The sequence below is a fragment of the Streptomyces sp. NPDC048643 genome (genome assembly GCF_040650615.1).
GTDB lineage: Bacteria > Actinomycetota > Actinomycetes > Streptomycetales > Streptomycetaceae > Streptomyces.
The window spans coordinates 1-56,408 of the sequence record NZ_JBEZHO010000047.1 but is presented as its reverse complement, the minus strand read 5'-3'; the positions used below and the strand labels follow the sequence as shown (position 1 = coordinate 56,408).

The following is a 56,408-nucleotide window of genomic DNA, read 5'->3' as shown; positions in this document are numbered from 1 at the left end:
CTGACCTGTCGGGCATCGACTTCGACAACATCAAGTACTTCGTGCGCTCCACGGAGAAGCAGGCGGAGTCCTGGGAGGACCTGCCCGAGGACATCAAGAACACGTACGACAAGCTCGGCATCCCCGAGGCGGAGAAGCAGCGCCTCGTCGCCGGTGTCGCCGCGCAGTACGAGTCCGAGGTCGTCTACCACCAGATCCGCGAGGACCTGGAGGAGCAGGGCGTCATCTTCCTGGACACCGACACCGCTCTCAAGCAGCACCCGGAGCTCTTCAAGGAGTACTTCGGCACGGTCATCCCGGTCGGTGACAACAAGTTCGCCTCGCTGAACACGGCCGTGTGGTCCGGCGGTTCCTTCATCTACGTGCCGAAGGGCGTGCACGTCGAGATCCCGCTCCAGGCCTACTTCCGTATCAACACGGAGAACATGGGCCAGTTCGAGCGGACGCTGATCATCGTCGACGAGGACGCCTACGTCCACTACGTCGAGGGCTGCACGGCGCCGATCTACAAGTCGGACTCCCTGCACTCCGCGGTGGTCGAGATCATCGTGAAGAAGGGCGCCCGCTGCCGCTACACGACCATCCAGAACTGGTCGAACAACGTCTACAACCTGGTCACCAAGCGCGCCGTGGCGTACGAGGGCGCGACCATGGAGTGGATCGACGGCAACATCGGCTCCAAGGTCACCATGAAGTACCCGGCCGTCTACCTGATGGGCGAGCACGCCAAGGGCGAGACGCTGTCCATCGCCTTCGCGGGCGAGGGCCAGCACCAGGACGCCGGCTCCAAGATGGTCCACATGGCGCCGAACACCTCCTCGAACATCGTGTCGAAGTCGGTGGCGCGCGGTGGCGGCCGTACGTCCTACCGCGGTCTCGTCGAGATCGGCGAGGGCGCCCACGGCTCCAAGTCGAACGTGCTGTGCGACGCGCTGCTCGTCGACACCATCTCCCGCTCGGACACCTACCCCTACGTGGACGTCCGCGAGGACGACGTGTCCATGGGCCACGAGGCGACCGTCTCCAAGGTCTCCGAGGACCAGCTCTTCTACCTGATGAGCCGTGGTCTGACGGAGTTCGAGGCGATGGCGATGATCGTGCGCGGCTTCGTCGAGCCGATCGCCAAGGAGCTCCCCATGGAGTACGCCCTGGAACTCAACCGGCTGATCGAGCTGCAGATGGAGGGCTCGGTCGGCTGACCCGCCGACCCCTCCCGGCAGCCGCCGGCCCGCCCCTCCGGGCGGGCCGTGGATCGCAACTGACGTAGGAAGAGAGCAGACCGACAGCCATGGCTGAGGCTCAGAACATCCCGGTGGGCAGCACGACCGCCGGCCAGATCGCGGTGGCCGCCGAGTCGACCGTCGCCACGCGCATGAGCGCGCCCCCCTCCTTCGACGTGGCGGACTTCCCCGTCCCCCACGGCCGCGAGGAGGAGTGGCGGTTCACCCCGCTGGAGCGCCTGCGCGGGCTGCACGACGGCACCGCGGTCGCCACCGACGGCGCCGTGAAGGTCGCCATCGGCACCCCCGACGGCGTCACCGTGGAGACCGTCGGCCGCGACGACGAGCGGCTCGGCAGGGCGGGCGCCCCCGTGGACCGCGTGGCCGCGCAGGCCTACGCGTCCTTCGACAGGGCCTCCGTCGTGACCGTCCCCAAGGAGACGGTCCTCACCGAGCCGATCCGCATCGTCGTGCACGGCGAGGGCGGCACCGCCTACGGTCACCAGGTCATCGAGCTGGGAGCCTTCGCGGAGGCCGTCGTCGTCATCGACCACACCGGTGACGCGGTCCTCGCCGCCAACGTCGACTACATCCTCGGCGACGGCGCCAAGCTGACGGTCGTCTCCGTCCAGGACTGGGACGACAAGGCCGTGCACGTGGGCCAGCACAACGCCCTCATCGGCCGTGACGCGACCTTCAAGTCGTTCGTGCTCACCTTCGGTGGCGACCTCGTCCGGCTGCACCCGCGGATCGCCTACGCCGGCACCGGCGGCGAGGCCGAGCTGTTCGGCCTCTACTTCACCGACGCCGGCCAGCACCAGGAGCACCGTCTCCTGGTCGACCACAACACCCCGCACTGCAAGTCCAACGTCATGTACAAGGGCGCGCTGCAGGGTGAGGGCGCCCACGCGGTGTGGATCGGCGACGTCCTCATCGAGGCCGCCGCCGAAGGCACCGACACCTACGAGATGAACCGCAACCTGGTTCTGACCGACGGTGCCCGGGTCGACTCCGTGCCGAACCTGGAGATCGAGACCGGCGAGATCGTCGGCGCCGGCCACGCCTCCGCGACCGGCCGCTTCGACGACGAGCAGCTCTTCTACCTGATGGCCCGCGGCATCCCGGCCGAGGACGCCCGCCGTCTGGTGGTCCGCGGCTTCTTCGCCGAACTGGTCCAGCAGATCGGCGTCGACGACATCGAAGAGCGCCTTCTCGCGAAGATCGACGAGGAGCTGGAGGCGTCGCTCTGATGCCCGGCACCTTCGTGCGCGTCTGTGGGCTGAGCGAGCTGGAGGAGGACACCCCGAAGCGGGTGGAACTCGACGGCACGCCGGTCTCGGTCGTGAGGACCGAGGGGGAGGTGTTCGCGATCAACGACATCTGCTCGCACGCGAACGTCTCGCTCTCCGAGGGCGAGGTGGAGGACTGTCAGATCGAGTGCTGGCTGCACGGTTCCGCCTTCGACCTCCGCACCGGCAAGCCGTCCGGCCTTCCCGCGACGCGCCCCGTCCCCGTATACCCCGTACAGATCGAAGGGGACGACGTGCTCGTCTCCCTCAACCAGGAGTCCTGAGGAACCCATGGCAACGCTTGAAATCCACGACCTGCACGTCACCGTCGAGGCCGACAACGCCACGAAGGAGATCCTCAAGGGCGTCGACCTGACCGTGAAGCAGGGCGAGACCCACGCCATCATGGGCCCCAACGGCTCGGGCAAGTCGACCCTCGCCTACTCGCTCGCGGGCCACCCCAAGTACACGATCACCAGCGGCACCGTCACGCTCGACGGCGAGGACGTCCTGGAGATGTCCGTCGACGAGCGCGCCCGCGCCGGCCTGTTCCTGGCGATGCAGTACCCGGTCGAGATCCCCGGCGTCTCCGTCTCCAACTTCCTGCGCACCTCCGCCACCGCCGTCCGCGGCGAGGCCCCCAAGCTGCGGACGTGGGTGAAGGAGGTCAAGGAGACCATGGAGCGTCTCTCCATGGACCCGGCCTTCGCCGAGCGCAACGTCAACGAGGGCTTCTCCGGCGGTGAGAAGAAGCGCCACGAGATCCTTCAGCTGGAGCTGCTCAAGCCGAAGATCGCGATCCTCGACGAGACCGACTCCGGCCTCGACGTCGACGCCCTGCGCGTCGTCTCCGAGGGCGTGAACCGCGTGCGCGAGTCCGGCGAGGTGGGCACGCTGCTCATCACCCACTACACGCGCATCCTGCGCTACATCAAGCCCGACTTCGTCCACGTCTTCTCCGGCGGCCGCATCGTCGAGTCCGGCGGCGCCGAGCTCGCGGACAAGCTGGAGAACGAGGGCTACGAGTCGTACGCACTCGACGCGAAGGGTGGCGTATCCGCGTGACACAGCTGCCGGGCCTCCTCGACACCGAGGCGATCCGCAAGGACTTCCCCATCCTGGACCGACAGGTCCACGACGGCCGGAAGCTCGTGTACCTGGACAACGCGGCGACCTCGCAGAAGCCGCGCCAGGTCCTGGACGCCCTCAACGAGTACTACGAGCGCTACAACGCCAACGTCCACCGCGGTGTGCATGTGCTCGCCGAGGAGGCCACGGCGCTGTACGAGGGCGCGCGCGACAAGGTCGCCGCGTTCATCAACGCTCCGAGCCGCGACGAGGTGATCTTCACCAAGAACGCCTCCGAGTCGCTCAACCTCGTGGCCAACATGCTCGGCTGGGCCGACGAGCCCTACCGCGTCGACCACGAGACCGAGATCGTCATCACGGAGATGGAGCACCACTCCAACATCGTTCCGTGGCAGCTGCTCTCGCAGCGCACCGGCGCGAAGCTGAAGTGGTTCGGCCTCACCGACGACGGCCGTCTCGACCTGTCGAACATCGACGAGATCATCACCGAGAAGACGAAGATCGTCTCCTTCGTGCTGGTGTCGAACATCCTGGGCACCGTGAACCCGGTCGAGGCGATAGTGCGCCGCGCCCAGGAGGTCGGTGCGCTGGTCCTGATCGACGCGTCGCAGGCCGCCCCGCACATGCCGCTGGACGTGCAGGCCCTCCAGGCCGACTTCGTGGCCTTCACCGGCCACAAGATGTGCGGCCCGACCGGCATCGGCGTCCTGTGGGGACGCCAGGAGCTCCTGGAGGACCTCCCGCCGTTCCTCGGCGGCGGCGAGATGATCGAGACCGTGTCGATGCACTCGTCGACGTACGCGCCGGCGCCGCACAAGTTCGAGGCGGGCACCCCGCCGATCGCACAGGCGGTCGGTCTGGGCGCGGCGATCGACTATCTCTCGTCGATCGGCATGGACAAGATCCTCGCCCACGAGCACGCCCTCACCGAGTACGCGGTGAAGCGGCTCGGGGACGTCCCCGACCTGCGGATCATCGGCCCCACCACGGCCGAGGACCGCGGGGCGGCGATCTCGTTCACGCTGGGCGACATCCACCCGCACGACGTGGGCCAGGTCCTCGACGAGCAGGGCATCGCGGTCCGGGTCGGTCACCACTGCGCCCGTCCGGTCTGCCTGCGGTACGGAATTCCTGCGACCACGCGAGCGTCGTTCTACCTGTACTCCACGCCGGCCGAGATCGACGCTCTGGTCGACGGTCTGGAGCACGTACGGAACTTCTTCGGCTGAGGGGCTGGCTGAGAACGTGAAGCTGGATTCGATGTACCAGGAAGTCATCCTGGACCACTACAAGCACCCGCACGGGCGCGGTCTGAGGGACGGCGACGCCGAGGTGCACCACGTCAATCCCACCTGCGGCGACGAGATCACGCTGCGGGTGAAGTACGACGGCGAGCGGATCGAGGACATCTCGTACGAGGGTCAGGGCTGCTCGATCAGCCAGGCATCGGCCTCCGTACTGAACGAGCTCCTCGTCGGCAAGGACGTCACCGACGCGCAGAAGATCCAGGAGACCTTCCTGGAGCTGATGCAGTCCAAGGGCCGGATCGAGCCCGACGACGCCATGGAGGAGGTGCTGGAGGACGCGGTCGCGTTCGCCGGTGTCTCCAAGTACCCGGCTCGGGTCAAGTGCGCCCTCCTGAGCTGGATGGCGTGGAAGGACGCGACGGCCCAGGCGCTGGGCGACGAGCCCGAGAAGGCTGTGAGGAAGACGGCATGAGCGAGAACACTGTGACATCGGGCGAGAGCCTGACGACGAAGCCGGCCTCGGAGGAGGAAGTCCGCGAGGCGCTGTACGACGTCGTCGACCCCGAGCTGGGCATCGACGTCGTCAACCTCGGCCTCATCTACGGCATCCACATCGACGACGCGAACATCGCGACGATCGACATGACCCTGACGTCGGCGGCCTGTCCGCTCACCGACGTCATCGAGGACCAGGCCAAGTCCGCCACGGACGGCCTCGTCAACGAACTGCGCATCAACTGGGTCTGGATGCCGCCGTGGGGCCCGGACAAGATCACGGACGACGGCCGGGAGCAGCTCCGGGCGCTCGGCTTCAACGTCTGAGACTCCGGTACCGCGCAGCTCCGGTACTCCGGCAGTTCGTACGTCCCGTACTCCGGTACTTCGCAGGGGGCGGCACCTTCGGGTGCCGCCCCCTCGCGTGTTTCCGGGGCCGGGTGCTCAGGCCGGGGGCGGTCCGGGCGTGGCGGCCGCGCGCGCCAGTATGTCGGCGAGGCCCTCCCGGCGGATGCGCCGGTCGATGTAGAGCAGGGTCGTCACCAGCGGCAGGAACACGGCCGACAGGAGCTGGGTGAGGAACGTCGTGGCCAGAGTGACCGCCAGATACGGCATCAGGTCGGGCAGCACGTCGTGGAACAGCTCCGAGGCGTCCGCCGGAGGCGCCGCCGCGGGGTCGTAGGAGGAGAAGAACGGCATCGTGAACATGAACGGCATCCGCACCAGCGAGGCCAGCGTCGTCACGATGACGAGGCCGAGCAGCGAGACGCCGAACGTGCGCCACCATGCCCCGCGCACCAGCCGCACGGACCGCCGCATCGCCGTCACCGGTGAGGCGTCCTCCAGGACGGCGGCAGCGGGGGCGAACGAGAACAGCACGTACAGCCACACCGCCGCCGCCGCGGAGACGGGCGCGAAGAGGAAGAAGACCACGACGGGCAGCGACGAACCGGACGACAGGGCGATCGTGACGGCGAAGACCACCACGCCCACGACGACCGGGAGCAGCACGGCCAGGCCCGACAGCACCGTCACGCCGAGCACCGACGGGATCCGCTGCCGCGTGCGCCGCCACACCGCGGCGACCCGGGCGCGCCGGCCGAGTACCGCCTCGTGCAGGGTGGCCACGCAGGCGGCCTGCACCGCGGCGTTGGCCAGTGGCATCGTCACCACGGCGAGGGCCCAGACGAGGCCGAACGCCACCAGGAGGGGCCGGACGTCCGACCAGTGCGCCGTGCCGTGCGCCTCGGTGAGCCGGTCGACGTGGTCCGCCACCGCGCTGTAAGCGAAGGTGGCGGCGCCTGCCAGGAGTATCCCGAGGCCCAGATAGACCAGGCCGGCCACCCCGAACAACGGCTTCGCGTAGCGGCCCATCGTGGTGAAGGCGCCGCTGAGGACCGAGTCCACCCCCAGCGGGGCCAGCGGTATCACGCCCGGCTTCGGCGGCGGCGGAGGTGGCGTCCAGCCCCAGCCGCCCGGCGCACCGGAGTACGGCCCCTGCGGCCCCTGAGGTCCCCACCCGGATCTGTCCGACATACCTCGTGCGCTCCATCGTCCCGGGAGTCCTCACGACTCCGCCCCCCACTGTGATCGCGAACGATATCCGCTGGTGCGCGCGGTGCCCACGGGATTGATGGATCCGGCATGTGTACGGGTGTACACATCGATGTGTACTCTTGTACGCATGGGATACGTACTGCTCGCGGGAGCCATCGCGGCGGAGGTCGGCGCGACCACCGCGATGAAGTACACGGACGGCTTCAGCAGGCTCTGGCCCTCGCTGCTGACCGTCCTCGGGTACGTCATCGCCTTCGCGCTGCTGGCCCAGACCCTGAGGACCGTCTCGGTCGGCACCGCCTACGCGATCTGGGCCGGCGTCGGCACCGCCGCCATCGCCGCGATCGGCGCGCTGTTCCTCGGCGAGGGACTCACGGTCGCGAAGGCCGCCGGCATCGTGCTGATCATCGGCGGGGTCGTCCTGCTCAACCTGGGCGGGGCGCACTGATGGCCGCGCGGACGGCTTCGCGCTCGGCCGAATCCGGGGCCGCGTCAGGCCCTGCGGACGGCGGCCGCTGATGGCCCGGCGGTACGACCCCGAGCGGCGGCAGCGGATCATCGACGCGGCGATCCGCGTCGTCGGGGCCAAGGGCATCGCGGGGCTGAGTCATCGCTCCGCCGCCGCCGAGGCCGATGTGCCGCTCGGCTCCACCACCTACCACTTCAAGACCCTCGACGAACTCCTCGTCGCCGCGCTGCGCCAGGCGAACGAGGGCTTCGCCAAGGTGCTCGCGGCGCGCGGTGCGCTGGAGGACCCCCGCACCGACCTGGCCGCCGAACTCGCCGGGCTGATCGGCGAGTGGCTGGCGGGGGACCGCACGGGCGTGGAGCTGGAGTACGAGCTGTATCTCGCCGCCCTCCGCAGGCCCGCCCTGCGTCCGGTCGCCGCCGAGTGGATCGACAGCCTCGTCGAACCGCTGTCCCGCCGCACGGATCCGGTGACCGCACGCGCCCTCGTCGCCCTGCTCGACGGCATCTGCCTCCAGGTCCTGCTGACCGGCACGTCGTACGACGAGGGCTACGCACGGGAGGTGTTGGGGCGGGTTCTGCCGTGAGCGGGAGTGTCTCTGGTAGGGCCGACAACGAGAGACGCCCTGGTCCTTGACGCCGGTGGGGCGCCCGGTACCTGAGACGCCCCGCGCACCGGTTGGCCCGGGCGGGCCGCGCCACGTTAGGTTTCACCCATGACCGACACGACTGCTTCTCGTACCACCGGCGCCGTCGCCGCCGGGCTCGCCACCCTCACCGCCGACGGCACCGTTCTCGACACCTGGTTCCCCGCGCCCGAACTGTCCGCCGAGCCCGGCCCGGCAGGCACCGAGCGGCTGTCCGCCGAGCGGGCCGTCGAACTGCTCGGCGAGGGCGCCGCCCAGGCGATCGGCCCGGACGCCCGCCGCGGCGTCGAGGTGGTCGCGGTCCGTACGGTCATCGCGTCCCTCGACGACAAGCCGCTCGACGCGCACGACGCCTACCTGCGCCTGCACCTCCTCTCGCACCGCCTGGTCAAGCCGCACGGCCAGAACCTGGACGGCCTGTTCGGCCTGCTCACCAACGTCGCGTGGACCTCGCTCGGCCCCGTCGCCGTCGACGACATCGAGAAGGTCCGGCTGAACGCCCGCGCCGGCGGCCTGCACCTCCAGGTGACCTCCATCGACAAGTTCCCGCGCATGACGGACTACGTCGCGCCGAAGGGCGTCCGGATCGCCGACGCCGACCGGGTCCGCCTCGGCGCGCACCTCGCCGAGGGCACGACGGTCATGCACGAGGGCTTCGTGAACTTCAACGCGGGCACGCTCGGTACCTCCATGGTCGAGGGCCGCATCTCCGCCGGCGTCGTGGTCGGCAACGGCTCTGACATCGGCGGCGGCGCGTCCACCATGGGCACCCTGTCCGGCGGCGGCAACGTCCGCATCACCATCGGCGAGCGCTGCCTCGTCGGTGCGGAGGCGGGAGTCGGTATCGCCCTCGGCGACGAGTGCGTCGTCGAGGCCGGTCTGTACGTCACGGCCGGCACGCGCGTGACGATGCCCGACGGTGAGATCGTCAAGGCCCGTGAGCTGTCCGGCGCCTCGAACATCCTGTTCCGTCGCAACTCGGTCACCGGCAAGGTCGAGGCCCGCCCGAACAACGCGGTGTGGGGCGGCCTGAACGAGGTTCTGCACAGCCACAACTGATCACCGGCGGCCGTGACTTGCGGCGGCCGAATCGATCAACGCTCTGACCTGCCGCTGAGCTGTCGTCAGTTGTCGACGTCGGTCAGCATCGAGCGCCCTTCCACGGCCCCAGGACGGCCCGGGAGGGCGCTCGTGCGTTGAGGGAGACATCCGCCTTGTAAGTTCGGTCCAACTGGCCCTTGGCCGGGCATAGCTGCGCGCACAAGACCGCCTACAGCCGCCCAATGCCGCAGCTGTCCGTGGTCGTTGATGTCAGCCTGGATGTCACCGGAACAACTGCGGCAGGGGCAGATCTCCAAGGGCACGCTCGGCCGCTCGCCCGACTCCACCAGACGTGCCACTTGGCAAACCCCCACGGCGATCGGCAGGTCCGCCAGCCATCCTCCTCCCGCCCGGAGTGAGCGGAGCCTCCGGGCGGGAAGGGCACTCGCGTCAACACGGACTGGGTGCCGCTCGCTCTTGCGCTTGCACAGCCATGGAGACAGGCAGGGAAGGCGCGCATGCCGGAGTCTTCAGTCGCCGACCTCAGCGCATGTGGATGCGCGGAGTCGAACCCCTTGGCCTGGAGCGAGCAGTGCAAACTCATCACGGAATACGACCGGCCTGTGCGCACAGCGTTGATCGATCCTGGCGATCGGACACGGTTCACCCTGCTCTTTCTCACCGAGGACGGCAGCGCACACGTGGCCTGCGCTAGCTGGCCGATGCCGCTAGTTGCCAGGAAGCCACCGCTTTGGGAGCGAGGTGGGGCGATCGCACGCGTGACCTGCGATTTCCCTGCCTTGAGCGGGGTCGACGGCGCGCGCTTCTGCGTACCCCGACTCCCCGTGAGTCCCCGCCCGTTCTGGCACGGCTGTGGCACGGCTTCGCGCCTCCGCTTCAGCGTCGACGGTTCGAGCGCCCGCGTTGGCGCCCCAGCAGCCTCGCCTGCTCGCTCTTCAGGTGAGAGAACCGGTCGCGGGTGTACTCCCTCAGCTCCCGGCCAGGGAACGGTATGAGTGACAGGTGTTCTTCGTAATTGCCCTTGGCCCACTGCGCGGCGGTGATCTCGTATCCAGCGACATGCGCGCAGAGCTGAAGCAGGGCCGAAGGCATCTCCTCCTCGATCAGGAGATCGGCCTTCGTGACCACCACATCGCGCATTACCTGAATGTTGGGGATGAAGACGGTAGTGGCCCATGTGCGCCACCGCGCGAGTTCCTGCTCGGTGGGAGGTATGTCGTGGTGGAAGGGATCGCGCCCATCGGGGCGGGCGTACATCTCAGAGAAGGTGTCGTAGGCGCGACTGTTGGCTTCCATCAGCGCGAACAGAGGACCGTAGAAGTCGCTCAACTGGACGTTGACCCGCGTCAGTCGGGCCTGTCTCTGCACCAGTCGCAGGCCGTTGAGATAGGTCGCCAGGTAGCCGATGAACGCCAGCCCGACGGTCAAGATCACTGTGGTCATGAGAGGTGATGGTAAGCCGATCTGATCGGATCACCTGATCGCCAGTCCCGTTCCCCTGCACGTCCTCGAACTCAAGGTCGGCGGAGTCTCCATGACCGAGTCGGCCGGCGGGGCGCCGCCCGTGGTCGACGGTGACGCTCCGCGTGGTAGTCAGCCTTTGAGGTCTGGCCTCATCCTTATCAGGTCGATCACGGGGGCCGACCAGCGTCGGCCAACCGCCCGTGCGCCACGGCTGGCCCTCCCCTGGGGTCCGGCTTCGATCGCCCCTGTTCGTCCTTGTTGACGTCAGGCGCTGATGTCATCAGCCACAAGTGGTCTTAGAGAACGATCGAGCCGCCCAGCGCGAAGAGGGAGCGCGCCCGGCGGAGCGGAGCGTAGCCGGGGCTTGATGAAGTAGGGAAAGTTCTACCGCGCTGCGATCAGGCCCTTGCGTCATGGCTCCCCACGTGTCGTCCGTCGCCGGCCAAGGCGTCCAGGAGCCGGGTCGAGAACACCCCGGGCATGCGCTCGCTGACCTCTTCAGGGGCCCTGGCCCCCGTGGATCGGGTCTTCCGGAATCCAGGTGACATCGACGACGGCCCCGATACGGCCCGTGAGGCAACATGTGCCCGTGACCTGCTACGGGTTCGGAACAGCCACAACTGACGACCGGTCACCGGCGATGGGCCGGTGTCGCACGGTGTGCGGTCGAGGCCCTCCCGCTTTGTGGGAGGGCCTCGACGCGTCCCGGGTCCCGTCCGGTCTGCTACGCCTCGGTGTCCGGCGTGGTGGCGAACTCCCTCAGGGTGTCGAAGTCGCCCTCGCGCAGCCCCAGTCGGGGGTTCACGTGCCGCAGCAGTGCGGGCGCGGCGTGGTGGGCGGTGACGAACTCCTGGTCCGCCGTGCTCTGTTCGTCGTCCACCCAGGCGAAGGGGCGGCCCTGCGCGTACTCCACGATGCGTTCCGTCTTCCAGTGGACGCCGTCGGGCCGCTCGACGAACAGGGCGCCCGTGAAGTCGACGTAGGGGAGTTCGGGGAGGCCGACGACGGGGGCGATCCAGCGGTTGGCCGCGTCCATCCACGTGGTCGCCCAGCACAGGTCGTACCCGAGGCCGAGCAGCACGCTGCCGTGACCGGGGTGCAGCCAGACGCGCAGCGGCCGGCCCGGCTCCAGGGCCACCCGGATCGTGGTGTACCCCTCGGGCCGGCGTTCCTTCTGGGCCGCGTACGGGTTGAGGGGACCGTCGACGTCGAGGAACAGCAGGGGGCGGCTCACCTCGACAAGGTACGACAGGGACGATGCCGGCCCGCGGGAATTTCGCTCCGCGTGCGGGCCGCGAGCCCGGTGATCCCCCGCCGTCGAGGGGTTCTGGAAATTCTCGCCCGTCCGAGGCATAGCGGCGGGCGGTCGCGCGCGTCACAGGGAGCACAGGGGACGGGTGCAGTGCCCGCCGGGGAAGAGAAGGTGACGATGGATGCCGCAGCGCAGGAGAGTTTCAAGGAGTTCGTGGCGAGCAGGTCGTCCGCGCTGCTGAAGACGGCCGTCCTCCTCAGCGCCGGCGACCGGCACACCGCCGAGGACCTGCTGCAGAACGCGCTGATCAAGGTGGCGGGCCACTGGAACCGGGTCGAGGAACCGGAGGCGTACGTACGGCGGGTCCTCTACCGGCAGCAGATCAGCCGCTGGCGGCTGAAGTGGCCGCGCCGGGAACTCAGCGTCGCCGAGATGCCCGAGGCGGGCACCGGAGCGGACGCGGCGTCCGCCGCCGAACTGCGCCTCGTGATGCGTGGGGCGCTGGCACGGCTCACCGCCCGGCAGCGCGCCGTGCTCGTCCTGCGCTATTTCGAGGACCTTCCGGAGGCCGACGTGGCCCGGATCCTGGGGTGCTCCGTGGGGACCGTACGGTCCACGACGCACCGCTCACTGGCTCGGCTGCGCACCCTCGCGCCCGAACTCGCGGCGCTTGGCCCCGCCGGGGCGGAGCAGCAGACCCGCCACAACTCGCCCGTGGAGGTGCGTCCGTGAACGTCGATCAACTGGTGGCCGACGCCTTCCGCGAGCAGGCCGCGGACAGCATGCCCGCGCCCCCGTACTTCGCCGAACGCGTCCTGGCGGTACGGCGCCGCCGCCGCACCCGCAGGCTCGCGTCCGTCGCCGTGGCCACCGTCGCCGCGATCGCCGTCGCGGTGGGCGTACCCCGCCTCGTCGGTGGCGGGGACGACGTACGTCCCGCGAGCGAGATGAACAAGAGCGCCATCATCGCGCACCCGGACCAGACACCGCCCCGGGACCTGATCGCCGCCGGGGACACGGCGCTGGCCGCCTACTACGTCCGGCACAGGGTCGTGAAGTCCGCGACGGACGCCGTCAACGGCCGTACCTACAGCCTTCTCGACCAGAAGACCGGCAAGTACGTGAAGACCACCAAGTGGTCGTATGTCAGTGTGGCTCCCGGCATGCGGACCGCCGCCGTCCTGGAGAAGGAGCTCCCGGCCAGAAGGATCGGTCTGCTCGACCTGCTCACCGGCAGGGTCGAGCGCTGGATCCCCGTGGACCACGGTGTCGCGTCGGTCGAGTTCTCCTCCGACGGCCGCAAGCTCGTCGCGACGACGTACGCCAAGGACCCGGATCTCGTCCACAAGCTGGACTACGACTCTGACGGGGACGGCAAGAAGAACGACTGGGGCGTGCCCTTCGACACATCGGACCGGACAGGCTTCTGCATCGTCGACGTGGGCTCCGGCAGGAGCTCCTGGAACGAAGTCACCGACTCGCAGGACCTGAACGCCCGCCAGGACTTCGCCTTCAGCAACGATGCCCAGCTGGTCTACTCAGGGCTCACCACGACGCCCGGCACCCGGTTCTACGACCTCCACGGCAACAGGGCCGCCACTCCTGCGAACGAGAAGCACTTGAACTGGTACGTCGAGGCACGGCTGTCCCCGGACGGAAAGCTCGGCGCCGGTGACTTCGCGGGCGGGCGCAAGACGACGGCCTCGGAGATCATCGACCCGCACAGCGGCAAGCGGGTCGCCAAGGTGCACGGGCAACAGCTGCTTGCCTGGACCGACAACAAGCGACTGATCGCCTGGGACATCGCGCCCGGCACGAACGAGTTCCACAACCGGTTGGTTCTTGTCACCATCGGCAGCGACACAGTGGTCCCGCTCAGTGGCTTCCGCAAGGGCAACGACGGCGCGGGCGGCCGTTGGGATCCGGTCTTCGCGAAGCGCTGAGGCGCGGGATCGAAGGGCGAGTGACGGGCGAAGGCACACGTTCGCCCGTCCTGACGGGAGGGGGCGGACGGGGGTCGGCCCCACCCGTCAGGACACCGTGGCGACCAGCTCCTCGTACGTCTTCAGCAGCCCGTCGGCCGTCTCGCGGTCGGCGGGGCGCAGCGGGCGGCGGAGAGGGCCGGCGGGCAGGTCGAGGGCGGTGAGGAGCGCCTTCGACGTGACCGCGCCCGGCAGACCGGCCGACATCATCGACTCGATGAGGGGGAGAAGCCGCCGTTGGAGGCGGGCCGCGCCGCCGGTGTCCCCGGCGTCGAACAGGTCGAGCAGCGAGCGGAACTGACGGGGTGCCACGTTCGCGACCGTGCTCACGTACCCGGCCGCTCCGATCGCGTACAGGGCGAGCACCTGCTCGTCGCAGCCCGCGTAGAACGCCAACTCCGTGCGGGCCAGGACCTTCTGGGTGCCGAGGAGGTCGTACGCGCAGTCCTTGACCGCCACGATCCGCGGGTGACCGGCGAGCCGGATCAGCGTCTCCGGTTCGATCCGGGTGCCGGTGCGCCCCGGGATGTCGTACAGCACGAGCGGCAGGCCCGATGCGTCCGCGACCTCCCGGAAGTGCTCCTCGACCGCGTCCTGCGGGGGCCGGCTGTAGTACGGCGCGACCACCAACAGACCGTCCGCGCCCGCCTTCTCGGCCGCCAGCGCCAGCTCCATGGTGTGCCGGGTGTCGGCGGTCCCCACCCCCGCGACGATCGACGCCCGGCCACCGACGGCCTCCCGCACCGCGCGCACGAGCGTGGCCTTCTCGGCGTCCGTGGTGGTCGGCGACTCGCCCGTCGTACCGGAGAGGACCAGGCCTTCGCATCCTTGGGCCACCAGGCGCTCGGCGAGCCGCTGCGCGCCGTCGACGTCCAGCGCGCCCGCGTCGGTGAAGGGCGTGACCATCGCACAGAGGGCCCGCCCGAAGGGGGCGTCGGGCCGGGACGGCGGCCGGGTCGCCGGGGGAGGGATGGCTGCGGTCGGGGGAGTGGTCGTCGGATCGTTCATGGAAGGAGTGTCGGACGCTCGATGGTGAAGCTCCACTTAATTTTCCTACGAGGTATCGACAATGAACGCTAATCAGTGGGGAGGGTGATGCGGATGAGGCGTCGGGGGCGTCCCTGAGGCGCCGAGGCGTTGATGCCAAACCGGGGCGTCATCGGTCACCATGACGAGGACGGCAGTCGTCGGCACAGCGGGAGGCGTCATGAGGCTCGGCAAGGCACTCGCCACCGGAGTCGCGCGGGAGCAGGTCCACACGTGCGAGGAAGAGGTCGAACTCCCCGAGAGCGGAGCGGAGTTCGAGGTGTCCGTGCCCGAAGAGGTTCCGGCCGGACGATGAGACTGCGGCTCCCCGAGGAACGCCCGACGGAGCCGCCGACCGGATACAAGATCGCCCACCCGGTGCTGTCCCAGGACGGCACCCGGGCCGGGTTCACCGGCGTATCCCTGGGCGGGGCGCTGCCGTACGGAGTGCTGGACGAGGCGCGCTGCGTCTACGGACGGCGCCACCGGGCACCGCACCGCCGCTGCGACTGCGGCTTCCACTGCGTGCACGCGTCGGCCGACGCCGAGGCGATGCTGTGCACCGCCGAGCACCGGGCCGCCGTCCTCCTCGAAGTCTCCGTGCTCGGTGCCTACATCCGCTTCGAGAAGGGGTTCCGCTCCGCGCGCCAGCGGGTGCGCACGGCCACCGTGGGCCCCTGCGTCTGCGGCTCGGCGGCCGGAGCCCTGGCCGACGCGGGCTGGGGGCGCCCGGGCTGGCGCGCCCTGACGGCGGCCTGCGCGGGATGCGTACGCGGCCGTACGGCGCTGTCGCTCGCGTCCTTCGCGCGGCTGGCCGGCGAGGGGCTGCGGGTCCGGGCGGCCGAGGGCCCCGTCGTCGCCACGGCCGACCTCGGGGTGTCCGAGCTGGTCGCGGAGGCCGCCCTGCTCCAAGCCCGACTCGACTGGTTCCAGGGCCGGTTGGCCCGACTCGAAGATCGGGGTCCGCAGGGGTAACGCCGCCCGCCTCGGGTACCCGGGCCTCCGCGAGCGAGAGGAGGCGGGACGATCGTGGCCAGGACCCTGGACCGGAACCCCGTGCCGAGCAGGCACGGGTGGCCTTCCGTGGACGGGTCCACGGGCCGGACCGTCCGTGTCCTCCGCTCGCCGGTACGGCAGGAAATGGGCCCCGCCGGGCACGAGTCGGCGGAGCACCCCCGACGTGCCGGGCGCGGCGGCGGGCCGCTCGGCGCCGCGGACGGCAACGGCCCTGCCGGGTCGCTGACCGGGTCCGCGGCGGGAGTCGCCGCGCCCTCCCCGACACCACCCGCCTGGACGCCACCCCCCTCTGCGTGGACGAAGCCGACACCCGTGCGGGTGCGTGCCAGATCCGCGCGGGGGAAGCCGATGCCCATGTGGGCGAGGGCGGTTGACGTCCCGGCGGTCGCCGCCGGTGCGCCCCGCGTGCGTGCACGGCGGCGTCGGGACCCCGACGACCAGTTCGAGGAAAGGGCACACCGATGACGGAGAACGACGGGAAGGGCGCGGTCACGGGCCCGGACGCCGCCAGGGCCCCGGACACGGGGACGGCCGACGGCGTGGGGAGGTCCGCCGACCCGGCCGGCACGGTCGGCCCGGCCGGCGCCACGGGCGCCGACAACCCGGAGGAACTGCGACGCCAGATCGAACGGACCAGGAGCCGGCTCGACGCCGAGGCGAAGGAGCCGGAGGCCGGGAAGGACGTCACGTCCCGCGCCCGCACCCACGCCGCCGACCTCAAGGAGCAGGCCGACACGGTCACGGTCCGGATGAAGGACACGGCGGCCGAGGCCGGCCGGGCCGCGCAGGACGGTGCCGTGGAGGCCGGACACGCCGTGCAGGACAAGGCGGCCCATACGGGGCACGTCGTCCAGGACAAGGCGGCCCGGGCGGGTCAGGTGGTCCAGGAGAAGGCCGTCGAGGCCGGTCGCGTCGTCCAGGGCAGTGTCCCGGAGTCGCTGCGCACCGCGGCCACTTCGGTCGTCGAGGCCGGGCGTCGCACCCCGCGCCCGGCGCTCTTCGCGAGCGCGGGCGCCGGTGCGCTGCTCGCAGTGAGCCTGCTCCGCAGGTGGCGCAACGGTCGTCGAGGGCGCCGTTGACCACCGCCTGAGGGGCTGGAGGGGAGCGATGCGGCGGCGAACCGGATTCCGGTTCGCCGCCGCATCACGTCTGCCGTGTGGGGTTGTGCGTATTCCGGCGGGGGGTGCGGGACGGGCGGCCGCTGAGCGGGCCAGGTGACGGAGCGGGAGGCTGCGGCCCCTTGGACCGGCCTCCCCTTGGACCCGCACGCCTGTGGACCCGCACGCCCCTGGATCCGCCTGTGGACCCGCACGCCCCTGGATCCGCTGGCCCCCATGGCTCCGCGGGCCGGTATGGCGCCGACCCGCGGGTGTGCTTCCGGTCCCGGGTGCCTCGCAGCCGTCACGCCCTCCCCGCCGCGTCCCGTCCGGGGCCGCCCTTGCCCAGCGGGACGACACCCGTGTCCACCTTTTCCCGGGCGGCCCGCAGGGCCCGCAGACGCGGGGGCCACTTGCGGGTGTCGCGCGGTTCGACGTAGGGCTCCTCGGTGGGGAGCCGGCCGTCGCTGCCGATGGCGCGCTGGCGGGCCAGCTCCGCGTCGAACTCCAGGCCCAGCAGGATGGCCAGGTTGGTGAGCCACAGCCACACCAGGAAGATGATGGCGCCCGCGAGAGCCCCGTACGTCTTGTTGTACGAGGCGAAGCCCGCGGCGTAGACGGCGAAGCCCGCGGACGCGGCCAGCCAGATCAGGGTGGCGATGACGCTGCCCGGGCTGAACCAACGGAAGCCGTGGCCATGGACGTTGGGGGCGGCCCAGTACAGCAGCGCGATCATCAGCTGGACGAACACCAGCAGGACGGGCCACTTGGCGACCGACCACGCCGTGATCGCCGCGTCGCCGAGCCCGATGGCGGTGCCGGCCCGCTCGGCCAGTGGACCGGTGAACACGACGATCACCGCGCTCGCGCTGAGCAGCAGCATCAGCGTGACGGTCAGCGCCAGCCGCAGCGGCGTGACCTTCCAGACCGGGCGCCCCTCCGGCAGGTCGTACACCGCGTTGGAGGTGCGGATGAACGCGCCGACGTAGCCGGACGCGGACCACAGTGCCGCGCACAGTCCGACGATCGCGAGCACGCTGCCCGTACCGCCGCTGTCCCCCAGCTGCGTCACCGCGTCCTGCAGGATCTGGCGGACGGGTCCGGGGGCCAAGTCGCCGACGTTGTCGAGGAGTCGGTTGGTGACGCGCTGCCCCATGACGCCCAGCAGGGACACCAGGACGAGGAGCGCGGGGAACAGGGACAGGACGCCGTAGTAGGTCAACGCGGCTGCCCGGTCCGAGAGTTCGTCGTCCTGGAACTCCTTCGCCGTGCGCCACGACACGGCCCACCACGATCGTGCGGTCAGTCTGGCGGGGCCGTCCTCGTCGGCCCGTCCCGCCGTGTCCGTCTCGGGGTCCGGGCCCGGATCCGTGCGGGTGTCCGCGTCCACCCTCGCGTCCGCCCCCGTGTCCGGAAGAGCTCGTTGCTTCGATTCCGGTCGCTTCTCGTCCATGTCCGGCGGGTTGCCCGAATCCCGCCGCTGAAGCCACCCGGGAGCCCACTGAAACCGGCGGGGGCCCCGCGGAGGCATCCGGAGGGTCCGGCGACGGGTATGCCGGGCGGATCACCGACCACTTCAGCCGTCTGGACAAAAAAAGTGTTCGGTGGGAGGGTGGAGTCATGTTGGACGTGACCGTGATCGAGGACGCCGAGGCCGCCGCCGTGTCGCTGGACCCCATCAGGTCCCGGCTGCTGGCCGAGCTGGCCGCCGGACCCGCGTCGGCCGCCATGCTGGCCGGCAAGGTCGGGCTGCCCCGGCAGAAGGTGAACTACCACCTCAAGACGCTGGAGCGGCACGGCCTGGTCGAGCTGGCGGGCGAGCGCCGCAAGGGCAACGTCACCGAGCGGCTGATGCGCGCGACCGCCGCGTCGTACGTCATCTCGCCGCTCGCGCTCGCCGCCGTGCAGCCCGACCCGGACCGCTTCCGGGACCAGTTGTCGGCCCGCTGGCTGCTCGCGCTCGGCGCCCGCCTGGTCCGGGACGTCGGCACGCTGATCACCGGCGCCACCAAGGCCCGCAAACGGCTGGCCACCTACGCGCTCGACGGCGAGGTGACCTTCGCGTCCGCCGTCGAACGGGCCGCGTTCATCGAGGAGTTGACGGCCGGCGTCGGCGCGCTCATCAGCAAGTACCACGACGGGGACGCGACGGGCGGGCGACCGCACCGGATCGTCGTCGCCGTCCACCCCACCGTCCGTCCCCAAGCGGCGGCCGATCCGGTGACCGGGGACGGAGCGGCAGCCCTGCCCGCGCCGCATGCCATGACCGGACCCGGACCCGGACCCGGACCCGAACCCGTGGACGAAGACCCCGCGCGGCCCGAGACCGCCCGCTGACCCCCCAGGAGCCATCACCATGTCCAAGGAATTCGAGATCGCCCGCGAGTACGAGGTGGACGCCACGCCCCAGCAGATGTGGGAGGCGATCACCGACGGCAGCGGCGGCTGGCTGTGGCCGGTGGAGTACGAGCCCCGCGAGGGCGGTGCGGGCCCCTTCGGCAGCACGATCACCGCCTGGGACCCGCCGCACCGGCTGAGCGTGCGCACCGAGGACGTCGGGTTCTCGGTGCAGAGCCTCAACCAGATCGACCACACCATCGAGCCCCGGAACGACGGCCGCAGTTCCTGGGTCCGCTATGTGCACAGCGGGATCTTCACCGACGACTGGGACAACCAGTACGACGGAGCCGGCAAGCACACCGACTTCTACCTGCACACCCTGCGCGAGTACGTGACCCGCTTCGCGGGCCGTCCCGTCGCCTTCGCCACCTTCGACGGACCGGGCACGTCCACGGCGGCCGGTTCCTTCGCCGCGGTGGGACGGGCGCTCGGCCTCGCGGACGACGCCGCGGCGGGCACCCCGGTGCGCGCCCAGGGTCCGGGCGGAGACGCGTTCGACGCGGTGGTCGACTACCGCAACCCTTACTTCATCGGCCTGCGCACCGACGACGCCCTCATCCGCTTCTTCGGACGCGACCACTGGGGCGCGCCGGTCGGCATCAGCGTCCACGACTTCGCGCAAGGCGCCGACGCCAAGGCCGACGAGACCGCCTGGAAGGGCTGGCTGGACGGCGTCTTCACCGGCTGAGCCGCGCGCGGCCTGTGGACGGCGAAGAGCCCGGCCCCCCGGACGACGGGGCCGGGCTCTCGCGCACCTGAGCGACTACGGGCGGAACCGCAGCACCTGCGGGTCGTGGTCGCTGATCTGGTCGGAGAACTCCGAGTTGATGTGCACGCTGTCGTACTTCAGGTCGCAGCCCTTGCGGATCGCGGGACTGACCAGGATCTGGTCGAGGACCTGGGCGTTGCCCTGGTAGTCGTACGTGTAACGCTCGCTCTTCGGCAGCGACTTGATCGCCGACCAGAGTTCGCCGTCGCCCTCCAGGATCTTCGCCGTGTCGGAGAACTCGAAGTCGTTGATGTCGCCGAGCGTGATGACGTCGGCGTTCTTCTGCGCCTTCAGGATCTCCTTGACGAAGCCGTTCACGGCGGTCGCCTGGGCGTGCCGCTGCACCTCCGAGCTGCGCGCCGGGGGCTGGTACTGCGCGGTCAGCCCCTGGTCACCGCCCTTGGAGTTCAGGTGGTTGGCTATCACGAACACCGTGCGGCCGCGGAAGACGAACTCGCCCGCGAGCGGCTTGCGGCTGTTCGCCCAGGCCGTGTTCGCCGGGTCGACGCGGCCGGGGGACGCGGTGAGCTGTGCCTTGCCGTGCGTCTTCGTGACACCGACGGCGGTGGTCGCGTCGCCGCCCGCGCGGTCGGTGAAGGAGACCCGCTCGGGGTTGAAGAGGAAGACCTGGCGGATGTTGCCGCCGGGCTCGCCGCCGTCCTGGTCGTTCACCGGGTCGATGGAGCGCCAGTCGTACTTCGGGCCGCCCGCCGCGACGATCGCGTCGATCAGCTTGTTCACCGTCTGGTCGGCGGCGACCGTGCCGTCGTCCGTCGCGCCGTTGTTGTCCTGGATCTCCTCAAGGGACACGACGTCGGGCGACTGCAGGTTGTTCACGATCGCGGACGCGTGGGCGTCGAACGTGGCGTCGGCCGGGTCCAGGTTCTCGACGTTGTACGTCGCCACGGCCAGCTCGCCACGCGCCTGCTTGTGCGTGGTCTCGCGCTCCAGGCCGCCCTTCTTCAGGGTCCCGAGCTGGTTCGCGACGAGGGTGTAGCCGCCGAACTGGTTGTAGTCGAGCGGTCCCGCCGTGGTGCCGGTGAGCTTGTCGCCGACGTTCGCGGTCGGGAAGTCGGCCGTCGCGCCGAGCGACTGGATCTGGAGCCGGCCCGTGTTCTGCGCGGTGTACGAGCCGTACAGCGAGCCACCACGGCGGGTGTCGTTCTCGTGCGGCTTCACCGTGACCCACAGCTCCGTGTAGGGGTCGGTGGCGGTGATCACGCGGGCGTCGGCGACCTGGACGGCCATGCCCTCGAGGGACTCGTAGTAGTCCAGGGCGTACTTCTTCGGCTCCAGGGTGAGGCCGTTCACCGAGCCGGCCGCCGCGGTGTCGCCGGCGGGGGTGTACGCGCTCGGCACGGACCGGGCGTCGACGACCGTCGCGGCCGGGACGGCGTTGCCGCTGGAGACCACGGTGACCGTCGCCTTGGTGATCTCCGTGACCGACTGGTTGCCGGTGGAGGCGCCGCCCGGGACGTACTCCGAGACGGTGCCCGTCACGGTGACGGCGTCGCCGACCGCGACCTTCGGGGCCGAGCTGGTGAAGACGAAGACGCCCTCACTGGTGGCCGGGTTGTCGTCCGCGTCGGGGTCCTGGAACCAGAAACCCTTCGACGAACCGTAGGTCCGCACGCCGGTGACGACACCGGACACGTCCGTGACCGTCCTGCCCGCCAGCGGGGAGGTCCGGGTGGTGCCCTGGATGTCGTGGATGCGGACGGAGTCCGCGTGGGCCGGAGTGGTGAGCACCACGGCGGAAAGGGTGGAACAGACGGCGGCAACGGTCAGCGCGCCGATGCGCGACGTTCTCTTGCTCGGCAAGGGAGTCCTCCGGGGGCGTTCTTGGGCGCCGGGACGAGGGTGGGCTGTGCTGGACGGAACGCGGCCCGATTCCGGGCCGGTGACGCGCGTAGAAGTGGACGGTCCGCACGGCCGTTGAACTTCTACGCGCGTCAATCTCGTGTGTGGCGTGGGGAGTTGTCAAGGTTTCAGCGGTGTCCTGGAGGTGTCAGGGACATGAACCGGGCGGCATGGGTGGAAATCCGTCTAGGCTGAGCTGTTGGCACGGACGTCCCCGGCGGACTTCGGATCCTCGGGTCCGGGAACGCCCGGTGAGGTCCGGTGCCGGCCGCGGCCGACGGTGGCCCGCCACCTCCCGGTGCGGCCCAGGGCGTGTCCGTGAAGTCGCGTCGTCCGCCCGAAGGGCGGGCCCGGCGGCGTCTGGAGCGTGCTCTCGGCGTGCCGGATGCGGGCCCTCGTACTGGATGTACCGGGGTCTGCGCCCGGTGCGGAGAGCGTGCGTGCCAGGCGCCGCCGGGCGGACGGGACTGTGCGGATGCGCCCTGGGGCGGCAGCCCGCCTGAACCGCTTGCCCTGCTTGTCATGGTTGTTCGGAGGAGAACCCAGCCGATGTCAGACAGCTCCTTGCCGCCGGTGCGGCTGCTCTCCGAGGCCCAGCTGGCGCGGGACGCGCTCGCGGCGCCCCTGCTCTCCCGTGCCGCGCGGCTGGCCCGCTGGGCGGGCCCCGCCACCCGGGTCGGAGCCGGCGGCGAACTCGTCGAGGAACAGCTCCCCGAGGCCGCCGAGGTCCTCGGCCTCACCGGCGACGACGCGGCCGCCTTCGCCAGTGAGGCCTGGCGGGTCGCCGTCGACACCGGGCTCGTCGAGGTCGTCGACGAGGAGGAGGGGACCGTCGGCGCGGGCGAGGACCTCGCCGTGCTCACCTCCGGCGCCCCGCAGGACGTCCTCGGCGTGTGGCTCGGCGCCCTCGACACCGTCCTCGCCGACGCGAGCGTCCCCGACCTGGACGACCTCGTCGAGGCCATGGACGAGAGCGGCGAGATCGACCTCTCCTCCCTGGACTGGGACCCCGAGGCGGAGGCCGAGTTCCTCGACGGGGTGCTCGGCAACCTGTACCTGCTCACCGTCGGCGAGGACACGGCCGGCGAGGTCCCGGTGCCGCTGCCCGCGCTCGCCGCCTCCATGATCGTGCCCGACGACATGGGAGAGCCCACCGACGACGTCCTGGAGCAGGTCTCGGACGCCATGATGCGGCTCGACGACCAGTTCCGGCTGCTGGAGCCCATCGGTCTCGTCGACTTCCAGCCCGTCGACGAGGCGCTCATGGCCGACGCCGACGAGGAACCCGCCGCCCCCGTCGACGACACCGACATCGCGCGCTACGGCGTCGTCCGGCTCACCCCGCTCGGCCTCTACGGACTGCGCGCGCGACTGGCCGAGGCCGGCTTCGACGCCCCCGCCGTCGGCGACCTCGCGGACAAGGGCGCCGACACGCTCCTCGACGGCACGTCCGGTTTCCCGCCGGCCGCCGCGCAGGCCGAGATCGAGCAGTGGCTCGCCCGGCGCGCCGTACTGCCCGCCGCGGAGGAACTGCTGTCCGCGGCGCGCGGCGGCGACGCGGGCGCGCCGCTGCGCCGCCTGCACTGCCAGCAGGCGCTCTCGCTGGTCGGCGCGGAGGCCGAGCCCGCGCTGCGCGCCGTGCTCGACGACCCCGAACTGGGGGGCCTCGCCCGCGTCTGGCTCTCCGAGAACGGCGCCACCGACGTGCCCCCGCCGTCCGAGGACCTCGTCTTCTGGCTCACCATCGACACGGTCGCGGCCCAGCTCGCCGCCGAGGGGAACTCCGACGAGCTCCAGGCCCTGGTGGAGGGCCTGGCCCAGCAGCACAGCGGCTTCTTCGACACCGCCTGGCGCGTCGGTCACCCGGCCACCCCGGACGTCCTCGAAGCGATGGGGCGCCTGCACCCCGACAAGAAGATCGCCAAGGAAGCCCGCAAGGCGGCGTTCAAGGCGCGATCGCAGCAGGCGGGATGACGACGGGCTCCGGGTGCCCGCGCCGGTGGGCGGGCACCCGGACGGCCCACGGGCCCCGCAGCGGGGTGTGCCCGTATCGGTCGGGGATCCTGACGGGCGCGGTCCGGCGCCCGGATGTCGGACCCGTGGACGCCCGGGGCGGCGCGGCAGGGCCGGTGCTGATGGGCGGGCGGGAGCGCCCGTCGCGGGGCGTGGTCCGGCGTGGAGCTGTGAGTTCCGGATGCGCCGGGTGGGTGCATTCATGGAAGCGGGACCCCTGAAGTCGGCGCGCGTTCAACTCGCGTTCAGCCGGGGGCGGGACGGTGTGGCCGCGTACGAGGTCGCCACCCGCCCCCCACGGCAGTCCGAGTCCACCGTCACAGGAGACATCACATGTCGCTCACCCGCAGGGACTTCGCCAGACAGTCCGCGATCACCGGTGCAGGCGTGGCCCTGGTCGGCAGCGTAGGCGCCCTCGCCACCGCTCCCAACGCGCTCGCGGCCACCGAGACGGACACGGAGGCCGCGGAATCCGCGGAGGGCCGCCACGGGCACGGGCACGAGCACGGCGGCGTCGGCTACGGGCCGCTCGTCACCGACCCGGAAGGCCTTCTCTCGCTCCCCGCAGGGTTCACCTACCGCGTGATCACGCACAGCGGGAAGACCAGGCTGGAGTCGGGCGAGTTCACCCCCTCCAACCACGACGGCACGTCCACCTTCAGCGGCCCGCGCGGCGCCACCCTCCTCGTCAACAACCACGAGCTGGCCGGCCCCCGCGCCAACTGGCCCTACCCCGTGCCGCTCACCGAGGGGCTCGTCTACGACCCCGCCGCCGCGGGCGGCTGCACGGTCGTCGAGGTGCGCCGGGACAAGGTCGCCGAGTGGGTCGGCATCGCCGGTACGGCCACCAACTGCGCGGGCGGCAACACCCCGTGGGGCACCTGGCTCACCTGTGAGGAGACCGAGGACAAGGCCGGCACGAACGGCTTCACCAAGGACCACGGCTACGTCTTCGAGGTCGACCCCGAGGACCGCCGCCGCAACCGGAACCCCAAGCCGATCAAGGCACTCGGCCGTTACGCCCACGAAGCCGTCGTCGTCGACCCCAAGCGCGGTCGCCTCTACCTCACCGAGGACGCGTCCGGCCCCAACGGCCTGCTGTACCGCTGGACGCCCCCGCAGGGCTTCGAGCACGGCCACGGGCAGCTCCGGACCCTTGGCGACACCGACGGCTCGCTCCAGGCCTTCAAGTGCTTCGACTCCGGCGGCCGTTACGTCGACGACCTCTCCCGCGCCACGAAGATCGGCACCGTGTACGGCGTGGACTGGGTCGACGTCCCCGACCGCGACGCCAGGACGGTGTCCGTCCGCAAGCAGTTCACCGACGGCCAGGTCACCCGCGCCCGCAAGCTCGAAGGCATGTGGTGGGGCGACGGCGGCGTCTACATCGTCTCCTCCTACGCCCGCACCGAGAGCCCGGGGCAGGCCCACGACGGCGCCGTCTGGTTCTACGACCCCAAGCGCCGCACCCTGACGCTGAAGGTCCTCATCGGCGTGAACCCGGACCCGTCCGTCGACGGCGACTTCGACGGCCCCGACAACATCACCGTCTCCCCGTACGGCGGCCTCGTCATCGCCGAGGACGGCGAAGGCGTCCAGCACCTCTTCGGCGCCACCGAGAGCGGGCGTACGTACCCGATCGCCCGCAACGAACTCAACATCGGCACCCCCGAGGACCCCGAGTACAGCGAGTTCACCGGCGTCACCTTCTCGCCCGACGGCCGGACCCTCTACGCCAACATCCAGGTGCCGGGCATCATGGTCGCCGTCACGGGTCCCTGGAAGCGGCAGAAGCGCGGCTGAACTCCCGCCGCATTCACCGGCGTTTAATTCGCTCGCCCGACTCGCGGCCGCCTGCCTAAAGTGATGAACGTCCAGGTGCGAAGGCAGGACCTACTTCCACTCATAATGGGGCGGCCGCGGGTTCGAGTCCCGTCACCGGCACAACGCGCCGGTGTAGCTCAGGGGTAAGAGCACCTACGTCGGTTCCGCCGACCTGAACTCTGGACACCACAACTTCATGCACCTCCCGGTGCGCGGGCCGCGGCTACTTCTCTTCCAAAGAACCCACGCCGCAGCCGACTTGATCTCGGGAGGCGCAGTTCATGGTGGGTGCCCGGTGCGCAGGCAACGGTTACTTCATTGGGCCGGACGGTTGCGGGTTCGAATCCCGTCATCGGCTTCGGGTCGGTGTAGCTCAAGCGGTAGAGCATCTGAGAAAGTCCGTCGCCGACTCCTGATCTCGGGCACCCTCCATTTGCCGTGCCTCCCTCCGAAACACTTCTGAATTCGGGGGAATTCACCATGGCACGCTTCAACTTCCGCACCGCGAAGGCGCAGCCCGTCTCGCGCGTGACCTCCACCGGCCGCGTCCTGCGCACGCACCAGGGCGGCCGGGGACACGAGCGCGACGCGCGCTCCGAGCTCTTCCTGCTGGCGATCGCCAACTTCGTGTCCCAGCGGACCTTCTACGAGACCGGCTCCGACCGCGACGACCGGTTCGCCGCGCTCGTCCGGGAGCTCGCCGTCAGCGACCCGTCGTGGACGGCCGCCCTGCTCGGCTGGCTGCGCGCCGACGGCAACCTCCGCACGGCCTCGATCGTCGGTGCCGCCGAGTACGTCAAGGCGCGCCTCGACGCGGGGGTCACCGACGGACTCGCCAACCGGCAGGTCGTCGACTCCGTGCTGCGCCGGCCCGACGAGCCGGGCGAGCTGCTCGCCTACTGGACCTCCCGGTACGGCCGCAACGTGCCCAAGCCCGTGAAGCGGGGCGTCGCCGACGCCGTACGACGGCTCTACGGCGCCACGTCCCTGCTGAAGTACGACACCGCGTCCAAGGGCTACCGCTTCGGCGACATCCTCAACCTCGTGCACGCGGCGCCCGACCCGGCGAAGCCGTGGCAGGGCGACCTGTTCCGGTACGCGCTGGACCGGCGCCACAACCCGGACCGGGCCGAGGTCCCCACGTCCCTGTCCGCGCTCGTCGCCCACCGCGAGCTGATGGCGCTGCCGTCCGCCGAGCGGCGCGCGGTCGTCACCGGTCCGGACGGCGCGCGGCGGCTCGCCGCCGCGGGCATGACCTGGGAGGCGCTGGCCGGCTGGCTCCAGGGCCCCATGGACAAGGCCGCCTGGGAGGCGGTCATCCCCTCCATGGGGGCGATGGCGCTCGTCCGCAACCTGCGGAACTTCGACGAGGCGGGCGTGAGCGACGAGGTGGCGGCGCGGGTCGCCGCGAAGATCAGCGACCCGGTGCAGGTCGCGCGCTCGCGGCAGTTCCCGTTCCGGTACCTCGCCGCGTACCAGCACGCGCCGTCGCTGCGCTGGGCGTACCCGCTGGAGCAGGCGCTCGGGCACTCGCTGGCCAACGTGCCCGCGCTGCCCGGGCGGACGCTGGTGCTCGTCGACCGCTCGGGTTCGATGTTCTACTCGCGGCTGTCCGACCGCTCGGAGCTGAACCGGGCCGACGCGGCGGCGATCTTCGGTACGGCGCTGGCGCTGCGGGCCGCGGACGCGGATCTCGTCGAGTTCGGCACCAGCAGCAAGCGGGTGCCGTTCCGGGCGGGGGAGTCGGTGCTGAAGGTTCTCGAGCGGTTCGGGGATCTGGGGGGTACGAACACGAGCGAGGCGGTGCGGGCGCACTACCGGTCGCACGACCGGGTGCTCATCGTCACCGACGAGCAGGCCGCGCACAGTTCGTTCGGTGACCCGACCTCGCAGGTCCCGGAGCAGGTGCCGGTCTACACGTGGAACCTTGCCGGTTACCGTGCGGGCCACGGTCCGTCGGGGAAGGGGCGGGGGCACCGGCACACGTTCGGCGGCCTCTCGGACGCGGCCTTCCGGCTGGTGCCGCTTCTGGAGTCGGCACGGGATGCGGACTGGCCGTGGGCGGTGGCGTGAGGTTCGGCTGCGCGCCGGGCGTTCCGGGTGCGGTCCGGTGGGTGGGTCGGGGCCGTGCCGGTACATCCGTCCGTCGCCGCTGGATCAGACGTGGGTCGAGAGGCTTGACCTGCTCGATCCGAACGTAAGCGACGGACATCTGATGTACCGGCACGGCCCCTCCCGCCGGACGCCGGGTGCGGGCCGTGCGTGATTTTCAGCCCCCAGGCGGCAGAGTCAGCCCCTCCGGCGCTCGCCATCCTTCAGTCCCTCCGGCGTTCGCCATCTTCCAGCCCCGGGCGTTCGCCATTTTTCAGCCCCTCCGGCGTTTGAGGAGCGGGGGCTGGGGCGGAGCCCAGGGGCGGGAAGGGTAGGGGCGGAGGGGGCGAGAGAAGGCTTGGGGGAGGGGGTCCCTCCCGCGCCGGGGTCGAGGGGGATGACCTGTCGGGGTGGTGCCGGGGGTCAGAGGGACTGGGCTGCGGGCTTGACCATGCCGCGGACCGTGCGGCCCTTGACGAACTCGCCCATGGCGGTCATCTCCCACTCCCCGGAGAACTGCTTGATCAGCTTCGCCATCATCACGCCCGTCTGCGCCTCCGCGTTGGTGAGGTCGAAGCGGACGAGCTCCTCGCCGGTGGCGGCGTCGATGAGGCGGCAGTAGGCCTTGGCGACCTCGGTGAACTTCTGGCCGGAGAAGGAGTTGACCGTGAAGACGAGGCCGGTGACCTCCTGGGGGAGGCGGCCGAGGTCGACGGTGATCACCTCGTCGTCCCCGCCGCCCTCACCGGTGAGATTGTCGCCGGAGTGCTTGATCGCGCCGTTCACGATCGACAGCTTGCCGAAGTAGCAGCTGTCGATGTGGTTGCGCTGCGGCCCGAACGCGATGACCGAGGCGTCCAGGTCGATGTCCTTGCCGCGGTACGCGGGCTCCCAGCCGAGACCCATCTGGACCTGGGAGAGGAAGGGACGGCCGCCCTTGACCAGGGACACCGTCTGGTTCTTCTGGAGGCTGACCCGGCCCTTGTCGAGGTTGATCTTGCCGGCGCCCGGCGCGGCGGCGGGGGGCGCCGGGGGCGCCGCCGGGGCGGGCGGGGCGGAGAGGCGGGGGTCCGCGGCCGGCGCCGGGGGCGTCACGGGGGCCTGCGGTGCGGGGGCGGGCTGGGCGGCGGGAGCGGGCTCCTCCACGCTCACGCCGAAGTCGGTGGCGATGCCCGCCAGGCCGTTCGCATACCCCTGGCCGACGGCGCGGGCCTTCCACGCGCCGTTGCGGAGGTAGACCTCGACGATCACCAGGGCCGTCTCCGTGCCCAGCTGGGGCGGGGTGAAGGTGGCCAGCACCGCGTTGTCGTCCGCGTTGCGGATGGTGGCGGTGGGCTCGATGCCCTGGAAGGACTGGCCCGCGGCGTCCGGGCTCGCGGTGACGACGATCTTCTCGATGCCCGGCGGGACCGCCGCGGTGTCCACGATGATCGCGTCCGGCGCCGTGCCGCCGCCGGAGCGGTAGGTCACGCCCGGGCCGGTGGGCTGGTTGTAGAAGATGAAGTCCTCGTCGGAGCGCACCTTGCCGTCGGCGGTGAGCAGCAGGCTCGACACGTCGAGCCGCACCGGGGCGGTGACGTCCACCGTCACGCGCGAGACGGGGAGAGGGATGTTCGAGCCGGGGGTCATAGCTGTCATGACTGGGGTAACGAGCGGAGGCGCTTTACCGTTCCCTTACCCAAGAGTGAGTTGCGGGGGCGGCCCCGGAGGCGCCCCCGCCGCTCGGATCTCCGGTCAGGGCACGACGACGATCTTCCGTCCGACGCCCGAGGCGAACTGCTCCAGGGCCTCGGGATAGCTGGTCAGCGGGAGCCGGTCGCTGATGAAGACCGACGGGTCGAGGACCCCCGTGGCGAAGAGCTCCGCCGCGCGCTCGAAGCTGTGCAGCACGGCCATCGAGCCGGTGATGGTGATCTCCTGGTTGTAGATGCGGTACGGGTCGATGGTGACCCGGGTGGCGTAGTCGGCCACGCCGAACTGGAGGAAGGTGCCGGCCTTGGCGACCCGGTCCAGGCCGTCCTGGATCGCGGCGGCGTTCCCGGTCGCGTCGATGACCAGGTCCCAGCCCTGCGGCCGGTCCAGCTCGTCGGGGTTCGCCGCCGACGCGGAGACGCCGAGCTGCCGGGCGGTGGCGAGGCGCTCCGCGTTGAGGTCGACGACGTCGACACTGGCGGCGCCGGTGCGCTTGGCGAGCTCCAGCATCATCAGGCCCATGGTTCCGGAGCCGTAGATGAGCACGTGGGCGCCGAGCCGGGACTGCAGGACGTCGTAGCCGCGGACGGCACAGGAGAGCGGTTCGACGAGGGCCGCGTCCTGGGTGCGGACGTGCTCGGGGAGTTTCACGCAGTTCGCGACGGGGGCGGTCGCGTACTGGGCGGCTCCGCCCGCGGTGGTGACGCCGATCGCGGCCCACCTCTCGCAGAGGTTGTTGTGGCCCGTACGGCAGTACCGGCACTCGTAGCAGTACAGGGACGGGTCGACGGCCACCCGGTCGCCGACGGCGAGTTCGGTGACCTGGGTGCCGACGCCGACGATCTCGCCCGCGAACTCGTGGCCCGGCACGATCGGCAGCTTGGGCGCGAACTCGCCCTGGAGGATGTGCAGATCGGTGCCGCACAGGCCGCAGGCGGCGACCTCGACCACGACCTCGCGGGGGCCGGGCGTCGGGTCCGGGACCTCGGCGACGACGGCACGGCCGACGGACTCGATGACTGCGGCCTTCATTTCACGGCTCCCAACGACAGGCCCTGGACCAGTTTGTCCTGGGCGGCGAACCCCGCGGCGAGCACCGGCAGGGAGACGACGAGCGACGCGGCGCACACCTTGGCCAGGAACAGGCCCTGGCTGGTGATGAATCCGGTGAGGAAGACGGGTGCGGTCTCGGCGACCACACCCGTGAGCACCCGGGCGAAGAGCAGTTCGTTCCAGCTGAAGATGAAGCAGATCAGCGCGGTCGCGGCGATGCCCGGCAGGGCGATGGGGGCGACCACGCGCGCGAGGACGGTCGGCAGCCGGGCCCCGTCGATCTGCGCCGCCTCGATCACCGCGACGGGGACCTCGGCGAGGAAGGACTGCATCATCCACACCGCGATCGGCAGGTTCATCGAGGTGTAGAGGATGACCAGCAGCCAGATGTTGTCGAGCATGCCGGTGTTCTTGGCGAAGAGGTAGATCGGCAGGAGGCCCGCCACGACGGGGAGCATCTTGGTCGACAGGAAGAAGAACAGGACGTCGGTCCACTTCTTCACCGGGCGGATGGACAGCGCGTAGGCCGCCGGGAGGGCGAGCAGCAGGACGAACAGGGTGGAGACGACGGAGGCCACCGTGGAGTTGATGAGCGCGGGCCAGGGGCTCGCGCCGCCGCCCGTGCCGAAGAAGTCCCGGTAGCCGTCGAGCGTGAGGGCGGCGCCGAACGCGGGCGGGTTCTTGGCCGCGTCGGACTCGGAGTGGAAGGAGGTCAGCGCCATCCAGGCGATGGGCAGGAAGAACACGATGCCGAGCGCCCAGGCGACCAGGCCCAGGCCGGCTCCCTTGGCGCGGCGGGGGCGGGCGTTCGTCGCGGTGGTACTCATCAGCGGGACGCCTCCTCGCGGAACAGGGACGACACGACGCGCAGGGCGAAGGTCGCGATGATGATCGAGCCGATGACGACCAGGACGCCGGCGGCCGAGGCGAGGCCGTTCTCGTGGGCCTGGTAGAAGCTCTGGTAGACGGTGTAGGGCAGGTTCGCGGTGCCCAGGCCGCCGGAGGTGAGGGTGAACACGGCGTCGAAGTTCTGCACGATGTAGATCGAGCCGAGGAGCGCGCCGAGTTCGAGATAGCGGCGCAGGTGCGGCAGGGTCAGGTAGCGGAAGACCTGCCAGGGGCTCGCCCCGTCGACCTGGGCGGCCTCCATCTGCTGGTGGTCGCGGCTCTGCAGGCCGGCGAGCAGGATCAGCATCATGAACGGCGTCCACTGCCAGACGAGCGAGGCCTCGACCGCGAGCAGCGGGGTGTTCGAGATCCAGTCGGGCTGGGGGCCGCCCACGGCGTGCAACAGCCCGTTGAGCAGGCCGTATTCGGGGTTGTAGAGCACGTGCTTCCACAGCAGGGCGGCGGCGACCGGGACGACCAGGAACGGGGCGATCAGCAGTGTGCGGACGATGCCGCGGCCGCGGAACCTCCGGTCCAGGAGCAGGGCGAGCACCAGGCCGAGGACGAGGCTGACCAGGACGACGGTGACGGTCAGCAGGATCGTGGTCCAGACGGAGTGCCGCAGGTCGGCGTCGGTCAGGACGTCCGAGTAGTTGCCGAAGCCGGTGAAGTGACGGGCCTTCGGATAGAGCGCGTTCCAGTCGAAGAACGAGATCACCAGGGCCGCGACGAAGGGGAGTTGGGTCACCACGATCATGAAGATCAGGGCCGGTAGCAGGGGGCCGCGTCTGGCCCAGGCGCGCAGCCGGGCCGATGGCTGTCCGAGGGTGCGTACGGGTGGAGCGGCCACGCGGGCCGTTGTCGTGGCGGTCATCGTCCCTCGTACTCCTTGGAGATCTTCTCGGCGAGTTTCTGGGACTTGCTCAGGGCCGCGTCGACGGACTGGCGTCCGGCGATGGCCGCGCTGATCTCCTGCGAGACCTTGGTGCCGAGGTCGGTGAACTCGGGGATGCCGACGAACTGGATGCCGGGCGCGGGGCGGGGCTGGACGCCGGGGTCCTTGGGCCGGGCTCCCTCGATGGCCTCGCGGGTCATGTCCTGGAAGGCCGCGGCCTCCTTGCGGTAGTCGGCGTTGGCGTAGGTCGAGGCGCGTTTGCCCGCGGGTACGTCGGACCAGCCGGCGGTGTCCCCGACCAGTTGCTCGTACTGCTTGCTGGACGCCCAGGAGACGAACTTCCAGGCCTTGTCCGAGTTGTGCGAGGCCTTCTGCATGCCCCAGGCCCAGGTGTAGAGCCAGCCGGACGACTTCGTCCTCTCGACCGGCGCGGGGACGTAGCCGAGCTTGCCCTTGACGGGGGAGTCCTTGGCCTCCAGCAGGCCCGCGGCGGACGTGGCGTCGTACCACATGGCGGTCTTGCCCTGCGTCATGTTGTTGAGGCACTCGGCGAAGCCGGCCTGGGCGGCGCCGGACTCGCCGTGCTCCCGGACGAGGTCCACGTAGAACTTGGTGGCCTTCTCGAACTCGGGTGAGTTCAGGCGTGCTTGCCAGTCCTTGTCGAACCAGGTGCCGCCGAAGGTGTTCACGACGGTGGTGAGCGGTGCCATGATCTCCCCCCAGCCGGGCAGGCCGCGCAGGCAGATGCCCTTCATGTCGGACTCGGCGCCGTCCGCCTTCGCCGCGAGGTCGCCGACCTGCTGCCAGGTGGGGTGCGCGGGCATCTTCAGGCCCTTCGCGGCGAACACGTCCTTGCGGTACATCAGGAAGGACGACTCGCCGTAGAACGGCTGCCCGTAGAGCTTGCCGTCGTCGGCGGTCAGCGACTGCCGCATGGGCCTGAGGATGTCCCGCTCGTCGTACGTGCCGTCCTTGGCGACGTAGGAGTCCATCTCGTGCAGCCAGCCGTTGCGGGCGTAGATGGGTATCTCGTAGTTGGACAGGGTGGCGACGTCGTACTGGCCGGCCTGGTTGGCGAAGTCCTGGCTGATCTTGTCGCGGACGTCGTTCTCCGGCAGGACGGTGAAGTTCACCTTGATGCCGGTGTCCTTGGTGAAGTGGGCCTTGGTGAGCTTCTGCAGCTCGACCATCTGCGGGTTGTTCACCATCAGGACGTTGATGGAGTTCCCGCCGGAGCCCGCCCCGCCCGCCCCGGCCCAGCAGCCGGAGAGGAGCGGGGTGAGCAGCGTCCCTGCGGCGGCCGCGACGAGCAGGGTGCGCGGCCTCCGTCGGCTCGGGGTTCGCATGGATCACTCCTGGTGGAATGGGGAGACAGAGGCGGTACGAGGCATGGGGGTGCCCCGGAGGGGTGGAGGTGGAACGGGGTCGTTGGGTTGTCAGACGCGGATGACCTGGGGGCCCTGGAGCGAGTAGCGGTGCGCCTCGGACGCCGGGAGCAGCGTGCTCGTGACGATCGCCTCCAGGGCGCTGATGTCGGCGAACCGGCAGAAGCTGACGGCGCCGAACTTGGTGTGCACCCCGGCGAAGACGGTGCGCCGGGACGCCCTGATCGCCTGTGCTTTGACCTCGCTGACGGCCGGGTCGGGGGTGGTGAGGCCGTGTTCGCGGGAGATGCCGTTGGCGCCGATGAAGGCCAGGTCGATGACGAAGCCGGCGAGCATCTTCGTCGTCCAGTGGTCGACGGTGGCGAGGGTGCCGGGCCGGACCCGGCCGCCGAGCAGCAGGACGCTCGTGTTCTCGGCCTCGGCGAGCGCGCCGGCGGTGGCGAGGGAGGCGGTGACGACGGTCAGCTGCCGGTCCCGGGGGAGCGCCTCGGCGATGAGCTGCGGGGTGAACCCCTCGTCGACGAAGACGGTCTCGGCGTCCCCGAGGAGTTCGGCCGCCGCGGCGGCGATCCGGCGCTTCTCGGGCACATGGCTCGTGGTGCGGAAGGCGAGCGTGGTCTCGAAGCCGGCGCTCTCCACGGGGTAGGCGCCGCCGTGGGTGCGGCGTACCAGGCCGTGGTCCTCCAGGGTGCGCAGATCGCGCCGTACGGTCTCCTTCGCGACGCCCAGGGTGACGGCGAGTTCGGTGACGTCGACCGAGCCCGTGCGGCGCGCGACCCGGACGATCTCGCGCTGCCGTTCTTCCGCCGTCATCGCCGTCATGGCTCTCACCCGCCCCCTCGCGCTCCGTCGCGCACTGCCCGTTCGGGCCCGGTGGAGCCCTTCAGGGAAGTTCTACAGCGGGTGTCGGCCACTGACCAGGCCTGTTGCCTGCCCGATCCTGCCCGGCTGTGCCCGTTCGGCCTCACCGTCATCGGCGGTCGACCTGGGACGGAGCGTGGAGAGGGGGGTGATCGGGCAGGGTCCGTGCCCGAACAGGGAAGCGGGCGGGCCCGTTCGGTGCCCGCCCGCCGTCTCGCCCCCGGCCGCCGTGTCAGTACGGCCAGATCGGCGGGTGCGTGGTGAAGTGGCCGCCCAGGTGGGCGTGGTCCGGGTTGTCCGGGTCGAGGTCGCCCTGCTCGGCGATCAGCTTCTCGGCGTACGGTTCGGAGTCGTCGCGCGGCTCGTAGCCGAGGGCCCGGGCGGTCGAGAGGTCCCACCACAGGCGGGTGTTGGCGGAGGAGCCGTAGACGACGGTGTGTGCCACGTCCTCGGCGGTGAGGGCGGCGTGGAAGAGGCGGGCGCCGTCCTCGGGGCTCATCCAGACCGACAGCATGCGCACGCTGCCGGGCTCGGCGAAACAGGAGCCGATGCGCACCGAGACGGTCTCCAGGCCGTGCTTGTCCCAGTAGAGCTGGGCGAGGTCCTCGCCGAACGACTTGGACAGTCCGTAGAAGGTGTCCGGGCGGCGCGGGGTGTCGACCGGGATCAGCGGATCGTCGCCCTGCGGGCGCGGGGTGAAGCCCACCGCGTGGTTGGAGGAGGCGAAGACGATCCGGCGTACGCCCTCCTCGCGTGCAGCCTCGTACAGGTTGTACGTCCCCTCGATGTTGGCCTTGAGGATCTTGTCGAAGGAGGCCTCCAGGGAGATCCCCGCGAGGTGGACGATCGCGTCGACACCCCGTACGGCCTCGCGCAGCGCCGCCCGGTCCGCGAGGTCGGCGGTGATCGCGGCGGGTTCGCCCTCGACGGGGAGCATGTCGAGCAGCCGGAGGTCGTAGCCGTACCGCGGCAGCAGTCCGCGCATCAGGGTGCCGAGTCCGCCGGCGGCGCCGGTGAGCAGAACGGTGCGGGGAGCGGGCATGCGGGGGTCTCCTCGGTGCGGGCCGGTGTGCCGGGGCGGGGGCTCCGTCGGCCGGTCGGCGGGGCGTCCGCCGGGCGGCCCTATTCGTGTACGAGATTCACATCCGTGGACACGCTAAGGATCGCTGACGTGCTGCGTCAAGTGTCACGCGGACGGGGGAAATCCGCCTCCGTCTTGCGCGTTTGCGCGCTTGACCGGCCCGGAGGTGGCGGCTTAGCGTGGGCGCGTTCAGAAATATAGACGTGGATCAGAAGCGTGCACTCGGTGGGCACCTTTTTAGGGAGAGTCCGTGACGTCAGCCCCTCTCGCCGCCCGGCTGAAAATCCCCAGCGGGCCGCTGTTCTTCCCCGTCACCGCGTACGGTCCCGACGGCGCCGTCGCTCTCGACGTCTACCGGGAGCACGTGCGGCGCGGCGTCGAGGCCGGAGCCGCGGCGGTCTTCGCGGCCTGCGGCACGGGCGAGTTCCACGCGCTCACGCCCGAGGAGTTCGAGGCCTGCGTGCGGACCGCCGTGGAGGCGACCGAGGGACGGGTGCCGGTGATCGCGGGCGCCGGATACGGCACCGCCCTCGCCGTCCGCTACGCACGCCTCGCGGAGGCCGCCGGGGCCGACGGGCTGCTCGCCATGCCGCCCTACCTCGTGGTCGCCGGGCAGGAGGGCCTGCTGCGCCACTACCGTGAGGTCGCCGCCGCCACCTCGCTGGACGTCATCGTCTACCAGCGCGACAACGCCGTCTTCACCCCGGAGAGCGTGGTCGAACTCGCCCGCACCGACGGGATCATCGGCTTCAAGGACGGCCTCGGCGACCTGGACCTGATCCAGCGGACCGTGAGTGCCGTCCGCAGCGAGGTGCCCGGCGAGTTCCTCTACTTCAACGGCCTGCCGACGGCCGAACTGACCGGACTCGCCTACCGGGGCGTGGGCATCACGCTCTACTCCTCGGCCGTCTTCTGCTTCGCGCCCGAGATCGCCCTGGCCTTCCACCGGGCCCTGAACTCCGGGGACGACACGACGGTGAACCGGCTGCTGGACGGCTTCTACCGGCCCTTCGTCGATCTGCGGGCGCAGGGCCGCGGTTACGCGGTCGCCCTCGTCAAGGCCGGGGTCCGGTTGCGCGGTCTGGACGTCGGCGAGGTGCGGCCCCCGTTGCACGAGCCCACCGAGGACCACGTGAAGCAGCTCGCCCAGCTCACCGACCGCGGGTACGCGCTGCTGGAGGAGATGTGAGGGCGTCCGCGTTCCTGTACCCCTGGGACGTCAACGGAGATCCCGAGGCCGCCGCGAGGACCGCCGCGCTCGGCGTACGGCAGGTGACGCTCGCCTCCGCGTACCACTCCACCCGCGCGCTGACCCCCCGCCACCCCCGGCACCGCGTCGTCACGGCCGAACACGCCGCCGTTCTGTACCCGTTGGACGAGTCCCGCTGGGCGGAACGCGTCCTGCGCCCCCACCCGGCCGGGGACTGGGCGCCCGGTGACGCGTACGGCGAGGCGGCCGCCGCGCTCGCCGGCGCCGGGCTCGACGTGCACACCTGGGTCGTCCTCGCGCACAACTCCCGTATGGGGGAGGACCATCCGTCGACCTCCGTCGTCAACGCCTATGGGGACCGCTACCCGTGGGCCCCCTGCGTTGCCCAGCCCGCCACCCGCGCCCACCTGACCGACCTGGCGGTGGAGGCCGCGGTCCGCCCCGGTGCCGCCGGTACGGAGCTGGAGTCGCTCGGCTGGTACGGACTCGCCCACCTGCACGCCCACGACAAGATCGGCGGCGTCCCGCTCGGGGACGCCGGGCACTACCTCATGTCGCTCTGCTTCTGCGCCGCGTGCGCCGACGGGTACGACCGACACGGCCTGGACGCCGAGGAGTTGGCGTCCTTCGTGCGGAGCGCGCTGGACCCGGTGTGGCGGGGCGCCCCGTCCGACGGCGGCTGGGCCGGAGTCGAGAAGCTCCTCGGCGCGGAGACCGCAGCGGCCACCCGCGCCTGGCGCGACGCGGTGGCCCGCTCGCTCCAGGAGGAGACGGTCCGGTCCGTACGCTCCGCCGCACCCCCCGGCTTCCAGATCCTGCTGCACGCCGACCCCGTCTCCTTCCACTGCGGCGCCAACGCCGGTGTCGACCCGCGGCACATCCTCTCCGTGGCGGACGGCGTGGTCGTCCCGTGCGCCGGAGGCACGGGCCTGCTCACTCCGTTCGCCGAGACGGCCGCCCCCGGCAAGGTCCTCGCGGCCAACTTCACCGTGGTGTCCGGAATGGGCGGCCGCCCGGAAACCCTCGCCGCCGACGCGTCCCGCGCGGCGGAACTGGGCGCGACGGAACTCCGCCTGTACCACGCGGGCTTGGCCTCGGACCAGGACCTGGAGAGGGTGAGGCAGGCACTGGCAGGCATGTGACCCTGCGGGAGGATCCCGTCCCCCCGGCGCTTGACGAGGGGGGCCCAGGCGGAGCCCCGGGGGGACGGGCAGGGGCGGAGGGGGCGGAACACCGCGGTCTCGTCAGCCCGGCACCCGTGCCGGACCCTTCCGGAGGAGGGGCCCCAGCGTCACGAGCCGAGCCACGCCCAGCACGGGCAGCAGAACCCGGTGGTCGACGAGTTCGACGAGCCCCGCGCCGAGGGCGAGTCCGACGGCGTTGGGCGCGTACAGCAGCGTGTTCAGTGAGGCGGACGCCCGCCCCAGCAGCTCGGCCGGGGTCTCCCGCTGCACCGCCGTGAACGCGGCGACGAGCACACACGGCAACCCGAGCCCCACCCCCACACTGCAGGCGAGCGCCACCGCGTCGAGGGGTACGGCCCGCAGGGTCACCGCGACGGCGGTGAGCGCGATCCCGCAGGCGGCGAACCGCCGCTCGCCGAGCCTGCGCAGCAGCGTCCCGGACGCCAGTCCCACGGCCACGGACCCGGCGCCCTGGGCGACGTACAGCAGCCCGACGTACGCGGGGGAGTGGCCGAGTCCCTCGGCCACCGCGTACACCGTGGCGCCGTTGATCCCGGCGAAGAACATGGTCGTCCCGCCGGCGCGGACCAGCGGCCACAGACCGGGGTGCCGCCGCAGATGCCGGACGCCCTCCGCGGTCCGGGCCCGCAGACTTTCGGGGGGCCCGGCCTCCCTCGACGGCGGCGTCTCACGGACCCGCAGCAGCGCGTACACCCCCGCCGCCAGCGCGAACGTCACCGCGTCCAGCAGTGCGACGCATGGGCCGCCGTACGCCGCGTAGAGGCCCGCCCCGGCGAGCGGGGCCAGCAGCTTCATGCCCTCGTTGGCCGTCATGCGCAGGCCGTTGAAGTCCCCGAGGAGGCGCGCGTCGAGCGCGGTCGCCAGCAGGGCGGACTCGGCGGCGTCCTGGACGACGCCGACGGTGCCGTAGACCAGCAGCACCGCGAACAGGATCCACAGGCCGCCCCGGCCGTCCACGGCGTACAGGACGGGGAGCAGGGCGGCCAGCAGGAGGTTCGTCGCGAGGAGCAGCGGGCGGCGGCGGGTGCGGTCGGCGAGGGTGCCGAGCGCGGGGCCGACGAGGGTGGGGGCCCAGAGGGCGAAGACGCAGAGCGCGGCGAGCCCGTCCGAGCCCGTCAGGTCCTTCACCCAGATGCCCGAGACCAGCCACATCGCCGACGTCCCGAACCCGGAGACGACCACACCGGTCAGATACAGCCCCGCGTCGCGGTCGCCCAGAACACGTGTCCCTGTCCATGTCATGGCAGGTGATCGTGGTCCTAAGGCGACCGCGCCGGGATCGGGCACCTGCCCTATCCGAGAGCCCGAGGCCGAGAGCCCGAGGCGGTGGGCCTCAGCCGCGCAGCAGCGCGCAGACGAAGTTCTCCTCGACCCCGCGCAGCTTCTCCAGCAGTTCCGGCTTGGTCTCCTTGTTCACCTGGGTGGTGAGGGAGAACGTCAGCGACCGCCGGCCGTCGGGCGTCGCGGCGATCAGCTGGGTGTAGCCGGGGAAGTTGCCGGTGTGGCCGAGGACCACGCCGCAGCGGGTGGTGTAGCGGAAGATCGCCTCGCCCGCCGCGTTCTTGCCCGGACCCGCCGGCTCCGACGCCCCGTCGACCCAGCGGCGCTGCTCGCGCAGGGTGGCCGGGGAGATCAGGGACCCGCTCGCGTAGCCGCGGACGAAACGCGTCATGTCCGCCGGGGTCGAGACGATGCCGCCCGACGCCCACACGCCCGACGCGCCGAGCACCTCGCTGATGTCCTCCGGCGGGTCGGGCGGCTGGACGTCGTAGCCGTGCATGTACGGCTCGGGCAGCCGGTAACCCTGCGGGAGGCTCGTGTCGCGCAGGCCCAGAGGCCGGTAGACGAGGTTGCGCAGCAGGTCCTCGTAGCGCTTGCCGGTCGCCGCCTCGGCCATCAGCGCGACCGCGATGTTGTCGGAGTTCGAGTACGTGTACCGCGATCCCGGACGGAACAGCAGCGGTTCGCCGGCCACGTAGTCGAGGAGGTGCCGGGAGTCGAAGCGGTGGTGCGGGTCGGCGGTGAGGATCTTGATGAACTCGGGGCTCTGCGTGTAGTCGGGCAGCCCGCTGGTGTGGTTGAGGAGCTGGCGCAGGGTCACCGCGTGCCACTTCTTCGGCAGGGACGGCAGCCGGCGCCCGATGGTGTCGCCGAGCCGGAGCGCGCCCTTGTCCACCAGGCCCAGCGCGACGGCGCCGCTGAACGCCTTCGCGGTACTGGCGATGCGCATGTGGTCGTCGGGAGAGATCGGGCGCCCGCTCTCGAGGTCGGCCACACCGGCGCGCACGACGCGGGTGTCGCCGTCTCGGCGCAGGAGGGCGATGACACCGGGCGGCCCGCCGGGGCTGCGCACCAGGTCGTCGAGCTGCTTGCGCAGCGCCCGGTCGTGGTCGCGGTCGGTCGACGCGGCGGCGTCGGCGCCGGCGGGTGCGGACACGACGCCGGTCAGGCAGGCGGCGGCCAGCAGCGCGCCGAGCGGCAGGCGCCAGCGGGGGCGGCGGGACAGGGGTGACGAAGGCATGGGGGTTCTCCCGAGTCGGACGGAGGCCGGAGCACGCTCAGCTTCGATCCCGTGCCCGTCGTCCGCCCGCGCCGCTGCTGCATACGGCGCAGCGGGCCGACGGCGTTGGGCCGTCCGGCCGACTCCCCGGCGGCCCGGGCGGGGGCCGTCGCCGGGGAACCGATGAGTTCCGCGCGCGGACGGGGTCCACATCAGGAGTGGACCCACGTTCCCGGAGCCCCCGGGTTCGTACACGCCAAGGAGCAGCGGATGACCGTCCAGACCTTCGACCTCGGGCCGCAGGCCCTGATCGTGGCGCGTCTCGCGGAGGGCGTCACGGACGCGCACCTCGACGGCGCCACCCCGTGCCCGGAGTACGCGGTGCACCACCTCCTGGGACACCTGACGGGCCTGGCCGTCGCCTTCCGCGACGCCGCGCGGAAGGACCTGGGAGCCTCGACCGACACCGCCCCCGACTCCGCGTTGCCCGACATCGGGCCCGACTGGCGGGAGGCCCTGCCGAAGGCGCTCGACGAACTCGCCGACGCCTGGCGGGACCCGGCGGCGTGGACCGGGACGACCCGGGCGGGCGGAGTGACCCTGCCGGGGCCGGTGGCGGGTACCGTGGTCGCCGACGAACTGGCCGTGCACGGCTGGGACCTCGCCCGCGCCACCGGCCAGGAGTACGCCCCCGACGAGGCCGCGCTGCAGGCCGCGCACAGCTTCCTCGCCGCCGTGGCGGAGGACCCGACGGGCGGCGGAGGCATCTTCGGCCCCGTCGTCCCGGTGCCCGACGACGCGCCCCTCCTCGACCGCGTGATCGGCCTCAGCGGCCGCGACCCCGGCTGGACTCCGTAGGGCGTGTCCGCAGTCCCGTCCGGATCCCCAACGGTTTTCCTGTCAGAAGTGTTGACGGGGACAGGTGCCTCTCCTACTTTCAACGCGTCGTACTTCGTACGTCATATATGAGACGCGATATGTGAGATACGAGAGGCGCGCATGACGGCTGTGCCCACGCCCACCCCGATCCCGTCCCGCACCCAGGTCGTGCTGGACGGGATCAAACACCGCATCCTCACCGGGCAGTTGCCCCCGGGAGCCGCCCTGGTCGAGACCGACCTCGCCGCACAGTTCGGTGTCTCGAAGACACCCGTGCGCGAAGCGCTCAAGACCCTGGCCGGCACCGGGCTCGTCGTGATGAACCAGTACAAGGGCGTCACGGTGCGCATGGTGGACGCGGACATGGCGCGCGAGGTGTACGACGTGCGGCTGCTCCTCGAACCCGAGGCGCTGCGCCGCTCAGTGCTCCTCGGTGCCGGCCTCGACGCCGCCCGGGACGCGCTCGCCGGCGCCGACGGCGCCGGCGACACCGCCGAACGCTCCCTCGCCAACCGGGAGTTCCACCGCGCCCTGTACGCGCCCTGCGGCAATCCGCTGCTCGGCCGGATGCTCGACGAGGTCCGCGACCAGGCGGCCCTCGTCTCCGCGGTCGCCTGGGCGGCCGACCCGTCCTGGGAACGGGAGGCGAGCGAACACCGGGAGATCCTGCGGCTCGCGCTCGACGGCGACGCCGACGGAGCGGCCGGAGCGCTGCACGCCCACATCGCGTCGTTCGTGCAAAGGGCCTTCCCTCAGGGCCGGGCGGAGGACGGACAGGAATGACAGCGACGTTCGAGACCCAGCGGGCCGCCCTCGCCCAGGTCGTGGCGATCCCGGTGACGCCGTTCGCCGAGGACGGCACGATCGACCGCGACGCCCACCGGACCCTGCTGCGCCGGCTGGTCGACGGCGGAGTCCGCACCCTGACCCCCAACGGCAACACCGGCGAGTTCTACGCCCTGACGCCCGAGGAGCGGCGGCTCGTCCTGGAGTTGACGGTCGAGGAGGCCGGTGACCGAGCGGTCGTGCTGGCCGGTGTCGGCCACGACGTGCCGACCGCCGTCGCCTCCGCACGGCATGCGGCCGACCTCGGAGCGGGGATGGTGATGGTCCATCAGCCCGTCCATCCCTACGTCTCCGACGGCGGCTGGGTCGACTACCACCGGGCCGTCGCCGAGTCCGTGCCCGACCTCGGCGTCGTGCCGTACATCCGCAACCCGCTGCTCCCGGGCGAGCGGCTCGCCGAACTCGCGGACGCCTGCCCGAACGTCGTCGGAGTCAAGTACGCCGTCCCCGACGCCGCCCGCTTCGCCGCCTTCGCGCGGGACGCCGGACTGGAACGGTTCGTGTGGGTGGCCGGACTCGCCGAACCGTACGCGCCCTCGTACTTCTCGGCCGGGGCCACCGGCTTCACCTCGGGCCTCGTGAACGTCGCCCCGACCCTCTCCCTGAACATGATCGAAGCGCTCCGGTCCGGCGACTACCCGGCCGCGATGAAGGTCTGGGAGCAGATCCGCCGCTTCGAGGAGCTGCGCGGGGCGAACGCCTCCGCGAACAACGTGACCGTGGTCAAGGAGGCCCTGGCCTCACTCGGTCTGTGCCGCCGCGACGTGCGCCCGCCGAGCCGGCCGCTGGCCGGGAGCGAGCGCTCCGAGGTCGCCGCCATAGCCGCCGGGTGGCCCCTGTGAAGCGGCCCGAGGACCTCCGCAGCCATCAGTGGTACGGCACCGAGGGGCTCCGTTCGTTCAGCCACCGGGCCCGGACCCGGCAGCTCGGCTACCTGCCCGAGGAACACCTCGGCAAGCCGGTGATCGCGATCCTCAACACCTGGTCCGACATCAACCCCTGCCACGTCCACCTGCGCGAGCGCGCACAGGCCGTGAAGCGGGGCGTGTGGCAGGCCGGGGGATTCCCGCTCGAATTCCCGGTGTCCACGCTCAGTGAGACCTTTCAGAAGCCGACACCGATGCTCTACCGCAACCTCCTCGCCATGGAGACGGAGGAGTTGCTGCGGTCGTACCCCGTCGACGGCGCGGTGCTGATGGGCGGCTGCGACAAGTCCACGCCCGCGCTGCTCATGGGCGCGGCCTCGGTCGACCTGCCGGCGGTCTTCGTGCCGGCCGGGCCGATGCTCCCGGGCCACTGGCGCAGCGAAGTCCTCGGCTCGGGCACCGACATGTGGAAGTACTGGGACGACCGGCGTGCCGGACTCATCGGTGACTGCGAGATGGCCGAACTGGAGAGCGGTCTCGCGCGGTCACCGGGACACTGCATGACGATGGGCACGGCGTCCACCCTGACGGCCGCGGCGGAGGCGCTCGGCGTCACCGTGCCGGGCGCGTCGAGCATCCCCGCCGTCGACTCGGGCCACGAGCGGATGGCCGCGGCCGCCGGACTCCGGATCGTCGAACTCGTGCGCCAGGACCGCCGGTTGAGTGACATCCTCACCGCCGGGGCCTTCGAGGACGCCGTGACCACGGTGCTCGGCCTGGGCGGTTCCACGAACGCCGTGATCCACCTGATCGCCATGGCCGGGCGTGCCGGTGTCACCCTCACGCTGGGCGACTTCGACCGGATCGCCCGGACCGTGCCGGTCCTCGCCAACGTCCGGCCCGGCGGTCGGACGTACCTCATGGAGGACTTCCACTTCGCGGGCGGGCTGCCCGGGTTCCTGTCGCGGATCACCGATCTGCTGCACCTGGACCGGCCCACGGTGTCCCACGACAGCCTGCGCGAGCAACTGGCGAACGCGCGGGTGCACGACGACGACGTCATCCGCACCCGGGAGAACCCGGTCGCGGCCGAGGGAGGGGTGGCCGTCCTGCGCGGCAACCTCTGCCCGGACGGCGCCGTCATCAAGCACATCGCCGCCGAGCCGCACCTGCTCCGGCACACCGGTCCCGCGGTCGTCTTCGACGACTACCGCACCATGCAGCGGACCATCGACGACCCGTCGCTCGGCATCACCGCGGACAGCGTGCTGGTGCTACGGGGCGCGGGGCCCAAGGGCGGCCCGGGCATGCCCGAGTACGGGATGCTTCCCATCCCCGAGCACCTGCTCAAGCAGGGCGTCCGGGACATGGTGCGGATCTCCGACGCCCGTATGAGCGGCACGAGTTACGGCACCTGCGTGCTGCACGTGGCACCCGAGTCGTACGTCGGCGGCCCGCTCGCCCTGGTGCGGACAGGCGACACGATCACCCTCGACGTGGCGGCACGGTCACTCCGGCTCGACGTGGACGACGCGGAGCTGGAGCGCAGGCGGGCGGAGTGGACGCCGCCCCCCGTCCGGTACGAACGCGGCTACGGCGCGCTCTACACCGACCAGATCACCCAGGCCGACACCGGCTGCGACTTCGCGTTCCTGGCCCGGCCGGGCACGGTGCAGGACCCGTACGCGGGCTGAGACCCCGCACCCGCACGTGGAAGCGCTCGACCCATGGGGTCGTAGCAAGCGCTTCCTGTACCCGCTGTACCCGCCCCACTGCGAACGGAGAAACTGTCATGGCCCAAGCCGCAGCCGTGGCGAAGCCGCCCGCGCCACCCCGGCGGCGCCGTGCCTCCGCGACCCCGCGCAGGCTCCCGTATCTGCTGATCGCCCCGGCGGCGCTGCTGATGCTGGGCTTCATCGCCTACCCCGTCATCAGCGTCTTCTACTACAGCCTGCAGAACTACAACCCCACCAAACCCTGGCGCAACGGATACGCCGGCTTCGACAACTTCGTGCACGCCTTCACCGCGGACCCGCAGTTCTGGGACACGCTCACCTTCAGCGCGAAGTGGGTCGTCGTCGAGGTGGGGCTCCAACTGCTGTTCGGCCTGGCGCTCGCGCTGATCGTCAACCAGACCTTCGTCGGACGGGCCGTCGGACGCGCGCTGGTCTTCTCGCCGTGGGCCGTCTCCGGGGTGCTGACCTCGGCGATCTGGGTGCTGCTCTACAACTCCCAGACGGGCATCACCCGTTACCTCGCCGACGCGGGCATGGGCTCGTACGGCACGAGCTGGCTCTCGGACACCTCCACCGTCTTCCCGGCGGCGGTCGTCGCCGACCTGTGGCGGGGTGTGCCCTTCTTCGCGATCCTGATCCTCGCCGACCTCCAGTCCGTCTCCAAGGACCTGTACGAGGCCGCCGAGGTCGACGGGGCGAGCCGGGTCCGGCAGTTCCTGCACATCACCCTGCCGCACCTCAAGGACGCGATCATCCTGTCCACGCTGTTGCGCGCGGTGTGGGAGTTCAACAACGTCGACCTGCTCTACACGCTGACCGGCGGCGGACCCGCGGGGGAGACGACGACCCTGCCGCTGTACATCGCCAACACCAGCGTCGACGCCCACAACTTCGGCTACGCGTCGGCCCTGACGACCGTCGCGTTCGTGATTCTGCTGTTCTGCTCGATCGTCTATCTGCGGCTGAGCAGGTTCGGAGGCGGGGACAAGTGATCACCAAGGACGCCGGGACGATCGCCCCGGCCGCACCCGCCCCGCCCGCCGAGGAGCCGCCGCCCCGCCCCCGCACGCGGACCAGGCACCGTGCCTGGGACGAGGTCCCCCGGTGGCACGTCTACGTCCCCCTGGGTATCTACCTGCTCTTCACCCTGATCCCCTTCTACTGGATCCTGCTCTTCGCGCTGCGCCCCGCCGGGTCGACCTCGCTGGTGCCCTGGCCCATGACCTTCGACCACTTCGACAAGGTGTGGACCGAACGCAGCTTCGGGACCTACTTCCAGAACAGCGTGCTCATCGCCGTCGCCACCCTGGTGATGACGACCCTCGTCGCGCTCGCCGGCGGCTACGCGCTCGCCCGGTTCGACTTCAGGATCAAGCGCGGCTTCCTGCTGGCGCTGCTCTGCTCCCAGTTCGTCCCGGGCGCCCTGCTCCTGGTCCCGCTCTTCCAGATCTTCGCCAAGCTCCAGATGATCAACTCGCTGGCCAGTGTGGTCATCGCCGAGACCGTCTTCCAGCTGCCGCTGTCGATGATCCTGATCAGCGGGTTCATCCGGAACGTGCCGTACTCCCTGGAGGAGGCCGCCTGGGTGGACGGCTGCAACCGCTTCGACGCCTTCAGGATCGTCGTCCTGCCGCTGCTGCGGCCCGGGCTGATCGCCGTCGGCTCGTTCGCCTTCGTGCACGCCTGGAACCACTTCCTGTTCGCCCTGATGTTCCTCAGCGACCAGAGCAAGCAGACCATCCCGGTGGGCCTCAACACCCTGATGAGCTCCGACAGCGTCGACCTGGGAGCGCTCGCCGCGGGCGGCATCATCGCCGCCGTCCCCGTGGTCGTCGTCTTCGCGTTCATCCAGAAGTGGCTGATCACCGGGTTCAGCGCGGGGGCGGTGAAGGGATGAGGTCCGCGGCGCGGCCCGGCCGGACCGGGCAGGTGAACGCGGACACGGAGCGGCGCACGCCCCTGGGCGGCCCGGCGCCCCGGCGGGCCGGTGAACTCCCGCTCCCCGTCGTCCTCGCGGGTGCCCGCGGTCACGGCCGCCGGCACCTGGAGAACATCCGCCGGCTCCAGGGCGAGGGTCTCGTCCGTCTCGCAGGCGTGTGCGAGCTGACCCCGCTCGGCGCGGCGGAACTCGACGGGCAGCGCGTGGAGCAGTCCGCCGACCTCGGGGCCCTGCTCGACGCCACCGGCGCCGTCATCGCGGTGATCTGCACGCCCATCCCCACCCACACCGACCTGGCGCTGACCGCCACGCGCCGTGGCGTGCACCTGCTCCTGGAGAAGCCGCCGGCGCCGTCCTACGCCGAGTTCCGGCGGATGGCCGACGGCGTGGCCGCGGCGGGCGTCGCCTGCCAGATCGGCTTCCAGTCCCTCGGCTCGCACGCCGTGCCCGCCGTCCGGGAGCTGATCGCCCGGGGCGCGCTCGGCCGGGTGACCGGGATCGGCGCGGCGGGGGCCTGGGCCCGGGACGAGGCGTACTACCGGCGCGCGCCGTGGGCCGGCAGGCGGCGGCTCGACGGTGTGGACGTGGTCGACGGTGTGCTGACGAACCCGCTGGCCCACGCCGTCGCCACCGCCCTCGCCCTGGGCGGCTCGACCCGCGCCGAGGACGTCACCGGCATCGTGACGGAACTGCTGCGCGCCAACGACATCGAGTCCGACGACACCTCGTGCGTGCGCGTGACGACCGCCGGGCGCGCGATCACCGTCGCGGCCACGCTCTGCGCCGAGAACCCGGGCGAACCGTACGTCGTCGTGCACGGCACGGAGGGCCGGATCACCTTCTGGTACAAGCAGGACCGGGTCCTGGTGCAGCGGTCCGGGCACGGCCCGGAGGAGACCGTGTACGGCCGCACCGACCTGCTGGAGAACCTCGTCGCACATCTCAGGGACGGCGTCGACCTCCTGGTCCCGCCCGCGTCGACCGGCGCGTTCATGAAGGTCGTGGAAGCGGTCCGGCGGGCGCCCGAGCCCGTCGTGCTGCCGCCGGACGCCTGGGACCTGCCGCCCGGCGAGAACCGCCGCGCCGTACGCGGCATCGACGCGCTCGTCGCGTCGGCGGCCGACACCCTCGCCCTCTACTCCGAACTGGGCGCCCCTTGGGCGCTCCCGAACGAGGTGAGCACCGGATGAACGACACCGAGCTCGTCCTGAGCGCCGCGGGCCGCCCGGTCGGCCGCTACGTCACCCGGCCCGAACTGCCCGCCCGGCTCTCCCCGCGCCCGTACCTCCATCCGGTCACGACCCTGACCGGCACGCCCGTCACCGAGCTGAGCCCCGCCGACCACGCGCACCACCTCGGCGTCGGTGTCGCGGTCCCCGACGTCGAGGGGCACAACTTCTGGGGCGGGCGCACCTACGTCCGCGACCAGGGACCCACCGAGCTCGACGACCACGGCGTCCAGCGGCACGCCGGCTTCCAGGAGCGCGGCCCCGGCGGCTTCGTGGAGGACCTGCGCTGGACGGCCGCGGGCACCGAGCTGCTGCGCGAACGCCGTACGGTCGCGGTGGTCGAACTCACCGACTCGGCGTGGGCGTTGGACTTCACGCTCGCGCTCACGAACGTCACGGCGCGAGCGCTCTCGCTCGGCAGCCCGGCCACCAACGGACGGCCGGGCGCGGGGTACGGCGGCTTCTTCTGGCGGGCCCGCAAGGAACCGGAGGTCCCGCGCGTGTTCACCGCCGACACCGAGGGCGAGGACGCCGTGCACGCGCGCCCCGCGGACTGGCTCGCGCTCGCCGGCGCGAGGTGGACGCTCGTGTTCGCGGGGGCGACCGAGGTCACCCGCCGCGACCCGTGGTTCGTGCGCACCGCCCAGTACCCGGGCGTCGGGTCCTCCCTCGCCCACCGGAGCCGGCTCACGGTCGCGGCCGGTGACACGCTCGTCCGCCGGATCGTCACCGTCGTCGCCGACGGCACGCTCGACCGGACCGGAGCCGCCGCCCTGGTGCGCAAGGCGGTGAGCGCCTGATGGCCCTGCCCTCCGCCGACCTGGGTGACGGCACCTACCGCAACCCCGTCCTCGACGCCGACTGGTCCGACCCCGACGTGCTCCGCGTCGGCGACGACTTCTACCTCACCGCGTCCAGCTTCGGCCGGGCGCCCGGCCTGCCCCTGCTGCACTCCCGCGACCTGGTCAACTGGACCCTCGTCGGCCACGCCCTCCAACGCCTGGAACCGGCAGCCGAGTTCGTCCGTCCCCGGCACGACCGCGGGGTCTGGGCGCCCTCCCTGCGTCACCACGACGACCGCTTCTGGATCTTCTGGGGCGACCCGGACCACGGCATCTTCCAGATCAACGCCCCCGGGATCAGGGGCCCTTGGACTCCGCCGCACCTGGTGAAGGAGGGAAAGGGGCTCATCGACGCCTGTCCGCTGTGGGACGAGGAGAGCGGCGAGGCGTATCTCGTGCACGCCTGGGCCAAGTCCCGCGCGGGCGTGAAGAACCGGCTCACCGGCCACCGGATGCGCCCTGACGGCACCGGGCTGCTCGACGAGGGCAAGGTGATCGTCGACGGCGACCGCATCCCCGGCTGGTTCACCCTCGAAGGTCCCAAGGCCTACCGGCACGACGGCTGGTTCTGGATCTTCGCGCCGGCCGGGGGAGTGGAGACCGGCTGGCAGGGCGTCCTCCGCTCGCGCGGTTTCTTCGGGCCCTACGAGGAGAGGGTGGTGCTGGAGCAGGGGAACACCCCGGTGAACGGCCCGCACCAGGGCGGCTGGGTGCGCACCGCGACGGGCGAGGACTGGTTCCTGCACTTCCAGCAGCGCGGGGCCTACGGGAGAGTGGTCCACCTCCAGCCGATGCGCTGGGTCAGTGACGGTGACGGTGCCGACGAAGGCGACTGGCCCGTCCTCGGTGACGCGGGCGTCCCCGTCGCCGTCCACCGGAAGCCGGAGCTGCCGTCCCAGCCGCCGTCCGCCCCCGCCACCGACGACGACTTCCCCGGCGGCCGCTTCGGGCGCCAGTGGCAGTGGACCGCCAACCCCCAGGACGGCTGGGCGCCCCAGCACTCCGGCGACGGACTCCGGCTCGGCTGCGTCCGCGCACGCGACCCGCGTGATCCGCGCGACCCCCAGGATCCGAGCGACCTGCGCGACCCCTACGACCTGCGCACGCTGCCGCACGTCCTCACCCAGCGGCTGCCCGGCGAGGCCGCCACCGTCGAGGTGGGACTGCGCCTCGACAGTGCGGAGCCGGGTGCCCGCGCGGGGCTCGCGGTGCTCGGCGACGCCTACAGCTGGATCGGGCTCCGGCGGGAGCCCGACGGATCGGTGCGGCTCGTGCACCGGTTCGCCGAGCCGGTCGCCGCGGGGGCGATCGCCGCGCCCATGGAGCGGCGCACGGCCGAGCGGGACGCCGCCTCCTCCGTCGAGGCGCCGGACGGCCGGGCCCGGCTGTGGATCGAGATCGGTAGCGGCGCCCGCTGCCGCTTCTCCTACGACGTCGGCGACGGCCGGCAGCCCTCGGGGCAGGTCTTCGCCGCGACGCCCTGGCGCTGGGTCGGCGCCCTGCTCGGGCTCTTCGCGCTCGCGCCGGACGGCGGGGGACCCGCCGGCGCCGCCACGTTCACCCGGTTCCGGGTCACCGTGACCCGCTGAGAGTCACCTCCTGTCGTACGTCCGCCTGTTGGGAGCCGCAATGACGCACTTCCGTAGCAAGCGCTTGCCGGATGCGGAGGGAAGGGCACGCCCCTTCCGGAAGCAGCCGGGTGCCGACCGTCCAGAACAACTCGTCCACCGCACAGCCCTGTTGGAACCGGAAGAAGAGAGCCGACCGATGAAGACCAGCTCCCTGAGGAACAGCACGCCGAGGAACAGCACACCGACGACCGGCCGGTCGTGGACCGGCGGCCGGCGCACCGCCGTGGCGGTCGCGCTGGGTTCGGTGCTCGCGCTGACCGCCACCGCCTGCGGTGACGACGGCGGCGGCAGCGCCGGGGACAAGGGCACCGAGGGTTCCGGTAAGGGCGAGATCACCTTCTGGGACAACAACGGCGGTGTCCGCACGGACATCTGGAAGCAGATCATCGCGGACTTCGAGAAGAAGTACCCCGACATCAAGGTCGACTACGTCGGGATCCCGGCGGCGAGCGCCCAGTCCAAGTACGACACCGCGATCCAGGGCGGCGGGCTGCCGGACGTCGGCGGTGTGGGCACCGCGATGCTCGCCGAGGTCGCCGTCCAGGGTGCGCTGGAACCGCTGGACAGCCGGCTCGGGAAGAGCCCGCTGAAGGGGAGGCTGAGCGAGAACCTCCTCGACGTGAGCCGGGCCGCGGGGGGTGGAGACACGCTGTACCAGGTGCCGACCTCCGCCAACAACGGCACGCTCTGGTACCGCACCGACCTGTTCAAGGCGGCCGGGCTGGACGCGCCGACCACCTGGTCGAAGTTCTACGACGCCGCGGGGAAGCTCAGCGACAAGGGGAAGAACAAGTTCGGGTTCACCATCCGCGGCGGTGAGGGATCCATCGCGCCCGCTCTGGACGCCGCGTACGGACAGTCCGGGATCACCTCGTTCTGGAACGGCGACAAGACCACCGTCAACGACCCGAAGAACGTGGCGGCCCTGGCGAAGTACGTCGCCCTGTACAAGAAGGTCACGCCCTCCGCCGACGTCAACAACGACTTCACCAAGATGGTCGCGCAGTGGGACAGCGGCACCATCGGCATGCTGAGCCACAACCTCGGCTCCTACCAGGACCACCTGAAGGCGCTGGGCGCGGGCGCGTTCCGCGGTGTCCCGAACCCCACCCAGGACGACGGCACGCGCGTGCAGGTGTCCAACCCGGTCGACGGCCTGAGCCTCTTCAAGTCCGGCAAGAACAAGGCGGCTGCCTGGAAGTTCATCGAGTTCGCCGTCTCGGCGGCCGAGAACTCCAAGTTCAACGAGTCCGCGGGGCAGGTGCCGGCGAACACCGACGCCGCCAAGGACCAGTGGATCCAGCAGGCCGAGCCGACCCGGCTGGCCGCGGAGGCACTGAACGGCAGCAGCACCAAGATCGTGCAGCTGCCCTACTACCTGCCCGACTGGAACACCATCTCCAAGGCCGACAACGAGCCCAACTTCCAGAAGGTGCTGCTCGGCAAGATGAGCGCGAAGGACTTCCTGGACACGCTGGCGGACCAGCTGAACACGGCGCAGGCCGACTGGAAGGCCAACCACTAGAGCCCGTCCGGAGGCGGCCGGTTCCCCCCGGTCGCCTCCCGCGGCACGGCCGCCCACACCCCACGCCCCGCACTTCACCTCTCCCGTCCGACCGTCCGATCCGATGGAAAGAGAGAGCCGCATCATGAACACCCATGCATGGCATGCACCTGGCAAGAAATGGCGAACGGCTGCCCTGCGGAGGACCGCCGCGCTGATCGGCTGCACCGCTCTCGTCTGCGCCGTCACCGGCGCCACCGCCCAGGCCCGGCCCCGCGACCCCGCCCGGCAGGCGCTCGCCGCCCGCGACGGCTGGGCGTCCCAGGGCGCCGGCACCACCGGCGGCTCGGCCGCCGCGCCGGCGCAGGTCCACACCGTCACGACGTGGGCGCAGTTCAGGGCCGCGCTCGCGGCGGGCGGCGGTGCGCCGAAGATCATCAAGGTGAGGGGCACGATCGACGCCAACGCCGACGGTTGCGACACCTTCGCCGCCCCCGGCTACGACTTCGCCCGGTACCTCGCCGACTACGACCCGGCGGTGTGGGGCTACGACCAGGTGGTCACCGGGGAACAGGAGGACCTGCGAGCCGCCTCCGCCGCCCGTCAGGACACCGCCATCAAGGCCTACGTCCCCGCGAACACCACCATCGTCGGTGTCGGGCGCGACGCGGGGTTCAAGGGGGTGAGCCTCCAGATCAAGGGCGTCGACAACGTCATCGTCCGCAACCTCGCCTTCGAGAGCCCCCTCGACTGCTTCCCGCAGTGGGACCCGACCGACGGCGACACCGGGAACTGGAACTCCGAGTACGACAGCGCCGTCGTCCACGGCGCCACGCACGTCTGGCTCGACCACAACACGTTCACCGACGGCGCCCACCCGGACAGCTCGCTGCCGACGTACTTCGGACGGATCTACGAACAGCACGACGGTGAGCTGGACATCGTTCAGGGCGCCGACTACGTGACCGCGTCCTGGAACGTGTTCGCGGACCACGACAAGACCATCCTGGTCGGCAACAGCGACAGCGCCGCGACCGCGGCCGTGGACCGGGGCCACCTGAAGGTCACCTTCCACCACAACCTGTTCACCGGTCTCGTCGAGCGCGCGCCACGGGTCCGCTTCGGGCAGGTCGACTCCTACAACAACCACTTCGTGGCCGACGCCGGCTACGCCTACAGCTACGGCATCGGCATGGAGTCCCAACTCGTCGCCGAGCACAACGCGTTCACCCTGGCGGACGGCATCGGAACCGGGACCGTCCTGAAGAAGTGGAAGGAGGCGCCGCTGACCGCCGCCGACAACTTCGTCAACGGCGTACGCACCGACCTGATCGCCGTGCACAACGCGGAGATCCCCGCCGAGACGCTCCGGTCCGGCGCCGGCTGGACGCCCGTCCTGCGGACGAAGGTGGATCGTCCGCGGGCCGTCCCCGGCATCGTCGACCACGGCGCGGGCGCCGGAAGGATGCACTGACGTGACCCAACTCCCCTCCGTCCGAGGGGTGTTCGTCACCGCGGGCGCGGGAGCCGACGCGACTCCCGCACCCGCCGCGACGTACGTCACCTGTGGAGTGTGTATCGATCAGGCAACGGGCCTCGCATCCACCGGGGTGACGCGCGTAGAAACTTGTCATGCATAAGCCACTGCGTATCGCGGCCGTCGCCGCCACCTGTGCCGTCGCCGGTGCCGCCCTGTTCGGGTCCGGTGCCGCCACCGCCCATCAGTCGACGGCCAACTCGACGCACGAGCCCTACAACATCGGGCTCCTGGTCAAGGACATCGACACCTACTACGGCGCCGCGCTCGACAGCGACGGGGTGTACCAGGCGTCGCCCACCAGCCAGTACGCCAAGGACCTCGCGCGCGTCGACGCCGCCGCCCGGCGGGACATCGACAAGGCGGCCCACAAGGCCCACCACCGGGGTCAGAAGCCCGCGGTCGTCTTCGACATCGACGACACCCTGCTGCTCTCCTTCGACTACGAGAGGAAGACCAACTACACGTACAACTCGACGACCTGGGCCGACTACGTCGCCCAGGCGGACCGTCCCGCCGTGTTCGGCAGTCCCGAACTCGTCGAGTACGCCGAGTCCAAGGGCGTCGAGGTGTTCTACAACTCGGGCCTGAAGGAGTCGCAGCGCGCCTCCGCGGTCGAGAACCTGAAGAAGGTCGGTGTCGACGTCAACCTCGACTCCGCCCACATGTTCCTCAAGGACGCGGCCAACCCGCCCGCCTACCTGAGCGGTTGCGCCACCGCCACCGCCTGGAACTGCACGACCGTGCAGTACAAGGCCGGCACCCGCAAGCACATCGAGGACCTCGGCTACGACATCGTCGGCAACTTCGGCGACCAGTACTCGGACCTCGACGGCGGCTACGCCGACAAGACGTACAAGCTCCCCAACCCCACGTACTTCGTGAGCTGATCCTCCGCCGCGCAGGAACGCCCCCGCCGGTCGTCACCGGCGGGGGCGTCGTGCTGCCGGCCGCGAGGGGGGCTCAGGCCGGCAGGTCCACACCCTTGAGGACGTCGAAAACGAACATGTGGTTGTTTCCCGGGTTCCGTAACACAGCGAAAACCTGAAAGTGGTTGATGAAGGGAACAATCCAGCCAGCATCCGCACACCAGGCACGCAGGTACCGAGGAGTATCGTCATGTCCGAAGCACAGAAGGTCGACGACCGGCCAAGTGCCGCACCACCAACGCCGGCAGGCGGGGTCGACGGGTTCTTCAAGATATCCGCGAGGGGCTCCACCTTCGGCCGGGAGATACGCGGCGGGTTCGCCACGTTCTTCACGATGGCCTACATCCTCGTCCTGAACCCGATCATCCTCGGCAGCGCCAAGGACAAGTTCGGCCACCACCTCGACGCCGTCCAACTCACCACCGCCACCGCCCTGGTGGCCGCGGTCATGACCATCATCATGGGTGTCGGCGGCAACCTCCCGCTCGCGCTCGCCGCCGGCCTCGGCCTCAACGCGGTCGTCGCCTTCCAGATCGCCCCGCTGATGAGCTGGGCGGACGCGATGGGCCTGATCGTCCTGGAGGGCCTGCTCATCTGCGTCCTCGTGGTGACCGGTCTGCGCGAGGCCGTCATGCACGCGATACCCCAGGCGATGAAACAGGCGATCAGCGTCGGCATCGGCCTCTTCATCGCCTTCATCGGTTTCGTGGACGCCGGCTTCGCCACCCGCATCCCGGACGCGGCGAACACCACCGTGCCGGTCCAGCTCGGCGGCACCGGCGCACTGACCGGGTGGCCGATTCTCGTCTTCTGTCTCGGCGTCCTGCTGACCATCGGACTGCTCGCCCGCAAGGTCAAGGGCGCGATCCTGATCAGCATCGTCACCATGACGGTCGTCGCCGTCGTCATCAACGCCGCCGCCGACATCAAGAGCTGGGGCCTGACCACCCCGAAGGTGCCCGACGACATCGTGGCCTCACCGGACTTCGGACTGCTCGGCCACTTCAGCCTGTTCGGCGCGTTCGGCGAGACCAGCGCGATCACCGTCGTCCTGCTGGTCTTCACCCTCATCCTGTCCGACTTCTTCGACACGATGGGCACGGTCGTCGGCATCAGCGCCGAGGCCGGTCTGCTCGACGAGGAGGGCAAGGTGCCCAACCTCGGGCGGGTGCTGCTGATCGACGGCGCCGCCGCGGTCGCCGGCGGCGCGGCCTCCGCCTCCTCCTCGACGTCGTACATCGAGTCGGCGGCGGGCGTCGGCGAGGGCGCGCGCACCGGCTTCGCCAACCTGATCACCGGCGGCATGTTCGCGCTCGCGCTGTTCCTGACGCCGATCCTCACGATCGTCCCGCTCCAGGCCGCAGCGCCCGCGCTCGTCGCCGTCGGCTTCCTGATGATGACCCAGGTCAAGCACATCGACTGGGACAAGTACGAGATCGCCATCCCCGCGTTCCTGACCATCGCCGTGATGCCGTTCACGTACTCGATCACCAACGGCATCGGCGCGGGCTTCCTGGCGTACGTGCTGATCAAGACGGTGCTCGGCAAGGCCAAGGAGGTCCACTGGCTGCTGTGGGCGGCCTCCGCGCTGTTCCTCGTCTACTTCGCGATCGACCCGTTGGAGCAGTTGCTCGGGGTGAAGTGACCGGACCGCGTGGTACGGCGCCCGCCGGGACGACCCGGACGCGCCGCCGCCGGACGTGAATCCCTCCGACGACAGGACGGCCCCGCACCAGGAGGTGCGGGGGCGGGCGGTGGTGGGCGGGGGGGTGGTGGGCCGGCCGGGGTGTTAGGTAAGTGACGACGAGTAAAAAAAAAAAAACAAATATAT

General features: G+C 71.0%; 50 protein-coding genes, 1 tRNA gene and 1 pseudogene (1 of these 52 running past the window's edge). 36 read left to right on the top strand and 16 right to left on the bottom strand.

What is annotated here, in order from left to right; translation table 11 throughout:
• The 7 genes from sufB to AB0C62_RS33095 all read left to right on the top strand — a co-directional run.
• A protein-coding gene (sufB, locus tag AB0C62_RS33125) for a Fe-S cluster assembly protein SufB (RefSeq protein WP_362979539.1) crosses the window boundary here: on the top strand, positions 1–1,199 show its 3' portion. It extends 223 nt beyond the left edge of the window; 1,199 of the gene's 1,422 nt are visible here — the last part of the coding sequence; the start codon falls outside the window, past its left edge; the stop codon is at positions 1,197–1,199.
• Positions 1,200–1,288: 89 nt separating this feature from the next.
• Positions 1,289–2,470, top strand: a complete 1,182-nt coding sequence (gene sufD, locus AB0C62_RS33120; RefSeq protein ID WP_362979537.1) for a Fe-S cluster assembly protein SufD — start codon at positions 1,289–1,291, stop codon at positions 2,468–2,470.
• A complete protein-coding gene (locus AB0C62_RS33115; protein WP_362979535.1) occupies positions 2,470–2,793 on the top strand; it encodes a bifunctional 3-phenylpropionate/cinnamic acid dioxygenase ferredoxin subunit in 324 nt (107 codons plus the stop codon). Before sufD ends, AB0C62_RS33115 begins: the two co-directional genes overlap by 1 nt.
• Before the next feature lie 7 nt (positions 2,794–2,800).
• On the top strand, positions 2,801–3,574 hold the full coding sequence (sufC, locus tag AB0C62_RS33110) for a Fe-S cluster assembly ATPase SufC (protein WP_362979533.1): 774 nt from the start codon (positions 2,801–2,803) through the stop codon (positions 3,572–3,574).
• A complete protein-coding gene (locus AB0C62_RS33105) occupies positions 3,571–4,827 on the top strand; it encodes a cysteine desulfurase (protein WP_362979531.1) in 1,257 nt (418 codons plus the stop codon). Before sufC ends, AB0C62_RS33105 begins: the two co-directional genes overlap by 4 nt.
• Before the next feature lie 16 nt (positions 4,828–4,843).
• Entirely contained in the window at positions 4,844–5,317 is a 474-nt protein-coding gene (gene sufU / locus AB0C62_RS33100) for a Fe-S cluster assembly sulfur transfer protein SufU (RefSeq protein ID WP_362979529.1), read from the top strand.
• Entirely contained in the window at positions 5,314–5,667 is a 354-nt protein-coding gene (locus AB0C62_RS33095; protein WP_081223759.1) for a metal-sulfur cluster assembly factor, read from the top strand. Before sufU ends, AB0C62_RS33095 begins: the two co-directional genes overlap by 4 nt.
• 117 nt (positions 5,668–5,784) lie before the next feature.
• On the opposite strand, the gene AB0C62_RS33090 is transcribed toward AB0C62_RS33095, so the two are convergent.
• Positions 5,785–6,876 (bottom strand): oxidoreductase, encoded by a 1,092-nt coding sequence (locus AB0C62_RS33090; RefSeq protein WP_362979527.1) that lies wholly within the window; start codon positions 6,874–6,876, stop codon positions 5,785–5,787.
• Positions 6,877–7,024: 148 nt separating this feature from the next.
• Between AB0C62_RS33090 and AB0C62_RS33085 the strand changes: the two genes are divergently transcribed.
• From AB0C62_RS33085 to dapD, 3 genes are all read left to right on the top strand, one after another.
• Positions 7,025–7,345, top strand: a complete 321-nt coding sequence (locus tag AB0C62_RS33085) for a multidrug efflux SMR transporter (protein WP_362979525.1) — start codon at positions 7,025–7,027, stop codon at positions 7,343–7,345.
• 70 nt (positions 7,346–7,415) lie between these two features.
• Positions 7,416–7,952 carry a TetR family transcriptional regulator gene (locus tag AB0C62_RS33080; RefSeq protein WP_362979523.1) on the top strand — a complete coding sequence of 179 codons (537 nt, stop codon included), beginning with the start codon at positions 7,416–7,418 and terminating at the stop codon, positions 7,950–7,952.
• A 129-nt stretch (positions 7,953–8,081) separates the two neighbouring features.
• Positions 8,082–9,071: a 2,3,4,5-tetrahydropyridine-2,6-dicarboxylate N-succinyltransferase gene (dapD, locus tag AB0C62_RS33075; protein WP_358822154.1), complete on the top strand. Its 990-nt coding sequence runs from the start codon at positions 8,082–8,084 to the stop codon at positions 9,069–9,071.
• 879 nt (positions 9,072–9,950) lie between these two features.
• Here the strand turns inward: dapD and AB0C62_RS33070 are convergent.
• The 3 genes and pseudogenes from AB0C62_RS33070 to AB0C62_RS33060 form a co-directional block, all read right to left on the bottom strand.
• Positions 9,951–10,517 (bottom strand): hypothetical protein, encoded by a 567-nt coding sequence (locus AB0C62_RS33070; protein WP_362979521.1) that lies wholly within the window; start codon positions 10,515–10,517, stop codon positions 9,951–9,953.
• A 419-nt stretch (positions 10,518–10,936) separates the two neighbouring features.
• Positions 10,937–11,041, bottom strand: a pseudogene (locus tag AB0C62_RS33065) (NUDIX hydrolase); the annotation flags it as partial.
• 221 nt (positions 11,042–11,262) lie between these two features.
• Positions 11,263–11,772 (bottom strand): hypothetical protein, encoded by a 510-nt coding sequence (locus AB0C62_RS33060; protein WP_362979519.1) that lies wholly within the window; start codon positions 11,770–11,772, stop codon positions 11,263–11,265.
• A gap of 195 nt (positions 11,773–11,967) precedes the next feature.
• Here AB0C62_RS33060 and AB0C62_RS33055 point away from each other — a divergent pair, with 195 nt between their 5' ends.
• Together AB0C62_RS33055 and AB0C62_RS33050 are read left to right on the top strand one after the other, a co-directional pair.
• Complete coding sequence (locus tag AB0C62_RS33055) at positions 11,968–12,522, top strand: SigE family RNA polymerase sigma factor (RefSeq protein ID WP_362979517.1); 555 nt, start codon at positions 11,968–11,970, stop codon at positions 12,520–12,522.
• On the top strand, positions 12,519–13,733 hold the full coding sequence (locus AB0C62_RS33050) for a WD40 repeat domain-containing protein (protein WP_362979515.1): 1,215 nt from the start codon (positions 12,519–12,521) through the stop codon (positions 13,731–13,733). Before AB0C62_RS33055 ends, AB0C62_RS33050 begins: the two co-directional genes overlap by 4 nt.
• An 87-nt stretch (positions 13,734–13,820) precedes the next feature.
• Here the strand turns inward: AB0C62_RS33050 and dapA are convergent, their stop codons facing one another.
• Positions 13,821–14,780 carry a 4-hydroxy-tetrahydrodipicolinate synthase gene (gene dapA / locus AB0C62_RS33045; protein ID WP_362979513.1) on the bottom strand — a complete coding sequence of 320 codons (960 nt, stop codon included), beginning with the start codon at positions 14,778–14,780 and terminating at the stop codon, positions 13,821–13,823.
• A gap of 199 nt (positions 14,781–14,979) precedes the next feature.
• Here dapA and AB0C62_RS33040 point away from each other — a divergent pair, with 199 nt between their 5' ends.
• From AB0C62_RS33040 to AB0C62_RS33030, 3 genes are all read left to right on the top strand, one after another.
• Positions 14,980–15,114 (top strand): hypothetical protein, encoded by a 135-nt coding sequence (locus AB0C62_RS33040; protein ID WP_362979511.1) that lies wholly within the window; start codon positions 14,980–14,982, stop codon positions 15,112–15,114.
• Positions 15,111–15,773 carry a hypothetical protein gene (locus AB0C62_RS33035; protein WP_362979509.1) on the top strand — a complete coding sequence of 221 codons (663 nt, stop codon included), beginning with the start codon at positions 15,111–15,113 and terminating at the stop codon, positions 15,771–15,773. Before AB0C62_RS33040 ends, AB0C62_RS33035 begins: the two co-directional genes overlap by 4 nt.
• A 503-nt stretch (positions 15,774–16,276) precedes the next feature.
• Complete coding sequence (locus AB0C62_RS33030; RefSeq protein ID WP_362979507.1) at positions 16,277–16,894, top strand: DUF3618 domain-containing protein; 618 nt, start codon at positions 16,277–16,279, stop codon at positions 16,892–16,894.
• Between the two features lie 322 nt (positions 16,895–17,216).
• Here the strand turns inward: AB0C62_RS33030 and AB0C62_RS33025 are convergent, their stop codons facing one another.
• Positions 17,217–18,365 (bottom strand): YihY/virulence factor BrkB family protein, encoded by a 1,149-nt coding sequence (locus tag AB0C62_RS33025; protein ID WP_362979506.1) that lies wholly within the window; start codon positions 18,363–18,365, stop codon positions 17,217–17,219.
• Between the two features lie 167 nt (positions 18,366–18,532).
• Between AB0C62_RS33025 and AB0C62_RS33020 the strand changes: the two genes are divergently transcribed.
• Together AB0C62_RS33020 and AB0C62_RS33015 are read left to right on the top strand one after the other, a co-directional pair.
• Positions 18,533–19,249: a winged helix-turn-helix domain-containing protein gene (locus tag AB0C62_RS33020; protein WP_362979504.1), complete on the top strand. Its 717-nt coding sequence runs from the start codon at positions 18,533–18,535 to the stop codon at positions 19,247–19,249.
• A gap of 19 nt (positions 19,250–19,268) precedes the next feature.
• Positions 19,269–20,000: an SRPBCC domain-containing protein gene (locus AB0C62_RS33015; RefSeq protein WP_362979502.1), complete on the top strand. Its 732-nt coding sequence runs from the start codon at positions 19,269–19,271 to the stop codon at positions 19,998–20,000.
• A 75-nt stretch (positions 20,001–20,075) separates the two neighbouring features.
• Here the strand turns inward: AB0C62_RS33015 and AB0C62_RS33010 are convergent, their stop codons facing one another.
• The gene (locus AB0C62_RS33010; protein WP_362979500.1) at positions 20,076–21,902 is read right to left on the bottom strand and encodes an endonuclease/exonuclease/phosphatase family protein; all 1,827 of its coding nucleotides are present in this window, start codon (positions 21,900–21,902) and stop codon (positions 20,076–20,078) included.
• 588 nt (positions 21,903–22,490) lie between these two features.
• Between AB0C62_RS33010 and AB0C62_RS33005 the strand changes: the two genes are divergently transcribed.
• The 4 genes from AB0C62_RS33005 to AB0C62_RS32990 all read left to right on the top strand — a co-directional run bounded on the left by AB0C62_RS33005 (position 22,491) and on the right by AB0C62_RS32990 (position 27,851).
• The gene (locus AB0C62_RS33005) at positions 22,491–23,915 is read left to right on the top strand and encodes a hypothetical protein (RefSeq protein WP_362979498.1); all 1,425 of its coding nucleotides are present in this window, start codon (positions 22,491–22,493) and stop codon (positions 23,913–23,915) included.
• 372 nt (positions 23,916–24,287) lie between these two features.
• Positions 24,288–25,757, top strand: coding sequence for an alkaline phosphatase PhoX (locus AB0C62_RS33000; protein WP_362979496.1), 1,470 nt, complete (start codon positions 24,288–24,290; stop codon positions 25,755–25,757).
• Between the two features lie 68 nt (positions 25,758–25,825).
• Positions 25,826–25,895 (top strand) — tRNA-Met (locus AB0C62_RS32995).
• 363 nt (positions 25,896–26,258) lie between these two features.
• Positions 26,259–27,851, top strand: coding sequence for a TROVE domain-containing protein (locus tag AB0C62_RS32990; RefSeq protein WP_362979494.1), 1,593 nt, complete (start codon positions 26,259–26,261; stop codon positions 27,849–27,851).
• Positions 27,852–28,292: 441 nt separating this feature from the next.
• Here the strand turns inward: AB0C62_RS32990 and AB0C62_RS32985 are convergent, their stop codons facing one another.
• The 7 genes from AB0C62_RS32985 to AB0C62_RS32955 form a co-directional block, all read right to left on the bottom strand.
• The gene (locus tag AB0C62_RS32985) at positions 28,293–29,498 is read right to left on the bottom strand and encodes a TerD family protein (RefSeq protein ID WP_362979566.1); all 1,206 of its coding nucleotides are present in this window, start codon (positions 29,496–29,498) and stop codon (positions 28,293–28,295) included.
• A 105-nt stretch (positions 29,499–29,603) separates the two neighbouring features.
• Positions 29,604–30,593, bottom strand: a complete 990-nt coding sequence (locus AB0C62_RS32980; RefSeq protein WP_362979492.1) for a zinc-dependent alcohol dehydrogenase family protein — start codon at positions 30,591–30,593, stop codon at positions 29,604–29,606.
• A complete protein-coding gene (locus AB0C62_RS32975; RefSeq protein ID WP_362979490.1) occupies positions 30,590–31,441 on the bottom strand; it encodes a carbohydrate ABC transporter permease in 852 nt (283 codons plus the stop codon). The genes AB0C62_RS32980 and AB0C62_RS32975 overlap by 4 nt, the downstream gene beginning before the upstream one ends.
• Positions 31,441–32,376, bottom strand: coding sequence for a sugar ABC transporter permease (locus tag AB0C62_RS32970; protein WP_362979488.1), 936 nt, complete (start codon positions 32,374–32,376; stop codon positions 31,441–31,443). Before AB0C62_RS32970 ends, AB0C62_RS32975 begins: the two co-directional genes overlap by 1 nt.
• Entirely contained in the window at positions 32,373–33,743 is a 1,371-nt protein-coding gene (locus AB0C62_RS32965) for a sugar ABC transporter substrate-binding protein (RefSeq protein ID WP_362979486.1), read from the bottom strand. The genes AB0C62_RS32970 and AB0C62_RS32965 overlap by 4 nt, the downstream gene beginning before the upstream one ends.
• Before the next feature lie 90 nt (positions 33,744–33,833).
• Positions 33,834–34,604, bottom strand: a complete 771-nt coding sequence (locus tag AB0C62_RS32960; RefSeq protein ID WP_081223739.1) for a DeoR/GlpR family DNA-binding transcription regulator — start codon at positions 34,602–34,604, stop codon at positions 33,834–33,836.
• Between the two features lie 271 nt (positions 34,605–34,875).
• On the bottom strand, positions 34,876–35,685 hold the full coding sequence (locus AB0C62_RS32955) for an NAD(P)-dependent oxidoreductase (protein ID WP_362979484.1): 810 nt from the start codon (positions 35,683–35,685) through the stop codon (positions 34,876–34,878).
• A gap of 289 nt (positions 35,686–35,974) precedes the next feature.
• Here AB0C62_RS32955 and AB0C62_RS32950 point away from each other — a divergent pair, with 289 nt between their 5' ends.
• Positions 35,975–36,913, top strand: coding sequence for a 5-dehydro-4-deoxyglucarate dehydratase (locus tag AB0C62_RS32950; protein WP_362979482.1), 939 nt, complete (start codon positions 35,975–35,977; stop codon positions 36,911–36,913).
• Entirely contained in the window at positions 36,910–38,076 is a 1,167-nt protein-coding gene (locus AB0C62_RS32945; protein ID WP_362979480.1) for a hypothetical protein, read from the top strand. Before AB0C62_RS32950 ends, AB0C62_RS32945 begins: the two co-directional genes overlap by 4 nt.
• A gap of 102 nt (positions 38,077–38,178) precedes the next feature.
• Here AB0C62_RS32945 and AB0C62_RS32940 read toward each other — a convergent pair whose 3' ends face one another.
• Together AB0C62_RS32940 and AB0C62_RS32935 are read right to left on the bottom strand one after the other, a co-directional pair.
• Entirely contained in the window at positions 38,179–39,381 is a 1,203-nt protein-coding gene (locus tag AB0C62_RS32940; protein WP_362979478.1) for an MFS transporter, read from the bottom strand.
• A gap of 91 nt (positions 39,382–39,472) precedes the next feature.
• Positions 39,473–40,660, bottom strand: a complete 1,188-nt coding sequence (locus AB0C62_RS32935; protein ID WP_362979476.1) for a serine hydrolase domain-containing protein — start codon at positions 40,658–40,660, stop codon at positions 39,473–39,475.
• A gap of 249 nt (positions 40,661–40,909) precedes the next feature.
• Here AB0C62_RS32935 and AB0C62_RS32930 point away from each other — a divergent pair, with 249 nt between their 5' ends.
• The 13 genes from AB0C62_RS32930 to AB0C62_RS32870 all read left to right on the top strand — a co-directional run bounded on the left by AB0C62_RS32930 (position 40,910) and on the right by AB0C62_RS32870 (position 56,222).
• Positions 40,910–41,497, top strand: a complete 588-nt coding sequence (locus AB0C62_RS32930) for a TIGR03086 family metal-binding protein (protein ID WP_362979474.1) — start codon at positions 40,910–40,912, stop codon at positions 41,495–41,497.
• A gap of 141 nt (positions 41,498–41,638) precedes the next feature.
• Positions 41,639–42,301, top strand: coding sequence for a GntR family transcriptional regulator (locus tag AB0C62_RS32925; protein ID WP_362979472.1), 663 nt, complete (start codon positions 41,639–41,641; stop codon positions 42,299–42,301).
• Positions 42,298–43,206 carry a dihydrodipicolinate synthase family protein gene (locus AB0C62_RS32920; RefSeq protein WP_362979470.1) on the top strand — a complete coding sequence of 303 codons (909 nt, stop codon included), beginning with the start codon at positions 42,298–42,300 and terminating at the stop codon, positions 43,204–43,206. Before AB0C62_RS32925 ends, AB0C62_RS32920 begins: the two co-directional genes overlap by 4 nt.
• Entirely contained in the window at positions 43,194–44,924 is a 1,731-nt protein-coding gene (araD, locus tag AB0C62_RS32915; RefSeq protein WP_362979468.1) for an L-arabinonate dehydratase, read from the top strand. Before AB0C62_RS32920 ends, araD begins: the two co-directional genes overlap by 13 nt.
• A 98-nt stretch (positions 44,925–45,022) precedes the next feature.
• On the top strand, positions 45,023–45,958 hold the full coding sequence (locus AB0C62_RS32910; RefSeq protein WP_362979466.1) for a sugar ABC transporter permease: 936 nt from the start codon (positions 45,023–45,025) through the stop codon (positions 45,956–45,958).
• Positions 45,955–46,863, top strand: a complete 909-nt coding sequence (locus AB0C62_RS32905) for a carbohydrate ABC transporter permease (RefSeq protein WP_362979464.1) — start codon at positions 45,955–45,957, stop codon at positions 46,861–46,863. Before AB0C62_RS32910 ends, AB0C62_RS32905 begins: the two co-directional genes overlap by 4 nt.
• A 62-nt stretch (positions 46,864–46,925) precedes the next feature.
• Positions 46,926–48,095, top strand: coding sequence for a Gfo/Idh/MocA family oxidoreductase (locus AB0C62_RS32900; RefSeq protein WP_362979564.1), 1,170 nt, complete (start codon positions 46,926–46,928; stop codon positions 48,093–48,095).
• Positions 48,092–48,934 carry a PmoA family protein gene (locus tag AB0C62_RS32895; RefSeq protein WP_362979462.1) on the top strand — a complete coding sequence of 281 codons (843 nt, stop codon included), beginning with the start codon at positions 48,092–48,094 and terminating at the stop codon, positions 48,932–48,934. The genes AB0C62_RS32900 and AB0C62_RS32895 overlap by 4 nt, the downstream gene beginning before the upstream one ends.
• Entirely contained in the window at positions 48,934–50,565 is a 1,632-nt protein-coding gene (locus AB0C62_RS32890) for a family 43 glycosylhydrolase (RefSeq protein WP_362979460.1), read from the top strand. Before AB0C62_RS32895 ends, AB0C62_RS32890 begins: the two co-directional genes overlap by 1 nt.
• A gap of 178 nt (positions 50,566–50,743) precedes the next feature.
• Positions 50,744–52,132 carry a sugar ABC transporter substrate-binding protein gene (locus tag AB0C62_RS32885; protein ID WP_362979458.1) on the top strand — a complete coding sequence of 463 codons (1,389 nt, stop codon included), beginning with the start codon at positions 50,744–50,746 and terminating at the stop codon, positions 52,130–52,132.
• Positions 52,133–52,256: 124 nt separating this feature from the next.
• Complete coding sequence (locus AB0C62_RS32880; RefSeq protein ID WP_362979456.1) at positions 52,257–53,585, top strand: pectate lyase; 1,329 nt, start codon at positions 52,257–52,259, stop codon at positions 53,583–53,585.
• 158 nt (positions 53,586–53,743) lie between these two features.
• Positions 53,744–54,538: an HAD family acid phosphatase gene (locus AB0C62_RS32875; RefSeq protein WP_362979454.1), complete on the top strand. Its 795-nt coding sequence runs from the start codon at positions 53,744–53,746 to the stop codon at positions 54,536–54,538.
• A 229-nt stretch (positions 54,539–54,767) separates the two neighbouring features.
• On the top strand, positions 54,768–56,222 hold the full coding sequence (locus AB0C62_RS32870; RefSeq protein ID WP_362979450.1) for an NCS2 family permease: 1,455 nt from the start codon (positions 54,768–54,770) through the stop codon (positions 56,220–56,222).
• Positions 56,223–56,408: the final 186 nt, after the last annotated feature.

What these genes read in the sequence shown, in the direction of transcription:
- sufD (WP_362979537.1), top strand. Translation starts at nt 1,289, where the DNA reads ATGGCTGAGGCTCAGAACATCCCGGTGGGCAGCACGACCGCCGGCCAG.
- AB0C62_RS33115 (WP_362979535.1), top strand. Translation starts at nt 2,470, where the DNA reads ATGCCCGGCACCTTCGTGCGCGTCTGTGGGCTGAGCGAGCTGGAGGAG.
- sufC (WP_362979533.1), top strand. Translation starts at nt 2,801, where the DNA reads ATGGCAACGCTTGAAATCCACGACCTGCACGTCACCGTCGAGGCCGAC.
- AB0C62_RS33095 (WP_081223759.1), top strand. Translation starts at nt 5,314, where the DNA reads ATGAGCGAGAACACTGTGACATCGGGCGAGAGCCTGACGACGAAGCCG.
- AB0C62_RS33090 (WP_362979527.1), bottom strand. Translation starts at nt 6,876, where the DNA reads ATGTCGGACAGATCCGGGTGGGGACCTCAGGGGCCGCAGGGGCCGTAC.
- AB0C62_RS33085 (WP_362979525.1), top strand. Translation starts at nt 7,025, where the DNA reads ATGGGATACGTACTGCTCGCGGGAGCCATCGCGGCGGAGGTCGGCGCG.
- AB0C62_RS33080 (WP_362979523.1), top strand. Translation starts at nt 7,416, where the DNA reads ATGGCCCGGCGGTACGACCCCGAGCGGCGGCAGCGGATCATCGACGCG.
- dapD (WP_358822154.1), top strand. Translation starts at nt 8,082, where the DNA reads ATGACCGACACGACTGCTTCTCGTACCACCGGCGCCGTCGCCGCCGGG.
- AB0C62_RS33070 (WP_362979521.1), bottom strand. Translation starts at nt 10,517, where the DNA reads ATGACCACAGTGATCTTGACCGTCGGGCTGGCGTTCATCGGCTACCTG.
- AB0C62_RS33055 (WP_362979517.1), top strand. Translation starts at nt 11,968, where the DNA reads ATGGATGCCGCAGCGCAGGAGAGTTTCAAGGAGTTCGTGGCGAGCAGG.
- dapA (WP_362979513.1), bottom strand. Translation starts at nt 14,780, where the DNA reads ATGAACGATCCGACGACCACTCCCCCGACCGCAGCCATCCCTCCCCCG.
- AB0C62_RS33040 (WP_362979511.1), top strand. Translation starts at nt 14,980, where the DNA reads ATGAGGCTCGGCAAGGCACTCGCCACCGGAGTCGCGCGGGAGCAGGTC.
- AB0C62_RS33035 (WP_362979509.1), top strand. Translation starts at nt 15,111, where the DNA reads ATGAGACTGCGGCTCCCCGAGGAACGCCCGACGGAGCCGCCGACCGGA.
- AB0C62_RS33030 (WP_362979507.1), top strand. Translation starts at nt 16,277, where the DNA reads ATGACGGAGAACGACGGGAAGGGCGCGGTCACGGGCCCGGACGCCGCC.
- AB0C62_RS33025 (WP_362979506.1), bottom strand. Translation starts at nt 18,365, where the DNA reads ATGGACGAGAAGCGACCGGAATCGAAGCAACGAGCTCTTCCGGACACG.
- AB0C62_RS33020 (WP_362979504.1), top strand. Translation starts at nt 18,533, where the DNA reads ATGTTGGACGTGACCGTGATCGAGGACGCCGAGGCCGCCGCCGTGTCG.
- AB0C62_RS33015 (WP_362979502.1), top strand. Translation starts at nt 19,269, where the DNA reads ATGTCCAAGGAATTCGAGATCGCCCGCGAGTACGAGGTGGACGCCACG.
- AB0C62_RS33005 (WP_362979498.1), top strand. Translation starts at nt 22,491, where the DNA reads ATGTCAGACAGCTCCTTGCCGCCGGTGCGGCTGCTCTCCGAGGCCCAG.
- AB0C62_RS33000 (WP_362979496.1), top strand. Translation starts at nt 24,288, where the DNA reads ATGTCGCTCACCCGCAGGGACTTCGCCAGACAGTCCGCGATCACCGGT.
- AB0C62_RS32990 (WP_362979494.1), top strand. Translation starts at nt 26,259, where the DNA reads ATGGCACGCTTCAACTTCCGCACCGCGAAGGCGCAGCCCGTCTCGCGC.
- AB0C62_RS32985 (WP_362979566.1), bottom strand. Translation starts at nt 29,498, where the DNA reads ATGACCCCCGGCTCGAACATCCCTCTCCCCGTCTCGCGCGTGACGGTG.
- AB0C62_RS32980 (WP_362979492.1), bottom strand. Translation starts at nt 30,593, where the DNA reads ATGAAGGCCGCAGTCATCGAGTCCGTCGGCCGTGCCGTCGTCGCCGAG.
- AB0C62_RS32975 (WP_362979490.1), bottom strand. Translation starts at nt 31,441, where the DNA reads ATGAGTACCACCGCGACGAACGCCCGCCCCCGCCGCGCCAAGGGAGCC.
- AB0C62_RS32970 (WP_362979488.1), bottom strand. Translation starts at nt 32,376, where the DNA reads ATGACCGCCACGACAACGGCCCGCGTGGCCGCTCCACCCGTACGCACC.
- AB0C62_RS32965 (WP_362979486.1), bottom strand. Translation starts at nt 33,743, where the DNA reads ATGCGAACCCCGAGCCGACGGAGGCCGCGCACCCTGCTCGTCGCGGCC.
- AB0C62_RS32960 (WP_081223739.1), bottom strand. Translation starts at nt 34,604, where the DNA reads ATGACGGCGATGACGGCGGAAGAACGGCAGCGCGAGATCGTCCGGGTC.
- AB0C62_RS32955 (WP_362979484.1), bottom strand. Translation starts at nt 35,685, where the DNA reads ATGCCCGCTCCCCGCACCGTTCTGCTCACCGGCGCCGCCGGCGGACTC.
- AB0C62_RS32940 (WP_362979478.1), bottom strand. Translation starts at nt 39,381, where the DNA reads ATGACATGGACAGGGACACGTGTTCTGGGCGACCGCGACGCGGGGCTG.
- AB0C62_RS32935 (WP_362979476.1), bottom strand. Translation starts at nt 40,660, where the DNA reads ATGCCTTCGTCACCCCTGTCCCGCCGCCCCCGCTGGCGCCTGCCGCTC.
- AB0C62_RS32930 (WP_362979474.1), top strand. Translation starts at nt 40,910, where the DNA reads ATGACCGTCCAGACCTTCGACCTCGGGCCGCAGGCCCTGATCGTGGCG.
- AB0C62_RS32925 (WP_362979472.1), top strand. Translation starts at nt 41,639, where the DNA reads ATGACGGCTGTGCCCACGCCCACCCCGATCCCGTCCCGCACCCAGGTC.
- AB0C62_RS32920 (WP_362979470.1), top strand. Translation starts at nt 42,298, where the DNA reads ATGACAGCGACGTTCGAGACCCAGCGGGCCGCCCTCGCCCAGGTCGTG.
- AB0C62_RS32910 (WP_362979466.1), top strand. Translation starts at nt 45,023, where the DNA reads ATGGCCCAAGCCGCAGCCGTGGCGAAGCCGCCCGCGCCACCCCGGCGG.
- AB0C62_RS32895 (WP_362979462.1), top strand. Translation starts at nt 48,092, where the DNA reads ATGAACGACACCGAGCTCGTCCTGAGCGCCGCGGGCCGCCCGGTCGGC.
- AB0C62_RS32890 (WP_362979460.1), top strand. Translation starts at nt 48,934, where the DNA reads ATGGCCCTGCCCTCCGCCGACCTGGGTGACGGCACCTACCGCAACCCC.
- AB0C62_RS32885 (WP_362979458.1), top strand. Translation starts at nt 50,744, where the DNA reads ATGAAGACCAGCTCCCTGAGGAACAGCACGCCGAGGAACAGCACACCG.
- AB0C62_RS32880 (WP_362979456.1), top strand. Translation starts at nt 52,257, where the DNA reads ATGAACACCCATGCATGGCATGCACCTGGCAAGAAATGGCGAACGGCT.
- AB0C62_RS32875 (WP_362979454.1), top strand. Translation starts at nt 53,744, where the DNA reads ATGCATAAGCCACTGCGTATCGCGGCCGTCGCCGCCACCTGTGCCGTC.
- AB0C62_RS32870 (WP_362979450.1), top strand. Translation starts at nt 54,768, where the DNA reads ATGTCCGAAGCACAGAAGGTCGACGACCGGCCAAGTGCCGCACCACCA.